Origin of the sequence: Synechocystis salina LEGE 00031, from assembly GCF_015207985.1 — a bacterium.
In the GTDB taxonomy this organism is placed as follows: domain Bacteria; phylum Cyanobacteriota; class Cyanobacteriia; order Cyanobacteriales; family Microcystaceae; genus Synechocystis; species Synechocystis salina.
Window position 1 is genome coordinate 1 of the sequence record NZ_JADEVV010000026.1, and the last position, 54802, is coordinate 54802.

The 54802-nt window shown below is 49.1% G+C and carries 55 protein-coding genes, 1 tRNA gene and 1 pseudogene; 18 read left to right on the forward strand and 39 right to left on the reverse strand.

Annotation, left to right across the window (positions count from 1 at the left end; translation table 11 throughout):
- Positions 1-153 precede the first annotated feature (153 nt).
- Positions 154-1506, reverse strand: coding sequence for a hypothetical protein (locus IQ217_RS10260; protein ID WP_194019864.1), 1353 nt, complete (start codon positions 1504-1506; stop codon positions 154-156).
- 64 nt (positions 1507-1570) lie between these two features.
- Positions 1571-1657: pseudogene (locus IQ217_RS19505) on the reverse strand (helix-turn-helix domain-containing protein); the annotation flags it as partial.
- A 357-nt stretch (positions 1658-2014) separates the two neighbouring features.
- Between IQ217_RS19505 and IQ217_RS10270 the strand changes: the two are divergent.
- Complete coding sequence (locus tag IQ217_RS10270) at positions 2015-2278, forward strand: hypothetical protein (protein ID WP_194019865.1); 264 nt, start codon at positions 2015-2017, stop codon at positions 2276-2278.
- A 57-nt stretch (positions 2279-2335) separates the two neighbouring features.
- On the opposite strand, the gene IQ217_RS10275 is transcribed toward IQ217_RS10270, so the two are convergent.
- Positions 2336-2408, reverse strand: a tRNA-Ala gene (locus tag IQ217_RS10275).
- Positions 2409-2499: 91 nt separating this feature from the next.
- Between IQ217_RS10275 and trhO the strand changes: the two genes are divergently transcribed.
- From trhO to rplT, 4 genes are all read left to right on the forward strand, one after another.
- Entirely contained in the window at positions 2500-3312 is an 813-nt protein-coding gene (gene trhO, locus IQ217_RS10280; RefSeq protein ID WP_194019866.1) for an oxygen-dependent tRNA uridine(34) hydroxylase TrhO, read from the forward strand.
- Positions 3302-4033 (forward strand): RadC family protein, encoded by a 732-nt coding sequence (radC, locus tag IQ217_RS10285; RefSeq protein WP_190597563.1) that lies wholly within the window; start codon positions 3302-3304, stop codon positions 4031-4033. The genes trhO and radC overlap by 11 nt, the downstream gene beginning before the upstream one ends.
- Positions 4034-4103: 70 nt before the next feature.
- Positions 4104-4307 carry a 50S ribosomal protein L35 gene (gene rpmI, locus IQ217_RS10290; RefSeq protein ID WP_190597561.1) on the forward strand — a complete coding sequence of 68 codons (204 nt, stop codon included), beginning with the start codon at positions 4104-4106 and terminating at the stop codon, positions 4305-4307.
- A 140-nt stretch (positions 4308-4447) separates the two neighbouring features.
- Positions 4448-4801, forward strand: a complete 354-nt coding sequence (gene rplT / locus IQ217_RS10295; RefSeq protein WP_028947990.1) for a 50S ribosomal protein L20 — start codon at positions 4448-4450, stop codon at positions 4799-4801.
- Between the two features lie 107 nt (positions 4802-4908).
- On the opposite strand, the gene lpxD is transcribed toward rplT, so the two are convergent.
- The 3 genes from lpxD to secD form a co-directional block, all read right to left on the reverse strand.
- Positions 4909-5943: a UDP-3-O-(3-hydroxymyristoyl)glucosamine N-acyltransferase gene (lpxD, locus tag IQ217_RS10300; protein WP_194019867.1), complete on the reverse strand. Its 1035-nt coding sequence runs from the start codon at positions 5941-5943 to the stop codon at positions 4909-4911.
- Positions 5944-6115: 172 nt separating this feature from the next.
- On the reverse strand, positions 6116-7063 hold the full coding sequence (gene secF, locus IQ217_RS10305; RefSeq protein WP_194019868.1) for a protein translocase subunit SecF: 948 nt from the start codon (positions 7061-7063) through the stop codon (positions 6116-6118).
- A 54-nt stretch (positions 7064-7117) separates the two neighbouring features.
- Positions 7118-8533, reverse strand: coding sequence for a protein translocase subunit SecD (gene secD, locus IQ217_RS10310; protein ID WP_194019869.1), 1416 nt, complete (start codon positions 8531-8533; stop codon positions 7118-7120).
- 296 nt (positions 8534-8829) lie between these two features.
- Between secD and IQ217_RS10315 the strand changes: the two genes are divergently transcribed.
- Both IQ217_RS10315 and IQ217_RS10320 read left to right on the forward strand, forming a co-directional pair.
- A complete protein-coding gene (locus tag IQ217_RS10315) occupies positions 8830-10236 on the forward strand; it encodes a sugar porter family MFS transporter (protein WP_194019870.1) in 1407 nt (468 codons plus the stop codon).
- Positions 10237-10403: 167 nt separating this feature from the next.
- Positions 10404-12023: an iron uptake porin gene (locus IQ217_RS10320; protein ID WP_194019871.1), complete on the forward strand. Its 1620-nt coding sequence runs from the start codon at positions 10404-10406 to the stop codon at positions 12021-12023.
- A gap of 11 nt (positions 12024-12034) precedes the next feature.
- Here IQ217_RS10320 and IQ217_RS10325 read toward each other — a convergent pair whose 3' ends face one another.
- Positions 12035-12715, reverse strand: a complete 681-nt coding sequence (locus IQ217_RS10325; RefSeq protein ID WP_190597552.1) for a potassium channel family protein — start codon at positions 12713-12715, stop codon at positions 12035-12037.
- A gap of 194 nt (positions 12716-12909) precedes the next feature.
- Positions 12910-14436: a ferredoxin:protochlorophyllide reductase (ATP-dependent) subunit B gene (bchB, locus tag IQ217_RS10330; protein ID WP_194019872.1), complete on the reverse strand. Its 1527-nt coding sequence runs from the start codon at positions 14434-14436 to the stop codon at positions 12910-12912.
- Between the two features lie 342 nt (positions 14437-14778).
- On the opposite strand from bchB, the gene IQ217_RS10335 reads away from it, so the two are divergent.
- Positions 14779-15423 carry a Uma2 family endonuclease gene (locus IQ217_RS10335; RefSeq protein WP_194019873.1) on the forward strand — a complete coding sequence of 215 codons (645 nt, stop codon included), beginning with the start codon at positions 14779-14781 and terminating at the stop codon, positions 15421-15423.
- A gap of 142 nt (positions 15424-15565) precedes the next feature.
- Here IQ217_RS10335 and IQ217_RS10340 read toward each other — a convergent pair whose 3' ends face one another.
- From IQ217_RS10340 to IQ217_RS10365, 6 genes are all read right to left on the reverse strand, one after another.
- On the reverse strand, positions 15566-15901 hold the full coding sequence (locus IQ217_RS10340; protein WP_194019874.1) for a DUF5615 family PIN-like protein: 336 nt from the start codon (positions 15899-15901) through the stop codon (positions 15566-15568).
- Positions 15885-16205, reverse strand: coding sequence for a DUF433 domain-containing protein (locus tag IQ217_RS10345; protein WP_194019875.1), 321 nt, complete (start codon positions 16203-16205; stop codon positions 15885-15887). The genes IQ217_RS10340 and IQ217_RS10345 overlap by 17 nt, the downstream gene beginning before the upstream one ends.
- Positions 16206-16328: 123 nt before the next feature.
- A complete protein-coding gene (locus tag IQ217_RS10350) occupies positions 16329-16943 on the reverse strand; it encodes a L,D-transpeptidase (RefSeq protein WP_194019876.1) in 615 nt (204 codons plus the stop codon).
- Between the two features lie 105 nt (positions 16944-17048).
- Entirely contained in the window at positions 17049-17726 is a 678-nt protein-coding gene (locus IQ217_RS10355; protein WP_194019877.1) for a ComF family protein, read from the reverse strand.
- A gap of 27 nt (positions 17727-17753) precedes the next feature.
- Positions 17754-18914 (reverse strand): cysteine desulfurase family protein, encoded by a 1161-nt coding sequence (locus IQ217_RS10360; protein WP_194019878.1) that lies wholly within the window; start codon positions 18912-18914, stop codon positions 17754-17756.
- 93 nt (positions 18915-19007) lie between these two features.
- On the reverse strand, positions 19008-20213 hold the full coding sequence (locus tag IQ217_RS10365; protein WP_194019879.1) for an SGNH/GDSL hydrolase family protein: 1206 nt from the start codon (positions 20211-20213) through the stop codon (positions 19008-19010).
- A gap of 227 nt (positions 20214-20440) precedes the next feature.
- Between IQ217_RS10365 and gnd the strand changes: the two genes are divergently transcribed.
- Entirely contained in the window at positions 20441-21889 is a 1449-nt protein-coding gene (gnd, locus tag IQ217_RS10370; RefSeq protein ID WP_476718271.1) for a decarboxylating NADP(+)-dependent phosphogluconate dehydrogenase, read from the forward strand.
- 91 nt (positions 21890-21980) lie between these two features.
- Here the strand turns inward: gnd and IQ217_RS10375 are convergent, their stop codons facing one another.
- The 3 genes from IQ217_RS10375 to IQ217_RS19250 all read right to left on the reverse strand — a co-directional run bounded on the left by IQ217_RS10375 (position 21981) and on the right by IQ217_RS19250 (position 23976).
- Positions 21981-23117 carry a glycosyltransferase gene (locus tag IQ217_RS10375; protein WP_194019881.1) on the reverse strand — a complete coding sequence of 379 codons (1137 nt, stop codon included), beginning with the start codon at positions 23115-23117 and terminating at the stop codon, positions 21981-21983.
- 121 nt (positions 23118-23238) lie between these two features.
- Entirely contained in the window at positions 23239-23799 is a 561-nt protein-coding gene (gene rsmD, locus IQ217_RS10380) for a 16S rRNA (guanine(966)-N(2))-methyltransferase RsmD (RefSeq protein WP_194019882.1), read from the reverse strand.
- Between the two features lie 48 nt (positions 23800-23847).
- Positions 23848-23976, reverse strand: a complete 129-nt coding sequence (locus IQ217_RS19250; protein ID WP_265583633.1) for a hypothetical protein — start codon at positions 23974-23976, stop codon at positions 23848-23850.
- Between the two features lie 449 nt (positions 23977-24425).
- Here IQ217_RS19250 and IQ217_RS10385 point away from each other — a divergent pair, with 449 nt between their 5' ends.
- On the forward strand, positions 24426-25205 hold the full coding sequence (locus IQ217_RS10385) for an SDR family NAD(P)-dependent oxidoreductase (protein ID WP_194019883.1): 780 nt from the start codon (positions 24426-24428) through the stop codon (positions 25203-25205).
- 204 nt (positions 25206-25409) lie between these two features.
- Here the strand turns inward: IQ217_RS10385 and gloA are convergent, their stop codons facing one another.
- The 8 genes from gloA to IQ217_RS10425 all read right to left on the reverse strand — a co-directional run bounded on the left by gloA (position 25410) and on the right by IQ217_RS10425 (position 33973).
- Entirely contained in the window at positions 25410-25805 is a 396-nt protein-coding gene (gene gloA / locus IQ217_RS10390) for a lactoylglutathione lyase (protein ID WP_194016276.1), read from the reverse strand.
- Between the two features lie 113 nt (positions 25806-25918).
- On the reverse strand, positions 25919-27151 hold the full coding sequence (locus IQ217_RS10395) for a CHAT domain-containing protein (RefSeq protein WP_228024063.1): 1233 nt from the start codon (positions 27149-27151) through the stop codon (positions 25919-25921).
- Positions 27152-27291: 140 nt separating this feature from the next.
- Positions 27292-27930: a dTMP kinase gene (gene tmk, locus IQ217_RS10400; RefSeq protein WP_194019884.1), complete on the reverse strand. Its 639-nt coding sequence runs from the start codon at positions 27928-27930 to the stop codon at positions 27292-27294.
- A gap of 21 nt (positions 27931-27951) precedes the next feature.
- Positions 27952-30066 (reverse strand): acylase, encoded by a 2115-nt coding sequence (locus tag IQ217_RS10405; RefSeq protein ID WP_194019885.1) that lies wholly within the window; start codon positions 30064-30066, stop codon positions 27952-27954.
- Positions 30067-30108: 42 nt separating this feature from the next.
- On the reverse strand, positions 30109-31335 hold the full coding sequence (locus IQ217_RS10410; protein WP_194019886.1) for a hypothetical protein: 1227 nt from the start codon (positions 31333-31335) through the stop codon (positions 30109-30111).
- Positions 31336-31518: 183 nt separating this feature from the next.
- A complete protein-coding gene (locus tag IQ217_RS10415; protein ID WP_190597526.1) occupies positions 31519-31869 on the reverse strand; it encodes a DUF1257 domain-containing protein in 351 nt (116 codons plus the stop codon).
- 133 nt (positions 31870-32002) lie between these two features.
- Positions 32003-33508 carry a stress-responsive protein Ycf46 gene (gene ycf46, locus IQ217_RS10420; protein WP_194019887.1) on the reverse strand — a complete coding sequence of 502 codons (1506 nt, stop codon included), beginning with the start codon at positions 33506-33508 and terminating at the stop codon, positions 32003-32005.
- 84 nt (positions 33509-33592) lie between these two features.
- A complete protein-coding gene (locus IQ217_RS10425; protein ID WP_194019888.1) occupies positions 33593-33973 on the reverse strand; it encodes a slr0373 family blue light stress response protein in 381 nt (126 codons plus the stop codon).
- Positions 33974-34262: 289 nt separating this feature from the next.
- Between IQ217_RS10425 and IQ217_RS10430 the strand changes: the two genes are divergently transcribed.
- From IQ217_RS10430 to IQ217_RS10445, 4 genes are all read left to right on the forward strand, one after another.
- The gene (locus tag IQ217_RS10430; RefSeq protein WP_194019889.1) at positions 34263-35708 is read left to right on the forward strand and encodes a circularly permuted type 2 ATP-grasp protein; all 1446 of its coding nucleotides are present in this window, start codon (positions 34263-34265) and stop codon (positions 35706-35708) included.
- Between the two features lie 113 nt (positions 35709-35821).
- Positions 35822-36802 (forward strand): acetyl-CoA carboxylase, carboxyltransferase subunit beta, encoded by a 981-nt coding sequence (gene accD / locus IQ217_RS10435; RefSeq protein WP_194019890.1) that lies wholly within the window; start codon positions 35822-35824, stop codon positions 36800-36802.
- Between the two features lie 111 nt (positions 36803-36913).
- Positions 36914-38206 (forward strand): PAS domain-containing sensor histidine kinase, encoded by a 1293-nt coding sequence (locus tag IQ217_RS10440; RefSeq protein WP_194019891.1) that lies wholly within the window; start codon positions 36914-36916, stop codon positions 38204-38206.
- 275 nt (positions 38207-38481) lie between these two features.
- Positions 38482-39219: a DUF4336 domain-containing protein gene (locus tag IQ217_RS10445; protein WP_194019892.1), complete on the forward strand. Its 738-nt coding sequence runs from the start codon at positions 38482-38484 to the stop codon at positions 39217-39219.
- A gap of 274 nt (positions 39220-39493) precedes the next feature.
- Here IQ217_RS10445 and cimA read toward each other — a convergent pair whose 3' ends face one another.
- The 4 genes from cimA to groES all read right to left on the reverse strand — a co-directional run bounded on the left by cimA (position 39494) and on the right by groES (position 44276).
- Complete coding sequence (gene cimA, locus IQ217_RS10450) at positions 39494-41137, reverse strand: citramalate synthase (RefSeq protein WP_194019893.1); 1644 nt, start codon at positions 41135-41137, stop codon at positions 39494-39496.
- A gap of 98 nt (positions 41138-41235) precedes the next feature.
- The gene (locus IQ217_RS10455; protein WP_194019894.1) at positions 41236-41817 is read right to left on the reverse strand and encodes an NUDIX hydrolase; all 582 of its coding nucleotides are present in this window, start codon (positions 41815-41817) and stop codon (positions 41236-41238) included.
- 425 nt (positions 41818-42242) lie between these two features.
- Positions 42243-43868: a chaperonin GroEL gene (groL, locus tag IQ217_RS10460; RefSeq protein ID WP_194019895.1), complete on the reverse strand. Its 1626-nt coding sequence runs from the start codon at positions 43866-43868 to the stop codon at positions 42243-42245.
- Positions 43869-43964: 96 nt separating this feature from the next.
- Positions 43965-44276, reverse strand: a complete 312-nt coding sequence (gene groES, locus IQ217_RS10465; protein ID WP_190597507.1) for a co-chaperone GroES — start codon at positions 44274-44276, stop codon at positions 43965-43967.
- 254 nt (positions 44277-44530) lie between these two features.
- On the opposite strand from groES, the gene IQ217_RS10470 reads away from it, so the two are divergent.
- Together IQ217_RS10470 and IQ217_RS10475 are read left to right on the forward strand one after the other, a co-directional pair.
- On the forward strand, positions 44531-44803 hold the full coding sequence (locus IQ217_RS10470) for a BrnT family toxin (protein WP_194019896.1): 273 nt from the start codon (positions 44531-44533) through the stop codon (positions 44801-44803).
- Between the two features lie 25 nt (positions 44804-44828).
- A complete protein-coding gene (locus tag IQ217_RS10475) occupies positions 44829-45041 on the forward strand; it encodes a BrnA antitoxin family protein (protein ID WP_255512794.1) in 213 nt (70 codons plus the stop codon).
- A gap of 48 nt (positions 45042-45089) precedes the next feature.
- Here the strand turns inward: IQ217_RS10475 and IQ217_RS10480 are convergent, their stop codons facing one another.
- The 7 genes from IQ217_RS10480 to IQ217_RS10510 all read right to left on the reverse strand — a co-directional run bounded on the left by IQ217_RS10480 (position 45090) and on the right by IQ217_RS10510 (position 50495).
- Complete coding sequence (locus IQ217_RS10480; RefSeq protein ID WP_190597503.1) at positions 45090-45479, reverse strand: phosphomannose isomerase type II C-terminal cupin domain; 390 nt, start codon at positions 45477-45479, stop codon at positions 45090-45092.
- 199 nt (positions 45480-45678) lie between these two features.
- A complete protein-coding gene (locus tag IQ217_RS10485; protein ID WP_190597501.1) occupies positions 45679-46242 on the reverse strand; it encodes a cell division protein SepF in 564 nt (187 codons plus the stop codon).
- Positions 46243-46656: 414 nt separating this feature from the next.
- Positions 46657-48183: a threonine ammonia-lyase, biosynthetic gene (gene ilvA / locus IQ217_RS10490; RefSeq protein WP_190597499.1), complete on the reverse strand. Its 1527-nt coding sequence runs from the start codon at positions 48181-48183 to the stop codon at positions 46657-46659.
- Between the two features lie 113 nt (positions 48184-48296).
- Positions 48297-48800: a YceD family protein gene (locus tag IQ217_RS10495; RefSeq protein WP_194019897.1), complete on the reverse strand. Its 504-nt coding sequence runs from the start codon at positions 48798-48800 to the stop codon at positions 48297-48299.
- Between the two features lie 64 nt (positions 48801-48864).
- The gene (locus tag IQ217_RS10500; protein ID WP_194019898.1) at positions 48865-49179 is read right to left on the reverse strand and encodes a DUF3007 family protein; all 315 of its coding nucleotides are present in this window, start codon (positions 49177-49179) and stop codon (positions 48865-48867) included.
- Between the two features lie 105 nt (positions 49180-49284).
- Complete coding sequence (gene ndhL / locus IQ217_RS10505; protein ID WP_190597493.1) at positions 49285-49533, reverse strand: NAD(P)H-quinone oxidoreductase subunit L; 249 nt, start codon at positions 49531-49533, stop codon at positions 49285-49287.
- Positions 49534-49892: 359 nt separating this feature from the next.
- Positions 49893-50495 (reverse strand): RDD family protein, encoded by a 603-nt coding sequence (locus IQ217_RS10510; RefSeq protein ID WP_228024297.1) that lies wholly within the window; start codon positions 50493-50495, stop codon positions 49893-49895.
- Positions 50496-50900: 405 nt separating this feature from the next.
- Between IQ217_RS10510 and petF1 the strand changes: the two genes are divergently transcribed.
- Positions 50901-51194 (forward strand): ferredoxin PetF1, encoded by a 294-nt coding sequence (gene petF1, locus IQ217_RS10515; RefSeq protein ID WP_190597489.1) that lies wholly within the window; start codon positions 50901-50903, stop codon positions 51192-51194.
- 62 nt (positions 51195-51256) lie between these two features.
- Here the strand turns inward: petF1 and lpxB are convergent, their stop codons facing one another.
- Both lpxB and IQ217_RS10525 read right to left on the reverse strand, forming a co-directional pair.
- Entirely contained in the window at positions 51257-52441 is a 1185-nt protein-coding gene (gene lpxB / locus IQ217_RS10520) for a lipid-A-disaccharide synthase (RefSeq protein ID WP_194019899.1), read from the reverse strand.
- 14 nt (positions 52442-52455) lie between these two features.
- Entirely contained in the window at positions 52456-52983 is a 528-nt protein-coding gene (locus IQ217_RS10525; RefSeq protein ID WP_194019900.1) for a DUF4330 domain-containing protein, read from the reverse strand.
- Positions 52984-53173: 190 nt separating this feature from the next.
- On the opposite strand from IQ217_RS10525, the gene IQ217_RS10530 reads away from it, so the two are divergent.
- Positions 53174-54406: a bifunctional sterol desaturase/short chain dehydrogenase gene (locus tag IQ217_RS10530; protein ID WP_194019901.1), complete on the forward strand. Its 1233-nt coding sequence runs from the start codon at positions 53174-53176 to the stop codon at positions 54404-54406.
- Position 54407: 1 nt separating this feature from the next.
- On the opposite strand, the gene IQ217_RS10535 is transcribed toward IQ217_RS10530, so the two are convergent.
- Positions 54408-54802: stage II sporulation protein M (locus IQ217_RS10535; protein ID WP_194019902.1), on the reverse strand; the 395-nt coding region annotated here is incomplete at its 5' end.

Genomic DNA, 54802 nt, shown 5'->3' on the forward strand with positions numbered 1-54802 from the left:
TCATGGAAGTCTGGGAAAAAATACCACTCCGGCTATGGCCATGGGCTTCATTGACCGCCCTGTCGAAATTGCAGAAATACTTACCTGTAGAGGCTTTTGCCACTTCACTCCTTAAAAGGACAGTGCCTATAAATACTCATCCTTGGATGCCTTTCAGAATAAGGCTTTGAGAATTGCTTTACAGTTTGCCCAGTAGGATTTTTGCAAAAGTGGGATGCTCCCAACATTAATTAGGTAGTTAAACAAATTCTCTTTGATAACTACTTCAGTATCATAAAGATATTTCCAAAACATATCTTTCCAATCAGGATCCTCAGTTAGAATCGCAAGGTTATTTGTAAATCTAACTGAGCAAATTTTATCTTTCTTAATCATGTAATGTATGCATTCATCGACACTATCAAATCCAACTAATAATAAAGCAATAAGTGATAATATAATATTGTTTCTTAAGTTATTTTCATCTAAGACAATTAATTTAAGCAATTCATAGCTGTCAACAAATTCATAAAATTCATATATATAGTTATAATTTTCAGAGTCTTTTTCAAAAAAAGGGATACATTGTTTTAAAAAACTAAGACTTTTGTCAAAGGAAAGAAAAATTATTTGACGCAGTAATGATTCGTTCACAAAATTATCTTGCTTTAAATCAGCGAGGAATATAATATCTCTAATTTTTTCTACGGCCTGTTGAGAACCATACCGCCCCTTTAATAAACAAAAAGAATCAGTAGTAAGAAAATGAGAAAACCTCTTTCTATTAATTTGATAGTCATCTAGATTAACAAGATTATAAGTTATTTTTTTATAAAGAAAGTCTATATCAACGAATCGCATTCTACGGTGCAATTTAACAGGGATAGATTGTTCAAAATCTGGCTTTATGGGATATACATTCTTAATGATTTCCCAAAATTCTGTTTGCTCTTCTTTAGGACAACAAATAAGTTCTATCATTTGGTAATCAAATTCAAAAGCTCCCATATCATCTAGAGGTAATATCCACTCTCTTTCCCATGTAAATCCTCCTTTTTGATATATTTCACCGTTATCAGTTGAGATTCTTTGCAATTCATCTAGTATGAGTTCTATCTCATTTACATTCAAAGTACAAATTGTAGCTATATCTTTTTTCTGTTCCTCACTTAAAGATTTTACTTTTGAAAGATTTTTCTTAACAGATTTTATTATGGCACCATTTAAGTAAACAGCCTGTTTAACTCCCAATTTAATAAGAGATTGTTTAGTAAATCCTAAGCCATATCTTATATTTTGACCTCCTTTATAATCAGGCCATCTTCTACTAAAAAATCCAAGTCCATGCAGAGGTGTTTCTGTAAAAGATATTCTGCCTCTTTTAGATATAATTACACCATGATTTTTTTTATTGGACTTTAAGATTTTTTTTAAGCTATCTTTATCTGTTAAATGAACTAAATAACATGAGCTGTCGGGTTTTTCTATTGAGCTAAGCCAATGAGTATTTACATTAATTTTATTCATTTTTATTTAACTAAAAAAGAAACATACTACGAATTTACATCTAGAAGAATATTCAAATAACTAGTTAGATAAGTACCTTATACACCGTAGCCTTACTAATCCCAAACTCCCTTGCTACATAGGCTTTAGTCTTACCTTCCCCTACAAGCCTAGCGGCTTCCTTACTTACTTTGCTCTAATAGGATTCCTTCAGCCTTAGCTCTCCCCTCACGCTAACGTTCTAGCACCATTTTCCTTTTAAGTTGAGCTATACCCATTACCAGGATAATCATTAACCATCAATCTTGCCATAACACTCTGGGTATCTAGACACAGATTCATAATCCTTAACGTAACCCCCTCCACTATCTGTGATGCTATCTACTCCTACCTTATCCAGGGAGAGACTATAGCTAACCTTCAACTACCAAAGGGTATGGCTATACGTTTCTCTCTAAGGGTAAGGGTGTAGACCCAAGCATTCACATTGAAACGGTTCAACTTAAACACAACCACAAAGGAGTAAGCCATGAGTGAACTTATTGATGATATTCGTAGCACTTTAGAACAGTTAGGAATTGATGCCCCTTGTGACCGTCATCTAAGGCAAAGCATCCTTAACCATGCCCTTACCGAGTTCTTAGAAATGCTAGCCACTATTGACCTAATTGACCTGGACAAACTAGGTGAACAACATTCTTGCCAATTTCAGGGTGGTTATGTTGAAGGGGAAGGCTACAAATGGACTCTGACAGTGAAGGAATTTTCTGGGGATGATGAAGGGTGTAATTAGGTCTGCCAATGGGCTAGCATAGATTAGCCGCATAGAGGGAACAGGATTAGGAAAATATGGAGATTAGCGGACTCGAACCGCTGACATCCTGCTTGCAAAGCAGGCGCTCTACCAACTGAGCTAAACCCCCTTGAACTGGCGAATGCTACGCCTTTTGGTAACAAACCTCAGCTATTATAGCCATAGAAGTTCACAACAAGCAAGGATTTTTCCGCTTTCCTATGGCTCACCAGGTAACAACTTTTTACCACTTCACCCGGCTCGATTGTTTGGCAGAAAAGCAAAGCCGTTGGCAGGGGTTATGCGATCGCCTGGGGCTAAAGGGAACTATTCTGTTGGCGGAGGAAGGGGTCAACGCCACGATCGCCGGTGAGTCAGAAGCCATCGAGGAAATTGTCAAAACCATAGCGGCGGATTTGGGTATAACCAGTTTGCCCCAGCGTCATTCCTGGGCGGAAACCACTCCGTTCCAAAGGCTGAAGGTGAAAATTAAGCCCGAAATAGTCAGCCTTGGCCTGCCCCAGGTGACTCCAGAAAAACAGGTGGGAACCTATGTTTCTCCCCAGCAGTGGAATGAACTGCTTCAAGACCCCGATGTGGTGGTGATTGATACCCGCAACGATTATGAAGTGGCGATCGGCACCTTTCAAGGAGCAATTAATCCCCGCACCAAAAGATTTCGTCAGTTCCCCGACTATGTGAAAAATAATCTGGATCAGCAAAAAAATAAAAAAGTAGCAATGTTTTGCACCGGGGGAATCCGCTGTGAAAAAGCCAGTGCCTATCTGCTGGCAGAGGGATTTTCGGAGGTTTACCATCTCCAGGGTGGCATCCTACATTACCTGGAAACTGTGTCCCCAGCAGAGAGTTTGTGGCAGGGGGAATGTTTTGTCTTTGACCAACGGGTGGCGGTGCAAGAAGGTTTAAAGGTGGGTTCCCATGCCCTTTGTGACGGTTGTGGTTATCCCCTCAGTGTTGGCGAGCGCCATTGTCCCCAGTGCGGTTTAACGGTGGCGGTGAGTAATGAGCTATAGCCTGAGAATTGCCGATCTGCCGGAGGATGAACGCCCCAGGGAAAAACTGCTCAAATATGGGGCCAAGCACCTGGGTAATGCAGAATTGATTGCCATTCTATTGGCCACAGGCCAGGGCAAAGGTAAGCTGTCGGCGGTGGGACTGGGACAATATATCTTGCAACAGTTGGGACAAAATCGTCAGGACCCCATGGACGTGTTGCGTAGTATCCATCCCCAGGAACTAATTGCTTTTCCCGGCATTGGCCCCGCTAAAGCCACCACAATTTTAGCGGCGGTGGAATTGGGTAAACGGGTCTTTCAAAGTCGCCCTCTAGAAAAAATGGTGGTGGATAGTCCAGAAGCAGCGGCGATTGCCTTGAGTCAAGATTTGATGTGGCAGGCCCAGGAACATTTTGCCATCGTCATGCTAGACGTGAAAAACCGTTTGCTAGCCACCAAAGTGATTACCATTGGCACCGCCACAGAGACTCTCATTCACCCCAGGGAAATTTTTCGTGAGGTCATTAAACAGGGTGCCACTAGGCTGATTGTGGCCCATAATCACCCCTCCGGTGGGCTAGATCCAAGCCCGGAAGATATCCGGCTAACAGAATTACTACTCCAGGGGGCTCAATACTTGCAAATTCCGGTATTGGATCATCTCATTTTGGGCCACGGCAAGCACCGGAGTTTACGGCAATGCACAGATTTGTGGGAACGCTTTCCCCAGGGAGATTAGGGGAGAAAAATTCCAATGTCTGGGTTAGCCATGGTATAGTGGAAGACTGTGTTCGATTACCAGCCACATTATGCCCAAACTTAAAACTCGTAAAGCCGCCGCCAAACGATTTCGCCCAACCGGCAGTGGCAAGAAGATTATCCGTCGCAAAGCGTTTAAAAATCACCTATTGGAACATAAGAGTTCCGAACAGACCCATCGTCGTCTTTCCAACCTTGCTTTGGTGCATGAAGCCGATGAAAAAAATGTCCGGCTCATGCTTCCCTATATGTAATTGAGTAGTTAACGCTATTTTTGCTCACTTTTCAGCTAGGTACCAGGGGAAGTTGGCATGGGGAAGATCTTAGTAAGGTTCTGACCCCAAACCAGTTTCCCGGGCAGGGCTGGAATTATCTTTAGTTTTTTAAAGTTACTATGACCAGAGTTAAACGGGGCAACGTCGCCCGCAAACGCCGCAAGAAGATTCTCAAGTTAGCCAAAGGTTTCCGGGGTTCCCACTCCAAACTTTTCCGCACCGCTAACCAACAGGTGATGAAGGCCCTGCGTAATGCCTACCGCGATCGCCGTAAGCGTAAACGGGATTTTCGTCGTCTGTGGATTACCCGCATCAACGCCGCTGCTCGCCAAGAGGGCATGAGCTACAGCAAGCTGACCGGACAATTGAAAAAAGCCAACATTGAAATCAACCGCAAAATGTTGGCCCAGTTGGCCGTATTAGACCCCGCCGCCTTTAGTGAAGTGGTGAAAGTAGCCGCCGCTGCGAAATAAAAAACTTTATTTTCCCTTTGGGCAAGGCTGGCCGGTTTAAACAATTGAACCTAAAAGAGAAACTCCCCATCCCGGTAATCTAGGGTGGGGTTTTTCGTTGGGCAATATTAAACTTTTTTCAATTTTTTCAGGGTGTCGTAAATTTCCGGCAAACGTTTGTAGATGGTAGAGGCTTTGAGATAAAGCTTGTGGGGCATGTGGGGACTGCCGCAAACTACTTCCTTGGCTCCCACTTTGCCATGGATTCCCGTTTGGGCAGAGGCGATCGCCCCGTCGCCGATCTGGGATTTATCTGCTACTCCCACTTGTCCGGCGAGGATAACCCGGTTACCGATGGTGACTCCCCCGGCTAAGCCCACTTGACCGGCCAGGGCACAGGCCTCGCCAATGCGACAACCATGGGCCACATGCACCATATTGTCCAATTTAGTATTTTTGCCGATGCGGGTTTCCCCCACGGCGGGACGATCTACCGCACTATTACAGCCAATTTCTACCCCGTCCTCTAAAACCACCTTGCCTGATTGCTCCATCTTGAACCAACCTTCAGGGGTGGGCACAAAGCCGAAACCTTCTGCCCCGATCGCTGCACCACTGTGGATTACACAACCTTGGCCAATCTGCGTCCGTTCGTGGATGGTGCAGTTACCGTGGAGTATGGTGTCGTTGCCAATGGTAACCCCTGGATAAATGACTACATTGCCGTGGATGCAAACCCGATCGCCAATGGTCACGTTGGGATAAATCACCACATGGGGGCCAATACTGACCTCCTCCCCCCATTGCACCGAGGGATCAATGACTGCTGTGCCATGGATACCGGCCGGGGGACGGTAGGGCTGATAGAAAACGGCGATCGCCGCCGCAAATAGCAACCGGGGTTGGGCGGTGGCACACCAGGCTATGCCTTGGGCATCCGCTTCTGCTTGAAGTTTTTCATCCAGGGGTAAAATCAGCGCACTGGCCTGGGTCGCCTGCATTTGGGGCGCATACTTGGCACTATCGACATAACTAATTTGCCCCGGCAATGCCTCCGTTAAGGCAGCAACGCCCCCAATGGTTGGATTGCGATCGCCAAATTTTTCTAGGCTGTGGGTTTGGATCTGGGGCTGTAGACGTTCTACGAGTTGGCTAAATTCCATGGGAGATTGGCAAAGCTAAAAGCTAAATTGTGACCATTTTCCCATAAGGCTTTGACCTTTCTGCTGCCTTGCTGCCGGTGCCAACTTTGGTCTGGGGGATTTCCCCAAGCTTAATAACCAGGGGAATGCAGGGGAGCGGAAATTCAGGCTTAATTAGGACAAAGTTGAAAAATTAAACCTCTGCCACCACTTCTCCCTTAGGACTCCGAGGCGATCGCCGTTTACGCCACCAGGCCCAGAGGGTAGTGGCCATGAATATACTGGAATAAACACCGGAAGCAAAGCCAATAATCAAAGCCAAAGCAAAGAATTTCAGACTATCGCCCCCAAAAAGAAAGATCGCCACCAGGGGTAAAGAAGTGGTCAGAGAAGTGTTAATGGAACGGGTCAAGGTTTGATTGACAGCATCATCCACCACATGGTTGATATCCCAGTCGGGATGGCGCTCTAGGGTTTCCCGCACCCGGTCGTAAATTACCACGGTGTCATTGACAGAAAAACCAATAATGGTCAGTAAGGCCACCAGGAAAAGACTGTCCACTTCCACCCCTCCCAGTAGCCCAAAAATAGCAAAGGCCCCCATGGTGATCAACGCATCGTAGAGCAGAGCCACAATGGCAAAAACAGCGTAATCAAGCTGAAAACGGATAGTTAGATAAATAATAATGCCCAGGAGGGAAATCACTAGAGCCAACACCCCAGAACGGAATAAAGCCTTACCCACGGTGGGGCCAACGGTGTCGATTTGGATGGTTTCCGGGTCAAACTTGCCGATGCCCTCATTCAGTGCTTTCTGCACCGTTTCCCGTTGTTCCACATCCAGAGTTTGTTGACGGATGGAAAGGGTATAGTCCTCAATCACCTGCACACTACTGTTACCCAGGCCCACTCCATTGAGAATATTCTGCACCTTGGCCACATCGATCGCCGCAGGGCAATTATTCTTACTGGCGCATTCCAGTTGTAATTGCAAACGGGTGCCCCCGACAAAATCCAGACCGGGCTTAAAGGGCGCTTGGAACTGTACCCAGGAAATTACCATGGCGATGATACTGATCAACACCAAAAGGGAAGAGGCAATCCAAGCCGGTTTTTCCCATTTGAACAGGTCTAATTTCATAGTTTTTAAGATTGGTCAGGGAGAATGAAAAAGAATTTTTAGTAAACAGTTAATTTATGATTTAGCTGGCACCGAGAGATTAGGGCAAAACAGTTTGGGATTTTGACGAACCTTAGGCAGACTGAGCACAATCACCAGTAAAAGAGTACGGCTACAGGTCAAGGCAGTAAACAAACTCACCATGACTCCGATCGCCAAGGTGAGGGCAAAGCCTTTCACCAAGCCGGAACCAAACCAAAACAGGGCTGCACAGGCAATCAGGGTGGTGACATTACTATCCAAAATACTGGAAAAGGCTCGGAAAAAGCCCGATTCCACCGAGCGATAGAGGGTATTGCCCCCCCGCAATTCTTCCCTAGTCCGTTCAAAAATTAATACATTGGCATCCACTGCCATACCAATGCTGAGGATAAAACCGGCAATACCGGGCAGGGTCAGGGTCACCCCCACCAAAGCAAAGGCCGCTAGGGTCAAAACTGCATAAATTACCAGGGAGACATCCGCCACAATGCCGGGCAAACGGTAATAAACCGCCATAAAAATCAGCACCAGGGCTAAACCAACGAATCCCGCCACCAAACTGCGCCGGATGCTTTCCTGCCCCAACGTAGCCCCCACTGTGCGATTTTCCACCACTTCCACCGGGAATGGTAGGGAGCCGCCCCGCAGTTGCACCGCCAGATCATTGGCTGTGTCGATGGTGAAGTTCCCCGTAATGACCGCCGCTCCCCCGGTAATACCTGTATTAGCAAATTCCACTCCCACCACCGGAGCACTGATCAAGTCATTATCCAAAAACACGCCTAAGCTCCGTCCTGTACCGGCCACCGCTTGGGTTAACTCAGCAAATTTCTTTCCCCCTTCTTCTTCAAACCGGAGGGCCACTTCCCACGCAGTACCAGATTGGTTGGGACTGGGGCGGGCATCAGTGAGGTTTTTACCCGTTAGTCCCATGGGTTCAAACAGCGCCAGCAAAGCTTGGTTGGACTGTTCCCGTTCTGCCAACAATTGCTGGAGGCGATCGCTATTTTCCGGGGAAGCACCGGAGCGGCGGAGATTTTCTAGTTCCGCATCTAGTTGGCGTTTAATGCTGTATTCCGCTTGAAATTCTCCCTCTGTACCCGGCCGTTGCTGCTGAAATTCTAACTGGGCTGTCCCCCCCAAAATCCTTTCCGCCTGACCCGGATCGGTTACTCCAGGCAGTTGCACCACCACTTTATCTTCCCCAGCAGTTTGCACCAAGGGTTCCGACACCCCCAGGGCATTGACCCGGTTTTCAATCACTGTTTTTACTGCCACCAAACTATCGTTGTCAATTTGGGGAATTTCTGCGGTGGGTTGGACTTCAATAGTTAACTGGGCGCCCCCCCGTAGGTCTAAACCCAGTTGCAGGGGCAACTTGGCCAGCACAAAACTGGCCCCAATGACCAAGACGACAATTAAAAGCAGTAGCCAACGCAGTCTTTGCATGGAAAGGAATTGATCGGGAACAATGTTCGATTCTATCGTGCCACGGGTCAATCCCTAGGCAATCGCCTGGGGCCGAAAGCAACAACGGCGAGCAAAATAATGAAATTGTTTCAATATTAAAAAATTCCCTTCCATGGACCCATGGTCATCTTGAACTAGTTTTGTTCATGGTTTTCCATGGCAGTGTTTTGCAACATTTAATTAAGAATTCATGACAAAGTTTTTTTACTTGATAGGATTTAGTTCTTGGGCAAGCGCAACTTGCCATAGGCTAACTTCTTAAATTTCTGCTTAACATGAATTCCTCCCCTTCCCCTCCCCAATCTACGGCTAACGTTAAGTTTGTCCTCCTGATTTCGGGAGTAGCGGCCCTGGGGGGGTTTCTGTTTGGCTTTGACACAGCGGTGATCAATGGGGCCGTGGCAGCCCTACAAAAACATTTTCAGACTGACAGCCTTTTAACGGGTTTATCAGTGTCTCTAGCCCTGTTGGGATCCGCATTGGGGGCCTTTGGTGCCGGCCCGATCGCCGATCGCCATGGACGGGTCAAAACAATGATTCTGGCGGCGGTACTATTTACCCTCAGTTCCATTGGATCAGGCTTACCTTTCACCATCTGGGATTTTATTTTCTGGCGGGTATTAGGCGGGATTGGGGTGGGGGCCGCTAGTGTGATTGCGCCAGCCTACATTGCGGAAGTATCACCGGCCCATCTGCGGGGGCGTTTAGGTTCTTTGCAACAGTTGGCCATTGTCTCCGGTATTTTCATTGCTCTGTTGAGTAATTGGTTTATTGCCTCGATGGCAGGGGGATCGGCCCAAAATACCTGGATATTCGGTGCGGCGGCCTGGCGTTGGATGTTCTGGACAGAGCTAATCCCTGCCCTCCTGTACGGCATTTGTGCTTTCTTGATTCCTGAATCTCCCCGGTATTTGGTGGCTTTGGGCCAGGAAGAAAAGGCGGCGGCCATTTTGCATAAGGTGGAGGGGGGAGACGTGGCCGGTCGCATTGAAGAAATTCGACAAACGGTCAATCTAGACCACAAACCCCGCTTTCGTGATCTGCTCAGTCGTCGGGGAGGACTGTTGCCCATTGTCTGGATTGGTATGGGGCTATCGGCCCTGCAACAATTCGTTGGCATTAACGTGATTTTTTATTACAGCAGTGTGCTCTGGCGATCGGTGGGTTTTACCGAAGAAAAATCCCTATTGATCACTGTAATCACCGGTTTTATCAATATCCTCACCACCCTAGTGGCGATCGCCTTTGTGGATCGTTTTGGCCGTAAGCCTTTGTTGCTGATGGGCTCCATTGGTATGACCATTACCCTGGGCATCCTCTCGATGGTGTTTGCCGGGGCGACGGTGGTTAATGGGCAACCCACCCTCACCGGTACCGCTGGGGTAATTGCCCTGGTGACAGCCAATCTTTATGTGTTTAGTTTTGGTTTTTCCTGGGGGCCCATTGTTTGGGTGTTGTTGGGAGAAATGTTTAATAACAAAATACGGGCGGCGGCCCTATCGGTGGCGGCGGGGGTACAGTGGATTGCGAACTTTATTATTTCCACTACGTTTCCTCCTCTACTGAACACGGTGGGTTTAGGGCCAGCTTATGGTTTGTACGCCACTTCAGCGGCCATTTCCATTTTCTTTATTTGGTTTTTTGTTAAGGAAACTAAGGGCAAAACCCTTGAGCAAATGTAATTGATTTTCTATGCTGGAGCAAATTAATTGACATTAGTTTGAATCTCTTAAGTTTATTGAAATTTAATTCCGCTCTAATTGCCTTCTAAATTAATTTAATCGTCCAACACTGGCTTTGTTTTTTCCGGGAGGGTACCGAATTGTCATTAGCAAGATTGACTACATCCATGGGCTTGATTTGCGGTTTGGCGATCGCCAGTGGATTGACAGCGATGTTACCCAGTGATGCCCAAGCTGTTCCTGTGGATGAACCCTTGGCCCCGGTTAATCGTTACCAATTAGGGGGAGACAATTCTGGCAAAACAGTTAATCAAATTACCTCGGTGGCGGAATTGCGAGATGTGCAACCCAATGATTGGGCCTTTGCCGCTTTGCAAAGTTTGGTGGAGCGTTACGGTTGTTTAGTGGGTTATCCAGACCGCACCTACCGAGGCGATCGTTCCCTTAGTCGTTATGAATTTACAGCGGGATTAAATGCTTGTTTAAGCACCATTGAGCAACTGTTACAGGAAAATGTCTCCGTGGTTCAAGGGGACTTAGATTTACTAAAAAAATTAGCCCAGGATTTCCAAGCCGAGCTAAAACAATTGGCAGTCCGGGTTGATAATCTAGAAACTCGCACTGCTTTTTTGGAAGACCATCAGTTTTCCACCACCACAAAGCTTTATGGTCAGACCATTGTTTCCTTTGATGATGTGTTTGGCGATCGGGTGGGGGGTGATAGTAATCAATTTCAACCCCAACTAGCCTATCGGGTGCGCTTTAACTTGGAAACCAGTTTCACCGGCAAAGATTTGCTCAGGACTCGTTTACAATTCTCCAATTTCTTCAACGGAGTGGCGCAAACTGGCACCAATATGACCCGTTTTAACTATGACGATAATTCCAACAATAATGTGGAAGTGACCCATCTTTGGTATCGCACTCCTCTGACCGATAATCTCACCCTACGTCTAGGTTCCGTGGGGGTGGGCTACACGGATTTGGTGGATACGTTGACGCCCCCCACCATTGCCGATGATGCCCTGGGTATTCCTTCCCGCTTTGGCGAATACGATCCTGTTTACCGTCGGGGAGGGGGAGGGGCTGGCTTCAATTGGCAGATAACTCCGACCTTGCAATTGAGTGCGGGTTACCTGGCCACTAACCCCAACGATCCAGACAGTGGCAACGGCCTGTTTAATGGTGGGCACCATGCCCTCGGTCAATTAGCCTATCAAACATCTGACGGGGGCATTGGGTTCACCTATTCCCGTTCCTATTTCCCCGCTGGGGAGACCAATTTAATGGCGGGCACCGGTAGTTTCCTGGCTATTCAACCCTTCGGAGAGGCGATCGCCACGGCGGGGGATTTTTACACATTGCAAGGATACTATCGCATCACTCCCCAGGTGCAGATCCATGCCTGGGGCGGCTATGTGGATGCCCAGGCCCAGGGAGGCGGCATGAGCAACTTGTCCGATGGAGTGGGGGGCACAGTGGTGAGGGAAGTGTCCTGGAATCGTTCCGCCATTTGGTATGGTTTGCTTGGCATTAGTTTCCCCGATGTGGGGGGAGAAGGGAATTTACCGGGCATTGCCTTGGGTATTCCTCCCACAGTCACGGCTAGTAACTTACCTGGAGCAGTGGGACAAACCACCCCCTACCATTTGGAGGCGTTTTACCGCATTCAAATCAATGACAACATTTCCATCACTCCCGGATTTTGGGTAGTGCTTAATCCCGAAGCCAACAGCAATAACGCCACCCAATATGTGGGGCATATACGCACCAGCTTTTTGTTCTGATAATTCAGCCATTAAGACTGGCACAGTCCCATAAAATCGATTAACTGCCGCACCAACTCCGGTTTGGTCACGGCCAAAATGGTGGAACCATCCTCTAGCAACGTGTTACCGTTGGGAATTTTTAAGTCTTCATGGGCATTGGCCTGGTAGCCAATAATCAGAGTGCCGGAAGGAAAACGGGGATCCTGGGCGATCGCCGCCACACTGCGGCCCACAATACTGCAATTGGGAGGAATGGAGAGTTTAAGCACTTCAATTTGTCCCTGTTCAAAGTGCATCATGGCATCCACTTGGGGATACTCAATGGCATTAATCACCCGGTTGAGGGTTAATTCTGTGGTACTGATAATGTGGGTAGCTCCGGCTAAACGGTAGGGTTCAGCAAAGTCCCCATCACTCATACGGACGACAATTTGGGGCACACCATAATGTTTTGATAGGGTAACCAAAGCCAAATTTAGGGCATCTTCCTGGAGCGCCGCAATCACTGCCCCCGCTTTGCGGACCCCCGCCTCTAGTAAAACTGAGGTATTTACTGCACTACCCTCAAAGGCCATGACGCCAATTTTTTCCCGGGCATACTGACAGGCCTGGGGATCCGTATCCACCGCCGCCACTGTGTGGCCCATTTTGAGCAAATTCTTGGCTAGGTTGGAGCCAATGCCCCCCATGCCACCGATCAGAACGTACATTTTTCACCCTTTGCGCCACAGGCTTGATTGTACTGGAAGTTAGGTGAAATTGATGGCTGTCGCTTTCGGCATCGGCCTGAAAATTTTTCCCCATCTGCCGGTGATGGGGAAAAGTCTTTGTGAAAGTGCTCCAAGCTTGTCTTAGTTTGACTCGGTTAGTGGAAGAAGATAAATTAACCCCTTCCTAACAAGACCTAGGCTCCCACTGCTTCCTTGGCGGCATACATTACTTCCAGGGTAATTTCTGACAAGCCCCGCTCCCGAGCAAATTTTTCCGTATTGCGTTTGACCTTACCCCGCACAAATCCTGGTACCTTATTCAACTCAGCCTGGGCGGTGCTGTGCCAACCGAGGTCGGAGTCACTGGAAATACCTTTGGTGATCACTTCCTTAGTGTCATGGCCACCGAAAATTTCCAACAGATGGTCTTCCATGCCCAGGGTGAAGGAGTTGTACACCAAGTCAGCGATTTGGTTGGTGCCTTCGTAGCCCAAGAATGGCTTATAGCCCAAGGGGAAATTCTGGATATGGATGGGGGCCGCAATCACGCCACAGGGAATATCTAGCCGTTTACCCACGTGCCGTTCCATCTGGGTGCCAAAAATGGCCGCCGGCTCGATCCGGGCAATGGCATCGGCGATCGCCCCATTGTCTTCACTAATCAAGACTTCATCACAGTATTCGGCCACTTCTTGTCGGAACCAATCGGCATCATATTTGCAATAGGTTCCCGCTAGGACAACGTGGATGCCCATTTCCCGAGCCAAAATTTTGGTCATAGCGGCCGCATGGGTGTTGTCCCCAAAGACCACGGCCTTTTTGCCGGTGAGGTTTTGACAATCAATGGAGCGGGAAAACCAGGCCGCTTGGGAAACGTGACGGGTTTGCTGTTGGATGAAATCTTCGTAATTAAGGTCAAAACCCTGGTCATTTAGCACCTGTTGGATTTGGCGGATGCAACGGGCCGTTTCCACCACTCCCATGGGGGTAATGTCCACATAGGGCATGGCAAATTCTTCTTTGAGATATTCTGCTGTCATCAAGCCCACTTCCCGATAGGGGCAGAGGTTAAACCAAGCTTGGGGAATTGTGGCCAATTGGTCCACGGTGGCTTTTTCCGGTAGGACTAGGTTCACTTCTATGCCGAGATCCGCCATTAAACGCTTTAATTCAGTGCAGTCATGTTGGTTATGGAACCCTAGGGTGGTGAAACCAATTAAATTGACCGATGGCTTGGCCGTCTTTTGCGTGGCCAAATTGCCCTGTTTCCGGGCTTTTTTAAGGTAAAACTCCACAATTTGCTTGAGGGTACGATCGCCAGCTTGCAATTCGTTATAGCGATAATGGTTCACATCCGCCAAAAGCACGTCACAGCGGGCATCCATTTGAGCCCGGTCGACAAAGTTTTCCAAATCTTCCTGCAAAATACTGGAGGTGCAAGTGGGGGTCAAGACAATCAAATCCGGCGCTTCTTCCCCATCTTTGCGGACGATATTATCCACCACTTTTTCCTGGGAACCCCTCGATAACACCTGGCGATCGACCACACTAGTGGTGACAGGGGTAAAGTTTTGTTCCCGTTCCAACATGGAGCGCATCACGTTGAAATAGTCATCCCCCAACGGAGCGTGCATAATGGCGTGGACGTTTTTGAAAGAACTGGCGATGCGTAGAGTGCCAATGTGGGCGGGGCCAGCATACATCCAATAGGCCAATTTCATAGGGTCAGACTCCGGGGAGGTAATTCACCCTCAAATTGTCGGTAAAAGCCTTAACCTTGTCGAGGGGCAGGTTTACATTTTAATTCCGCTATTAATAGTCTGTAATGCCTGTCTGGATTAGCCTCTAGCTTATGGCTCTAATTATTTTGCCCACGGTTTACCATACAATTCTTAATGGTTAGACACGATCTCCATAAGTATTTATGACCATAACCTTAAGTTCTGGGAGTCAATACTCCAAAGTCAGCGCCGTATATTTTGCACAATCTCGGAGGCTGTCGTTAGTTGTTTTTTCCGATTTATGATTAAACCAATGCCAATGCAAAGTTGGAGTTTGAGATTATGCCTGTCAAAATTGCGATCGCCCAAATAAAAGTTGAGCCGGGTCAGCGTATTATTCTGGATCAAATCTCCTGGCAGGAATTTGAGGAAATTTTGGAAGATTTAGGGGAACATCGTCATTCCCATATCGCTTATTACAAGGAAGTTTTAGAATTTCGGATGCCTTTACCTGGCCATGAACGCACTAAAGTTTTGATTTCCCATTTACTTGTGGTTTTACTAGAAGAATTAGGACTGGAATGGGAATCCCTTGGCTCCACTACTTTTAAAAGCAGACCTATGCAAGCAGGTATTGAGCCTGATGATTGTTTTTATATTGACAACTATCAAGCTATGGTGGGTAAACAACGGCTGAATTTAGATGTTGATCCTGTCCCCGATTTGGCGATCGAAGTAGATTTCACCTCTGTTACCCAGGTCAGTGCCTATGAGGCATTGGGCATTCCTGAAATTTGGCGATATGAAGATGGAAAACTGGAAATTAGTCTACTGGAAGAAGGAAAATACATTAACTCTTTTATGAGCAAAGCTTTTCCCTCTATTCCCATTATTGAAGGAATTTCCCTTTGTTTAAAAAAAAGCCAGGTAATTCCTATGAGTGCTTTACGTCGTGAGTTTCGACAGTGGTTGCAGGAATATATCTAAAGAGACATACTTCCGTTAACCATAATGTATTTACTTTGTGAAAAAGTTTGCTGTAGTTAGGATTTGAGTGTTTTTACACCATCCTCAATGGTTAGACACGATCGCCATAAGTATTTATCATTATCTGCCTGCGGTAAACAGACTACAAAAACTCAATGTGATTAAACATTTCTTCTGGTTCGAGAATTTCCCACATCAAGACTAATCCTTGAATAATTTGACCAATCGACTTATTTCGTTGAGAACAATAAACGATGCCAGTATGATGGGGAAATGATTGAGCTAATTTTAAAAAGTCAGTATCTTGGGTAAAAATTACTCGGCCTTCAGACGCAGCAAACTGTAACTGCTCTTGATCAGAAACCCCTAGCAGACCAGCTTCTGGAGTTGTTGTAACATCAAGACTGCGATGACGTAAGCCAAGGGCAATGCTATGGCTGATGTTTTCATCAAGATGAAATTTAATTCTGTTGGCCATGCATTTTTCTTAATTTTTCTTCTATCAAAGAAGGGGTACTGGATCGCATTTGTTCAGCAAAAATTTCATCCTCCACAATTCCTTGTCTAATTTCTTCCAGGTGATCGTGGTAATAAGACAAGGCGGCATAAACGTCAGCCAGGGTAATACTAGGATAATGATGGACGATTTCGTCGGGAGATAGTCCCATTCGTTCGTGCCAGATCACGATGTCCTGAACTGTGATCCTGTGGCCAGCAATGCGGGGTTTTCCCCCACAGGTTCCTGGAGTGATGTCAATATGATTGATTAAGGTTGTTGCCATCGGCACCTCCAATTAGTACAAAATTGCGGTCAGTGGCGATCGCCGGTTATAACCCAGAAACCGAGAATAGAATTCTTCACGGTTGTACACGATCGCCGTTTTGATTTAGTCAGTTTAAACAATCTATTTTTTCTGCACCACCCGCACTGGAGTGCCATTTTGCACCATGCCGAATAAAGCCACTACATCTTGATTCCGCATTCTGACGCAACCATGGGAAGCCGCTGTGCCGAGGAAATGTTCATGTTTTTTCGGGGTGCCATGGAAACCAATGGTATTTTTACCATCACTCCAAAAACCGATCCAACGGATACCAATGGGGCCATCCAAGCTGGCGGCCACTTTTTTGCCATTCCAGGGATTTTCCCAGACAGGATTTTCTACCATTTGGATGACCTGGAAATTGCCTTGGGGAGTTTCCCAGCCTTTTTTACCCACTGCCACGGGATAACTGGCCAAAACTTTGTCATTTTGGTAGGCGTAAACCCGCCGTTCCCCTAACACCAGGACAATATGGGTGGCCAAGGCCTGGCTGTCTGGGTTGGTGGGAGTGCTGACGGGGGCCGCCGGGGGGATATAGGTGGATTCGGGAATCGGTTTGAGGGGAGGAATGGCACTACCCCCATTGAGACTACTTTGGGCCTGGACGGTGCTGGGGATAACCAGACTAGTTGCAGTCAAACTAACACCACCCAACCAAAGGGCGAAACGGGCTAGGGGAGAGAATTGTTTCTGCATAGGATTAAGGTTAGAAAATGATTGAAGGAAAACCGACGGGGTTTAACAATACGAAATTAAATACGGGCTGGTGAAAATATATGAGAATATTATGTTAAATGATCATTATCGTCGCTGTCCAAGTTCCGTGGGCCGGGAAAAAGACGGTGTGGCGATCGCCACGATGCCCATTACCTTAGCGCCCCTTTGCTCCATTACCCGGCGGGCTTCGAGGGCGGTGGTGCCGGTGGTAATAATGTCATCCAAAATTAACCAGGGCTGGTGAGTGTTAAAGCCTGGCCCCGTAACAAGGGCGGACTGTAATTCCCGTTGGCGATCGCCGGGGCTAAGACCAAATAAAGCTTGGGTATCCTTGGGCCGTTGTAAAGCCTGGGGGTGCAGGGGGTAGCGGGTCAAGCGGCAAAAACCGGCAGCAATTCTTTCCGCTTGATTAAATCCCCGTTGGGCTTGTTTACGATTATTAAGGGGAATGGGCACCACCTGGGGCGGTATTTTAAGCTTTGCCTGGGGTTGTTGTAACCACTGTTCTGCCAACTGTTCCCCCAACCAGAGGCCGATGCCCGGCTGTTGCTCAAATTTCATCACCGTTAAGGCCCGCCGCAGTTGCCCTTCATACTGTCCCCAAACAAAGCGGGGAAAATTCCCCTGCCATTGCCGCAGGTGAGGGGGTAAACGGTGGCTCAAAATTTGTCCGGTGCAATCCCGGCAAAACTGATCTTTGCTAGGTTTTTGACAAAGGGGACAGGGGTTTTGAAAGAGAAGAGAGCGAATGGATTGCCACATGGAAGATGGAATGCAGAGGCGGGGAAATTAACCATAGTTGGAGGCATCTGCCCGTAATTGGGCCACAGTATCCGTAACAATGGCGATTGCCTGGTTAATTTCTGTCTGGGTGGTGAAGCGGCTTAAACCAAAGCGCAGACTTGCCTGGGCGCTGGTTTTGTCCCGGCCAAGGGCATATAAGACATGGGAAGCTTCGGTGCGATAGGAAGAACAGGCAGAACCGGAGGATAGGGCCAATCGAGGTTGTAAGCTGGTCAGCAACGCCTTGGGATCGACTCCGGTAACACTGACATTGAGGTTGCCCGGTAAGCGTTGTTCATAGTCCCCATTCAGCACTATTCCGCTAATTTTTGCCAGACCTTGCCAAAGTTGATCCCGCAATGCCCGCTGGCGATCGCCTTCTGAAACTAAGTTTTCCGCCGCTATGGCCAAAGCTTTGGCTAAACCGACAATTAAGGGCACCGGCAGAGTTCCCGAACGAAAATTAACTTCCTGTCCTCCCCCCAGTAGTTGGGGCGCTAGCCTAACCCCGGGATTTTGACGGCGATATAGTCCCCCAATGCCTTTGGGGCCATGGATTTTATGCCCAGTGAAAGACAGTAGATCAATCTTCAATTGCCGCACATCAAGAGGAATTTTGCCCAGGGCTTGGGCTCCATCACAGTGGAAAATGATCGATTTTTGCTGACACAGTCTGCCGATTTCCTCCAGGGGTTGCACCACGCCAATCTCATTGTTGGCCGCCATCACGGACACAAGGATGGTATCGGAACGCAAAGCCTTTTCCAATTCGGTTAAATTTACTAAACCATTGGGCTGTACAAGTAAATAAGTGACCTCAAACCCCAGGGATTCTAAATAACGACAGGGGGCTAACACGGCCTGATGTTCCGTGGCCAACGTCACCAAATGTTTACCCTGGGCAAAGTAGGCCTCTGCCACTCCCCGAATGGCCAAGTTATTGGCCTCCGTGGCCCCACTGGTGAAGATAATTTCCTCCGGCTGGGCCCCCATGGTCTCAGCAATTTCCTGCCTAGCCTGTTTAATGGCCGCTTCGGCCTGCCAACCATAAAAATGGGCACTGCCGGCATTGCCATACTGCTCCATGAAATAGGGAAACATGGCTTCTAGCACCCTGGCATCAAGGGCAGTGGTGGCGTGGTTATCGAAGTAAAGGGGCCGTTCCATGGTGGTTTCCTGGGCTCATTGGTCCCGGCAGTTTCTAGCTCGCTGACTAATTCTGCTCAACTTTGGCGGGACTTAGATTTACAAGATAACGTTTTACTTTCCTTTCTCCGTCACCATTTGGCAAAGGCGATCGCCAATTAACTGACCGGCCAGTTGGTGTCCCTGGATATTCCAATGGCCTACCCCAGGAATGGTGTTATCAAAACCGTGCCAATAGCTCTGCTCAGCATCAGCCTTTTGTTGCATGGTTGCGGCCAGGGTCAACACCGCAAAATTTTCCTTTTGCCCCAATTGTGCCAACCGTTGGTCAGGGTAGAACAAATTCTCCGCCCCCAACTGTTTTAATTGTTCTCGCACTTGGCGATCGGGGTACACCTGGGGAGGATTACTAATCACCACTGCTAGAAAATCAGCCTTTTCTTCCCTACTTAGCTGACTAGTCGCCGTTATCAGGGATTCTGTCGCAGCCCAGGCTTGCTCCCAGGCGGGATCAGTGGGTTCTCGGTATAAATTAACATCGAAATCCAGAGCGGGAATGATGTCAGTATTAGCCTGTTGTTGGGTGGTTAGAGTTCGTTGGGTGACCCATTGTCGTTTGGCTTCATTGAGCACCTGCAACAGCCGCACCCGATTGATCAAGCCGTATAGCAATCTTCTTGGGGCACTGTCCCGCCGTTGGTAGGCCATTGTTTCCCTAAAATCAAGCTTCATTTGCCATTTACCTTCCATCTCTTCCCAAAAAGGCGCGAGGCGATCGCCGGGGCTTAACTGTCGAGAATTGTTGACAATGTCATTGCCGGTGAAAATTTGTAGCAATACTAAATCCGGTTGGTATTCAATAGCATGGTGCCGGAGGGTTAAATATTCCTGGGCAGTGCCGTAGTCCCCCACGCCAAAATTAATTACCTCCACCGTTTTACCCGTTAAGCCAGCACAGGAGGCCAAATTTTTTTCTATGGCACTCCAATAGGTCTCATCTTCATTGACCTGAATTGCTTCGGAAAAGGAATCCCCCAACACCACAATGCGGTACGCATCCGCCGGTTTCTCCTTTTCATAATGGCGATCGCGCAGGCCGTCGGAGTTAATGCTCACTAAACCATTGCCTTCATGGGTCCAACGGGCGGTGAAATTGGGAATTAAGCTATGACCCCGTTGGGGATCTACCTGGTAAAAACTGGGATAACTAACCCTCATCAGCCTTAGGGCCACTTCCGCCACCACCACCGCAAAACCTAAACTGCCCAGCACCAGTAGGGTATTAGCCAACCACTGTTTATTTTGAGGAGATTTTGCCATGGGGGATAAAACGATTGCGGAGAAATTCAGTTATTGAGGCATATACATCGACCTCAACTATATCTAAGCACCATCCGACCCTTGGGAAATCCCCAGTGAATCCTGGCAACCATGGGAAAATTTCCCTTTTTACTAATGGTTTCGTCTATTCCCAGCGAAAAAATTTTCCCCAGAGGTAGCAAATAAAAAATGCGATGTACCCTTAAGGAAATTAACCTTGCCCGACTGTGCAATCTAACGTAGCTATTATGACTAAGCGAACTTTTGGGGTAATTGGACTGGCAGTAATGGGGGAAAATCTCGCCCTCAACGTGGAAAGTCGAGGCTTTCCCATCGCCGTCTATAACCGTTCCCCCAACAAAACTGAAAAATTCATGGCCGAAAGGGCTGTGGACAAAGACATTAAAGCCGCCTACACCGTAGAAGAATTTGTCCAACTGTTAGAACGCCCCCGCAAAATCCTCGTAATGGTCAAAGCTGGGGGGCCCGTGGATGCGGTGATCGATGAGCTGAAACCCCTTTTAGAAGCAGGGGACATGATCATCGATGGTGGCAACTCCCTCTATGAAGATACGGAGCGTCGCACCAAGGATTTGGAAGCCACTGGCCTAGGCTTTGTTGGTATGGGGGTCAGTGGAGGGGAAGAAGGCGCATTGCTGGGCCCTAGCTTGATGCCCGGGGGCACCCCCACCGCCTATAAGGAATTGGAACCGATTCTGACTAAAATTGCCGCCCAAGTGGAAGATCCCGACAATCCTGCCTGTGTGACCTTCATTGGGCCTGGAGGGGCGGGGCATTACGTCAAAATGGTGCATAACGGCATTGAGTATGGCGATATGCAACTGATCGCCGAAGCCTACGACATTTTGAAAAACGGCTTGGGCTTGAGTAACGAAAAACTCCACGAAGTTTTTGGCCAATGGAATCAAACTGATGAACTGAATTCTTTCCTGATTGAGATCAGCACCGACATTTTTGCTAAAAAAGATCCCGAAACTGGAGGACATTTAATTGACTACATCCTCGATGCGGCGGGGCAAAAGGGTACAGGACGCTGGACAGTGATGAGTGGCCTGGAGTTGGGTGTTCCCATTCCCACTATTTACGCCGCTGTCAATGCCAGGGTAATGTCCTCTCTCAAAGAGGAACGGGTGGCTGCTTCGGGCCAACTGTCTGGCCCTGGTAAAACTTTTAGTGGTGACGTGGAAGCCTGGATTCCCAAGGTGCGGGATGCTCTCTACTGCTCGAAAATGTGTTCCTATGCCCAGGGCATGGCCTTAATCGCCAAAGCTTCCCAGGAATTTGGTTATGACGTTAACCTGCCGGAAATTGCCCGCATTTGGAAAGGGGGTTGCATTATTCGAGCTGGCTTTTTGGACAAGATCAAGAAAGCTTTTAAGGATAATCCCCAGTTACCTAATCTGCTCCTGGCTCCAGAATTCAAGCAAAGTATTTTGGATCGCCAGGGGCCATGGCGGGAAGTGTTAATGCTGGCTAACGAAATGGGCATTGCGGTGCCGGCCTTTAGTTCCTCGTTGGATTACTTTGACAGTTATCGGCGGGCGGTGCTTCCCCAAAACCTAACCCAAGCGCAACGGGATTACTTTGGGGCCCACACCTATGAACGCACTGATAAGCCCAGGGGAGAATTTTTCCACACGGAATGGCTTGATTAGTTTCTTTGTGTTACTGACGATCACCCCCCAACCCTGGGGGGAAAAAGTTGATGCCACTAATTCCAGCCATTGCCAAGGGGCAAGCTCTGCCCTAAGCCGCTAAGGGGGCATCATTTTCTCCATGGGCTACTTGTTGGTAGTAATCCACTAACTGGCTTGTGGCCGCTGGCCAACCCCATCGTTCCGCTTCTTGCCGGGCATTTTGTCGTAACAGTTCTCGATCGCCTGTGGCGGACATTAACCGTTGGGTAGCCTGCACCACTCCCCCTGCCATACTGGGATCAAAGAGATAACCGTTTTCACCATCGGTGACAATATCCAAAATCCCCCCGGAGGCCGCCGCTACCACAGGACAGCCCGCCGCCATGGCTTCCAAGAGCACTAGGCCCAGGGTTTCAGTGCGGGAAGGAAAAATAAACGCATCGGCGGAAGCAAAGGCCGCCGCCAACTCTAATCCCTGCATATAACCCGCAAAATAGGTATTCGTACCAGCAAAATGGGCTTCTAAATTTTTCCGATTCGGCCCATCCCCGACGATCGCCAGCCTGGCCTGGGGAATAGCTTCGAGCACAGGCTTAATTTCATCGATTTGTTTTTCTGCCGAAACCCGGCCCACATATAAAAATAGGGGGGCATCGGGGTGACCCTGGGACAATTTTTGCCGCATTTGCGCCGACTTTAGGTGGGGCTGAAACAGTTCCGTATCTACCCCCCGTTGCCATAGATCCACCCGTTCAATGCCGTGGTTGACCAATTCCTGCACCATGGCGGAGGAAGTGCAAAGATTTAATTCCGCTTGGTTATGGGCTAGCTTTAACAGTTCCCACAGCACCCCTTCCAGGGCCCCCAGCCCATAATGTTGCAAATATTGGGGTAAATGGGTGTGATAGGAAGCCACCAGGGGAATATGCAAATGCTTAGCGTAATAGATGCCCCCCAAACCCAATACCGCCGGATTGACCACATGAATCAGGTCCGGTTTGAATTTCAGCAGGGCCTGTTTAATTTGGGGCGACGGAAAAGCTAGCTTCAGTTCTGGGTAAAGGGGTAAAGGCATGCCCTTCACTCCCTGGATTTTTGCCCCCTTATATTCCTTGAGCCCCCCCTCCGGACAGAAGACCAACACCTGATGGCCTTGGCGCTGCAGATTTTCCACTGTGTGCTTCAGACGGGTGACAATTCCATCAATTTTGGGCAAAAAGGTTTCCGTAAACAGGGCAACACGCATGGCTAGATGGGGGGATAAATCAAGTCGACAAAATTCAACAAAACAACAAGCACGATCCAGATTCCGGCGATCGCCCTTGACAATAAAACTTCACAATCTGGCGGCGGGCCAACCTACAATACTATATCGGCAAAACTTCCCCTTGCTCCCGCCAATAAAAGGCTAAATTGCTCAAACCATATTTTTTCTGGCGCACCAATTCCAATCCAGCAATCTGTTCCGGTGGTTGCCAATGGCGTCGGTCATATTCCACCGCTATTTCTCCAGCAGGGGTGAGGAGCTGCAACTCTCCCACTAGGGTTAAAACGGGGTTGTACAAGCCACTGGCATAGGGGGGATCAAGGTAAATGCGGTCAAAGGTTTGTCCTTTCAAGGTTGGGAGCAATTTCAGCACATCCCCCCGCAAAACTGACCATTGTTGCCCAGGCTGAGCTAGTTTTTGCCAATTTTCTTTGATGATGGTGCAAACTTTAGCGGACTGCTCGATCGCCACTACTTTGTCCGCGCCCCGACAGAGGGCCTCCGCCCCCAGGGTGCCATTGCCCGCACAGAGGTCCAACCACTGACAGTGCTGAATTTCTCCCCGCCAAATATTGAACAATGCTAGCCGGACTTTACCTGTGGTGGGTCTGGTCTGTTGCCCCGGTAGGGTTTTCAGGAGGCGATTGCCATAAATACGCATAGCACCAAATAAAAATTGATCCTCCCATTACTAACTGCTCAGGCAAGCTCAGAAGGAATTATTCAAATTCTCACATCGGGGCAAGAAAGGAAAGGGGGCAGAAACTAATCCTCTGGCCAGGGGCGATCGCCAAACTGGCCCCAGAATATTAAGAATTGTTGCTGTTTCTTGTTTCATCTGTTAACGTGTGCTTCAGAGAGTGCATTTAACCACGCTGAAACAATTTTAGGAGGCGTTTACCATGCTCCCCATGCATCAGTGCCAGTCAAGCCACCACACCCTAGACTGAAGAACTATCCGAGGCGATGGTTCGGGTCTAGGTCCACAGTTATGCCCGCCATTGTCTGGAGCACCGTTTGTCTCCACCTAACTCGTTAATTTTCCAATTTTCTCCATCCCGTTTAGATCGAACCATGGCCATCGTTTCTAGGTAGGCCTAGTTCCTGGCATTGCCTTGGCCCATTCCCCGCTAGCACCTGGAATGGCAGGTTAGTGCTCAACCTTGGGATTGGCGAGAAACTATCTTTGACCAATACCGTACTTAAACCCAAAATCTTTCCCTGTCGGCATTCGTTCCGTATCTATCCACAGGGGGGATACGCCTCATATTCCATAGGAGGTAAGCAATGAATTTACTCAACAAAACCGCTTTAGTGACCGGATCTTCCCGGGGCATCGGCCGGGCGATCGCCGAAGAATTGACCAAACAAGGTCTAGGAAAAATTATCCTTGTGGCCCGCAACCACACCAGTTTGCAAACATTGGCTGACGAGCTCGAACAACGACATCCTGGATTACAGGCCATTGCCTTGCCCCTGGACCTGACCCAACCCGTGGCCGTTAATACGGCGATCGCCAGAACTTGGCGGGACCATGGCCCCATTCATTTACTGGTTAACTGTGCCGGGGTAGCCTATCAAAATCCCTTTCTCCATAGTCGTTTCCCCGACGTTTACCAAGAAATTTCCCTCAACTTGATGGGGCTGTATTGCATCACCCGTTGCGTGGCCCGGCGTATGGTTTCCCAAAAAGAAGGCACCATTGTCAACGTTTCTAGTTTGATGGGCAAAGTGGCGGCCCCCACCATGGCCACCTATTCCGCCACTAAGTTTGCCATTCTCGGTTTTAGCCAAGCTCTGCGGGGGGAATTGGCCCGCCATAACATTGCGGTGGTTACCCTGTTACCTACCCTCACCGATACGGATATGGCCAAGGGTCTGCAAAAATTCCGCTGGGTCAGAGCCATGACCGCTGGCCGGGTGGCCCAATCCCTAGTCAAAGGTTTAAAACAAAACCGCAGTGAAATCTTGGTGGGTTGGCAGAGCCATCTGGCGGTGTGGTGTCAACGCTTTGCCCCCCGATTATTGGAGCGGGTACTGTTGCTGGCTACCCCCCAATCGGTTTGATCCCCTCCCAGGGATAGACTCTCTACCTGGGAACCTAGGACTCCATTGCGAAGTTTGCCTTTTCCCCATCAACTCGCCAAATTGCCGGTAAGTTTGGGGGATGGGCAAAATCATTCTTCGTCATGGGGCACTAGGCGATTAGTTACAAGGACGACTCAACGGCCATACTGATCGCCATCGGGAATCCACCTCAGCCGTCCGAACCTAATCCTTCTTTGAGGAAGTTTGGATCAATTCAATTTTGTAGCCGTCGGGATCTTCCACAAAGGCGATGACGGTGGTGCCGTGCTTCATCGGACCCGGTTCCCGCACTACTTTGCCCCCCTTAGCTCTGATTTTGTCGCAAGTGCCATAGATGTCTTCCACCCCCAGGGCAATATGACCAAAACCATTACCCAAATCGTATTTATCGGTGCCCCAGTTATGGGTTAACTCAATCACCGCATTATCCGATTCCTTGCCATAACCCACAAAGGCGAGGGTAAATTCCCCACTGGGATAGTCTTTTTTACGCAGTAAATTCATCCCCAAAATGTCACAGTAAAATTGCAGGGATTTGTCTAAATCTCCCACCCGAATCATGGTGTGTAGTAAGAACATAAGTTTTTAATAAGCTAAGTTTGGCCAACAGGCAGATCCTAACAAAATCTTGGCGATCGCCTTTGGGTTTGGTCTCTCCAGTTTTTGGTGGTGGTGAACCTTTGTCACAGCTCCTAAAAAGGATTGCCAATGAGGGAAAAGCTGGCCCAATAGTAGGGATGGGATAATTCAGGATTGCCCACGGTTAAAAAATCATCCTCCACGGCGATCGCCCCCCGGGACACCTGTAATTCCCCCCCCTGGAGGGCAATTTCCCCGTTAATCATCTTAATTTGGGCTTCTTGCAGGGCTTTGGCCTTGAAAGAATTGGCCTTTAACTGCCAGTAAAATTCACTCATTAAAGCCATGGTGCCCAGGTCACTCACCCGCCATAAACTACCCAGGGCTGATTTCACCCCCGATTGCAGAGCTAAGCCCACAAAGCCCAATTCCGCTTGGGGATTACCCAGGGCGGTGGTGCAGGCGCTAAGCACCAAAAGATCAACGGGGGGATCCTGCCATTGTAAATTCCTAATTTCCTTGAGGTTCAAACGACTATTGACAAATTGAATGTAGGAGTCGGCGGGAGAACCGGTATTAAATTCTGCGTGGGTGGCCAGATGCACCAAGGCAAAGGGCTGTTGTTGGCGGGCCGCTTGCAAATTTTTTACGGTGAATTGTTGGTTTAGTATGGCAACCCCAGGCCAGGGTTGGGGGGTGATGTTAGCAATCTCCAAAGCTACTCCCGGTAACGGTTCAGCGTCACTAAATTCGGAAGATCCCATGGCGAGAATCTCTGCTTGGCTGAGGTCGGTGGGGCCCCACTCGGTCAGGTTAAAGCCGGGAATGCGGGTGATGGCATATTTTTCGGCTAAAAACTGTTCTCCATCGTAGAGAGCGGCAAAGGGCAGAGAGCGCAGTTTCGGGCCGACGCAAAAAATTAGGGTGTCAATGCCATGGGCTTTCAATTCATCCGCCAGGGGAGCAATCAACCAGTCATATAACTTTTTGCCGGTGGCCCGATAATTTTGGTTGCGGGGATCACTCACTTGCAGAGAAAACAGTTGCACGGTGGCCAACAGATTTTGTTCTGCCGTGTTCAACACCTTCACCCCCACCGGTGGGCGATCGCCAGTTAATAAACAAATGGAAACCCCTTTTTCTTGGGGATTAATCCAAAAAATGGCCGCTTTTTGGCCAGTTTGTTGCTGGAGGGAAGCTAATTTTTCCCCAATTTCCTTGGTGGTTAGACCCAGGCTGGAGAAATCTTCCTGAAAATAATCTTCGTAAATACCAGCCCATTTACTTTCTAGATCGGTAGTTAGCTCATTGACCTGTTGGATATTCAGGGCATTACTAGGTTGCAAACTGACTACAATCGGGGACGAAAAGTTTACCTGAGCCTTTACCCAGGGGACAAATCCCAGGAGGAGAAATAGGCCCAGGAGCATTCCGGCGGCGAACCGGCCCCATGGGCCAAAGGGAAATGGGAATTTCTTGAATTTACTCACAGCATTTCCTCAATTTTAGTAACAATGGCTTGGTGTAGTTGCTCCACCGACAAGCTTGCATCCAGACGACAGCATTGACCGGGGTAATGGGCAAAAATCCTCTCGTAATTTTGATGCACACTGGTGAGCTTTTCTCGCTGTTCATAGCATTCCCTGGGGGATTGATCATTCCGTTGCTGGCGATCGCCAAGGCGTTTTAGGGCCAAATCCACAGGGAGGTCTAGGTAAATTACACAGTCAGGGTGGGGAAAGGATTGATTTAAGCGTTGGACAAATTCCCAGTCTGCCTCGGTGTGGCAATTATAGGCGAAGGAAGAAAAGTAGTAGCGGGTGGTAATTACATGGCATTGCCGGGCCAATTGTGACTCCACTCCGTCCCCTGGATTGTAAAGATGATAATGGCGATCGGCGGCGAACAAATACCCCATTTGAGCTTCAAATTGTTGGGCATCATTGTAGGCAAACAAATCTCCTTGTAAAGCTTGACGAATTAAGCGACCCACAGGACCGTTGGTGGGTTCGGGGCTGAGCACGGCCGCCATGCCCTGACGTTGGAAATGGGCCCACAGAAGATCGCCTTGGGTTGTTTTCCCTGACCCGTCGATGCCTTCGAGGACAATAAATAATGCCGCCATAACTTTTGCCAATCTTCCCCGCTAAAGTGTTTCCATTCTTTCCAAGTGGGCTTTGATTTCCCTTGGCGATCGCCAGACTGGGCGCAGTAGATTCTGACTATACAGGGATAATTGGTCGCCGTTATGGGGGGAATCCGGCTGGCTGGCATTGCCATAGACCAAAATGCTCTGGCCCCTAGGGCGATCGGCAAATTCCACTAAGCTCAGGTAACTATCCCCGGCCAAGGCTTGGAATCTTTGGTTGGCAATGGTGCCCAGGGTCAACACCCGAAAACTTCCTAGGTTACTGGGGGCCCCATTGGCCGGAGCAGTAAAATTCCCTGCTTGCATCTGCACTACTTCTCCCCAACTAACCGCCAAGTCATCGTAGAGAAACTTCACCTGGGCCGCCACCCCTTCTAGCACCGCCATAAATTTATTAATGTCCGCCATGCCGCTGGGGCTATTGAGGGGATCAGCGGGATTCCATTGACCCCCCAAAACCTTATCAGCCCCAATGGTCAGGGCCCAGAGCATAAATAATACCGCTCCCCGACTATCGGGATTAGCCTGTTTGTCCCAAGCCTGGAGTACCTCCGCCGCTTCAATGCCAATGGGATTAGCCAAGGCTTTGGCCGCCGACACCAACAAAGGCACAATGCGATCGCCCAATTCCATCTGACTGCTGAGGGCCTTTTGCTTAAATTGCTCAAAGGTCAAGGGCGACGTATTTTCCAGCAATTTAATGGAGCGTTGGGTCCGTAACAAAGCAGGGGCAAAACTCAAATCCGGCGCGGCCAGATTAGGGGGATAATCCGCTGCATTTAACTCCGGGGGAAAGGTACTGGTCCAGGGGGGATCGTTACTGTTTTGCAGCCAACCACTGTTGGGGTTAGTCAGCTTTGGTAATTGTTCATAGCTGTAGTAACCAGGGTTTAAATCGGTACTGCTGTTAATCGGTTGCAGACGGTCCCAATCTTGCCAACTGCCTTCCCTGATGGGGGTCAACGTATTGTAAAGATAAAAAATATTACCCTGGCGATCGCCATAGAGCACATTGAACATGGGAATTTGCTGCTGTCGCCAGGCCCCTTCGAACTGCTCTAGGTTTTGGGCTTTACCCATCTGCAAAAATTGGCCAATGGCACCACTGCGATCCAAACCGGGAATTTGTAGGGTGTAGGCCTTGCCTCCCCGTTGGGCCACCACCATACCCGCCGCACTGCCTAGGGTTTCCCATTGCAGAGTTTGGTAACTACCATTGCCCTGGAGAATATTGATTTGGTGACTATGGCGATCAAAGGATTTAACTTCCCCGTCCCATTCATAGCCCCCTTCTGTCAAAGTGAGGGCATATTTACCGACGTTGTGGGGATAATTGACCGTCAAGCTCCAGCCCAGATTATTGTTAAAACCCATGGCCGGCACAGGGGTTCCCACAAAGGCTGCCCCGGTTAAATCCAGACCAGGGGCCACCAATTGAGCTTCCGTGAGACGAAATTTCCCCTTCCAGGGTAGATGGGGATTAATCAGTAATAAACCATGGCCTGACTCACTTTGCTTCGGGGCGATCGCCCAGGCATTGGAGGCAATGGGCACATTACTGGCGGGTATTTGCCCTGCTAGGCTAGCAATGGCTTGGGGGCTAGTAACAAATTCAAACAGCAATAACCTCTGCACATGGGCCACCACATCCTGGGCGGTAATGGGCAGTACTTGGCGCAAACTAGGCTGACTGAAATCAGGATGTTGTTGAAAGTAGTTATTAATACCCTGGGCAAAACTTTCCAGGTCACGGCGCATGGCCGGGGTTTGGGCATTTAACCACACTGCCGATCTCCGGGGGATATTCATGGTGTGCACATACTGGTCATTATCCAGGTAATCGATGCCCCAATATTCCGCCCCTTTGCCCCTCGCTTCACCGTACAGGGTGAGGAGTAAATCCCCGTGGCCCTGGGCCTGGGCCCAACCGAAAGCTTCCATTAACTTGGTTTCATTGGGGGCAAAAATATGGGGTACTCCCCAGCTATCCCAAAAAATTTCTGTTTTGTTATTGGCCCAGACCGGGTTACCAATGCCCAATCCCAGCGCCAGCACAAATAGCAACACCAGTCCTACGCCCCGCCGTAATGTACCCCTTAATTGCACCAGCATTCGTCCTGAAAATCTCCGTTGGCGGTTCAATTCTAAACGAAACTAGAATAGGGGTTTAATAATTTTGATCAGAGTTTGGGCGGTTTGTTGATATTCTTCCTGGTCAAACATTTGGCTGGCCAGGGCGTTGAGCTTAATTTCCACCTCGTTGGGTCGTCTACGGCTCAGGATAAGTTGCTCCACGAGGTCGTCTAGGGCATAACTACGCACCAAACTCCAGTCTGGGTTATGTTCGTCCCAACTTTGAAACAGCACCGAAAACAGCAAAACTTTTGCCCGTAAGGGATTGGTATATTGCATAATCTCCGAGCGGATCTCAAACAGGTCGTATTCCTTCTTTTCAGTTTGGACTTGTTGGAGGGGAGTACCCGGGGGAGAAGGCACCACAGCCCCCAACACCGTTAGAATTGGTTCACTTTGACGGGGCTTAGGGGGAGGAGCAGGTATGGGCAAAGCGTCAAAATCGACGATGGATGTTGCTTGAGCCTTATTTGCCGATACGCCAGGGGAAGGGGCCATGGTCAAATTGGTTTGGGGTTCATTCTCTAGCACGGCAGCGTGGCCAACTTGGTGGGACTCTCCATCGTAAAGAACCTGCATTTGCTCCAGAATCAACTTGGCGATCGCCAGATAGAAAGTGGATTTGTTGATATTGTTGACAATTTGGCTAAAGCCTTCCTTTAACTGACTAGGGGTGGGATAACGTTGCCGTAACTCCAACAATAAATTAGCTAGCCCCACCTCTTCGATGGCCTGGAGATTGTTTTCCCAATAACCCCGGGCCACAGCAAAAACTAACTTTTGAATGCGGACCTGTTCTCGGTGCTGAACCAGAATGTGGGCTATCTGGGTGGCCTGATATTGGGGGTCCACCACCCGATGCACCGGAGTTGGGGATTGATTTGCAGGGGACACTGCGGCGATCGCCCCTTCTTCACCCTTGGCAGCCTCTGGAATGGCCGTTTCCCCATAGGCTGTATAAATTGGCCCTAACTGATCCAGTATGGTTTTGGCCACCGCCGCATAAGCCTTGGGACGGTTGAGGGTTTTCACTAGCTTATAAAGGGAAAAAGTAAACTGCTCAATCGTCGGTTTCTGTACTACCAACTCTGCCAATAGGGCATCCAAACCATTAGTGTCGAGCACATTGGGATCGTTTTCCCAGTATTTTTTCGACAAACAAAACAGTAACTTCTTGATCCTTTGCCCCTCATCCTGTTCTTCAAGATAGTGGGCTACATCAGCCAGAGCACTAGGGGGAATAGACATGGGAGCAAAAAACAACCAAAAAAACCGGCTTAATTAATTATGACAATGGAACCCGCCCATACCCAAGCTTAACGGAATATGGTCAGAAAAAAAGTAGCCGTCCTGCAATCAAGACAGCTACCGAAAGAGGCTTGGGAACGCACCGAAAATCCTAATCGTTTTGCAGAAACAAAGGAATGCAGTTTAGTGGACGACTAGCTTCACATTGGCATTTTGTAAGCCCCGTTGTTTTACCTCAGTTAAGGTTTGGTTAACGGCGTACTTTTGGTTGATGGAATTGATCAACTCAGTCTGATTATGTTTTTTGGCCACACCCCAAAGATCAGCGATCAAGTCGAAGGAACCATCACTGTTGCGGGACCAACCTAAATCGTAATCACCATCTAGAACGGCCACAATGTCAGCCCGGATGCGTTGGCCATTGTAGCCCCGCACATCAGCTTCGGTCTTGGTGGTGATACCGAGGTCATTAAGGGAAGATGTTAAAACTTCAGCGTTCGTGATCTTAGTACGGAGAGTGCTGAAATGAGACATGGTGGATTTCCTCCAGAGAAAAAAGTCAACAACAACAATCGAGAAGTGGGAAATGCCGCCATAAAAACGGCTTATCTTAAACTACTAACCCTTGGGTTAGTCTTTGCTCCTGCAACAAACAGGAGAAAGCTTGTTAGAACTCCAGTCGCTGATATTCAGCCACGGAAGCGGAGGCAGGCCGGGCCCTTTGTCGGGCCCAATCTCGAAGCGCGGTGACCTGCTCTACCATGGTGCGCGACAGAGGCAACGTCGATTTGATCGCTGCAATAATGTCGAGCTGGTTAAATTCTCTTTCTTGGGCAAAGGCTTCGTACATGGCAGCTACGATCGCCTGCTCAATTTCGGCTCCGGAAAAACCGTCGGAGGTGCCGGCCAATTCCCCCAGATCAAAACGGGAGGTATCTTTACGCCGCTTATGGAGATGGATACGGAAAATGGCTTCCCGTTCTTCCGCAGAAGGTAGGTCAACGAAAAAGATCTCGTCAAAGCGCCCTTTGCGGAGAAATTCCCCCGGCAGGCGATCAACCCGGTTAGCCGTAGCCATTACAAATACCGGCGAGGTCTTTTCCTGCATCCAGGTGAGGAAACTACCAAAGATCCGACTGGACGTACCCCCGTCAGAGTCTCCAGAACCGGCTCCCCCAGCAAAGGCTTTGTCCAATTCATCAATGAACAAAATAGCTGGAGAAATGGACTCGGCGGTTTTCAGGGCATTGCGGAGATTCGCCTCCGATCGCCCCACCATGGAACCGTCATAAACTCGACCCATGTCCAAGCGCAGCAGGGGCAAACCCCAGAGCCGGGAGGTGGTTTTGGCAATGAGGGACTTACCACAACCGGGCACCCCCAGAATTAGCATGCCCTTGGGTTGGGGCAAACCGTATTCCCGAGCCCGCTCGGTAAAGGCGTCGGAGCGCTGGGTCAACCATCTTTTCAGTTCCTCCAGTCCCCCCACGGCCCGGATGGTTTCATCCTCCTCAATGTAATCAAGGATGCCGTTGCGACGGATTAACTGTTTTTTCTCGGAGAGGACAATTTCTACCTCCCCTTCGGTTAACTGTCCAGCTTTGACGTAGGCTTTGCGATAGACCTTTTCCGCCTCATCTTTGGTCAATCCCAGGGCTGCCTTCAGCAGTTTTTCCCGGGAATCTTCCCCCAAGGCATGGCGGGACTTACCCAACTGTTGCCCCAGCACCCCATCGAGGGCAGCCAAATCGGGCAGGGCAAAATCCAACACCACCACGTCCTTTTCCAGTTCAATCGGAGTTTCCTGGTAGGGGGACATGAGCACGATCGCCTTTTCTGTGCCCTTAAAGCTGGCGATCGCCTCCCGCAACCACCGGGTCACCGCCGGGGAAGAAATGAAAGGATGGAGGTCTTTGAAAATGAAAATGCCCGGTTCCTGGCGCACCACCCACTCAATGGCCGCCTCGGGGGAGATGGTATTGTGGTGGGTTTTCTGTTGGGTGGCACCGTATTCCCGGAAGCCATGGGTCACAGTCCAAACAAACAACCGTTGATGCTGGGTGACCTCCTGAACGATGCGGTACACCGCTTGCTCAGCCCGCTCTTCCTCGGAAGTAACGAGATAAATCAGGGGGTATTGAGCTTTCAGGAGTACACTCAGCTCTTCTTGCATGGGTTCGACCAAAAATTGAGGGAAGGAATGAACAGGAAATCAATGCGAATGATTTTGCTTAGAGATAACCAAAGACTGGTCAACTCAGCAGGGAATCAACATTTTTTCCCCATCGATATCGGCAGTCACCGGAGCATCCTCCACCAGAGGGAGGGAAGACTCTTCGTTATCGTTCAGGACACTGGGCTGATCCTTCAAGGACATCATCTGACCATCCCGCATCACCATAGCGGCGTCGCATTCGGGGCAGATATGCACCTGATGGGTTCTGCCATAGGTTGACTTTTCTTCGGCTTCGACCTTGTCCGGGTGCTTGAGGTAAAAATCAATGGCCCGTTCTACGATCGCCGACATAGATTCAGCGTCAATGGCTGAGCGAATTCGGAGTTGCCGATGGATGCCCGGCGGCATATAAAGTGTGACCTTTTGCTTGTCCTGCATATCACTAATGATTAGGTTACCCATCGGGTATAGTACCCCAATTTAATCACGCGCCACTATCCTGTCAAGCCACTAAGCCACTATAACTGCATTTTTGTAATATTTCGTTACAATGACCAAATTGCTAAGGAAACTGTCGCTTCAATTACAATCTCTGCCCTCGTTTCCTTCCAAGCTGAATAATAGGACCGTGGCCAAGGGTTAGCGGCTGTAGTTTACAAAAGACCTCCACCCCTAAATAGCCAATAAATAGCCAAAAACTAATTAGCAATGGCACTATGGCCCAAGCCCAGACCACCATCGATGGGGAACCATGCAACTTCAGAGCTACGACCCAGGCAATTTTTACGACGAACTTTTTTCCGCCCCGGGGCAGCCCCGACCCCAAGCAGCTCCCCTGATCGATTGGATGGGGCAGTTATCACCGGAAATTCTCAGGCAACACCATGAAACGGCCCAAATTGCTCTCTTTAACCTTGGGGTCACTTTCCGGGTTTACAACGACGACCAGGGGGTAGAGCGTATTTTCCCGGTGGATATTATTCCCCGCATTATTGCTGAAGCGGAATGGCGATCGCTCGAAAAGGGATTGAAACAACGCATCAAAGCCCTGAATTGTTTTTTGACTGATATTTACGGCCCCCAACACATTGTTAAAGACGGCATTATGCCCCTGGACATTGTGGAATCCGCCAGTGGATTCCTTAAGCCCTGCATCGGCATCAAGCCCCCCGCCGGAGTTTGGTGTCACATCACCGGCACTGATTTGGTTCGGGATGGCAAGGGTAAATGGTTTGTGCTGGAAGACAATCTGCGGGTACCCTCCGGTATTTCCTACGTTTTGGAAAATCGGCGAGTAATGAAAAGTACCTTCCCTGACATGTTCCAAACCATTCCCATCCAACCGGTGGACAGTTACCCTAGTCAACTTTTGGAAACTCTGCTTAATCTGGCCCCGCCCCATTTGGCAGCCCCGGTGGTGGTGGTGTTAACCCCAGGTATTAATAATTCCGCTTACTTTGAGCATTCTTTCCTGGCCCAACAGATGGGGGTGGAATTGGTGGAAGGCCGGGATTTAGTGGTGGCCGACGGCTATCTACAAATGCGTACCACTAAAGGTTTACAGCGGGTGGATGTGGTTTATCGTCGCCTGGATGACGATTTCATTGACCCAGAAGTATTCCGTCCCGATTCCCTTTTGGGGGTAGCGGGCTTAATGGAAGTGTATCGCCAAGGACGGGTGGCCCTGGCCAATGCGCCCGGTACAGGGGTAGCGGACGACAAGGTCATCTATGCCTATGTGCCGGAGATGATCAATTATTACCTCAAAGAAGAACCTCTTTTGGCCAACGTCCCCACCTACCTCTGCTGGCGAGAAGAGGATAGAAATTATGTGCTAGACCATCTGGCGGAATTGGTGGTCAAATCCGCTAACGAAGCCGGGGGCTACGGTATGTTGATGGGGCCCAGTGCCAGCCCCCAGGAAAGGGAGCAGTTTGCCGAACGCATCCGCCATAATCCCCGTAACTACATTGCCCAGCCGGTGCTTAATCTCTCCCGGGTGCCCACTTTGATTGGTGATCAAGTAGAAGGTCGCCATGTGGATCTCCGTCCCTACATTCTCAACCGAGGCGATGAAATTTACGTCCATCCCGGTGGCCTGACTAGGGTGGCTCTGCGGAAGGGATCTTTGGTGGTCAACTCTTCCCAAGGGGGAGGTAGTAAGGATACTTGGGTGCTGCAAGGTTCTGGGCAGTAATGGCTTTTCTTACCTTGACAACCGGGCGATCGCCAAAGCACCGGCAACGATCTTGGTAGAATGGCAAATGTGTCTTGGATTACCGTTGCGATCGCCACTGTCCCCGAACAAATATGTCTCTATTTGATTGGTTTGCTAACCGTGAAAAAGCTGAGCCCCCCATGCTCCAGCCCCAATCCCCCCAGGAAAGGGAGGTGGCCGATGGGCTATGGACTAAATGCCCGGCCTGCGGTGTGTTGACCTATACCAAAGATTTGCAGGGCAATTGGCTGGTGTGTGCCGAATGTGGACACCATCTCCGGGTGGACAGTGATGAGCGGATTCGCCAGTTGATTGATGCTAAGACTTGGCAACCTATCAATGAACATTTGCAACCCACCGATCCCCTCAAATTTAAAGACCGCAAATCCTATAAAGACCGTATCCGCGATACCCAAAAAGCAACGGAATTGACCGACGCAGTGCAAACTGGCCACGGTCGCCTCGACGGTCTGCCGATCGCCCTGGGAGTAATGGATTTCCGCTTTATGGGGGGTAGCATGGGCTCCGTGGTGGGGGAAAAACTCTGCCGGCTGATTGAGTATGCCACCCTGGAAAGACTGCCGGTGATCATTATCTGTGCCTCCGGTGGGGCGAGAATGCAGGAAGGAATGTTGAGCCTCATGCAAATGGCCAAGATTTCTGGAGCATTGCAAAAACATCAGGAGCAAAGGTTACTTTATATCCCCGTGCTCACCCATCCCACCACCGGCGGGGTAACTGCAAGTTTCGCTATGTTGGGGGATTTGATTTTGGCAGAACCCAAGGCCACCATTGGTTTTGCCGGGCGACGGGTCATTGAGCAAACATTGCGAGAAAAGTTACCTGACGATTTTCAAACTTCTGAATACTTAATGCACCACGGTTTTGTCGATGCCATTGTGCCCCGACCCCAACTGAAAAGAACCTTGGCTCAGTTGATTAGCCTCCATCAACCCTTTTATCCGATTTTGCCCCCCCTCAATGCTGACCCCAAACAAGTTAACCCGGAGTTGGTGCTCAGCCATACGGCCCTGGCGGTGGACAATCAAATTTCCGTCAATCAAGATAGTTAAGTAATCATTAGTGACGGTGATTCGGTTTGGCAAAAGGACTAGAATTCAATGGGTTCCCATTCGCTACCCTTGATGGCAAAATGCTGCTCCGGACTAGGCAACTGCTAGAACATGGAAATAATTACGTTGGCGATCGGTGGGGCAATTGGTTTTGGCATCGGGGCGATCGAACGGTTTCGGCTCAATAAAAAAATTAAAAAATTACTCACCGGACTACCCGATACCGAGGAGGTTTCCCATTCCCTGTCCCTTGTTTCCTTGGTGCGGCGAGAAATCAATCATTTAAATGATCTCTGTGCAGAATATTTAGACACCATTGCCCATTGGCGGGGAGTGATGTCCCTTTCTCCCCTCGGTTATTTGTTAATTGATCAGGAAAATAACTTGGAATGGTGTAATCCTGCGGCTGAGAGTTTGTTTCATATTCGCTATTGGCAACCGGGGGAACGCAGACTCTTTTTGGAGTTTATTCGCTCCTATGAATTAGACCAACTAATTGAGCGTACCCGCCAAACCCAGACAAGCCAAACTCGGGAATGGTCATTTTTCCCGCCCCTTACCGCCGCCATGGAAAGTCGGGAAAATAGCCGTCCCCTAACGCCAGAATCAATTTTTCTCAGGGGGTCGGGGTTTCCCCTCAAAGAAGGCAAAGTGGCCGTATTTGTGGAAAATCGCCAAACCTTAGCGGCCCTGCGCCAGGGTAGAGACCAAGCTTTTTCCGATCTGGCCCATGAGCTAAGAACTCCGTTAACAGCGGTGGCTTTAATTGCAGAACGTTTACAAACCCGATTACCTGCCGAAGATGGGGCTTGGGCAGAACGGTTACTGAAGGAAATTTCTCGGTTGCAAAATTTGGTGGAAAGTTGGCTCCATTTGACCCAAATTACCGCTAATCCCAATCTCTATCTGGAACCGGAACCAATTAATTTACGCCATTTGCTTTCCCTGACTTGGGAGCGGTTAACCCCGATCGCCGTGGTGAAAAATATCACCCTAGATTATCAAGGGCCGCCGGAGTTGAACCTAGAAGGGGACGGCGATCGCCTTATACAGGTCTTGATGAACATTTTGGATAACACCCTCAAACATAGTCCACCGGAGGGAGTAATTTTTGTGCACGGGAGCCTGGGGGAACAGGGCATTACCATGACAATCCGGGACCAGGGTTTAGGTTTTCAACCAAGGGATTTGCCCTATATTTTTGAGCGGCTTTATCGGGGGGATAGTTCCCGAGCCCGCCTACATCCCGAAAGTCAACGCCATGGCAGTGGTCTGGGTTTGGCGATCGCCAAGGAAATTGTGCTGGCCCACGGAGGAAATTTAACGGCGGCTAATTATGAAACTGGCGGAGCAATGTTCACCATTAAATTGCCCTATCAACTCAATATGGATGAAAATTCCTAGGTGTAGAGGCGAATCTTCTCAAATTTGCTTAGGCACCAGAAATCTAAGGAAAGGGACGTTAGGGTATTTTTTGCGGCCAGAGCAGATTTAAACTGCTTCTAGTGATCTTGGAAAGGGCATGCAAAGTTCCCCCTCAGGTTGAAGGGAGACAGATATAAGTCCCCAAGTATCAGGAAATTTAGAGGGCAAACTAAAACTTTGTAACCAGGCTCTCAGTTTGACAGGGACGTTAGCTAAACTTAGATCGAAGATAGATTATTGAATGGGATTTATCCATGCTTGAAAGTAGAGCAACGGGCTATGAACCGCTGTATAAGCTCAAGAGCATCGCCCCAAATGTTTGGATTGCCGACGGGGGGTGGATCAGATTTTATGGAATGCCCTTTCCCACTAGAATGACGGTCGTTAGGTTAGCCAATGGTGATATTTGGGTCCATTCACCCATTGCCAATCAAGAAGGTCTGGCTGATGCGGTCGCTGCCCTCGGTTCTGTTCGTCACCTCATTGCGCCAAATTGGATTCACTATGCTTGGATTCCAGCATGGCAGTCTCGTTTTCAAGAGGCACTCACATGGGTTAGCCCCGGAGCAGTGGAACGTGCTGCAAGTAAATCAATCAAGTTAACTTTTGATCATGAATTAGGCAATGAATCCCCAAGCCAATGGTCAGGGGAATTTGAGCAGCGACTGGCCGACTCAGATTATCACAGGGAAGTGATTTTTTTTCATCGTAAAAGTAAGACCCTGGTTTTGACTGACCTGATCGAGAATTTTGAGAGCGATAAAATGCCTTGCTGGATAAGGCCTCTGCTAAGACTGGGGGGAGTTTGCGATCCCAATGGAGGAATGCCCAGGGACATAGCAGCTAGTTTCCGGCGATATCCAAAACATTTAAGAGATTTGGTTGATACCATGATTGCCTGGAATCCGGAGCGGGTGATTTTGGCCCATGGTCGTTGCTATCTTACCGATGGCACTGCTGAAATAAAACGTGCTTTTGGTCGGCTAAAATAACTTTTACATCCAAGCTAACTATGTTTGTCATTGGATTATCTGTCGGGGCTAAGCTCTTAATCAAGTCTTTCAGGAGAAATTCCAGGTTTCGTATTTGGCGTTGACACCACTCTAAACTACATTAACAGTGCTTACCGCTCTTTCTTGAGCCTGGGAGTCAATCGTTTGGCTTTGCTCCATGAAACCCCCTGTCTTAATTTTATTTAAAGCAGCCATATCTAAATTTTGCAATTACTAACTACTGCGCTATTGAGTGAGGATTAAGCAAGGAATATCAAGTGGAGATTACCTCTTGATTAGTTAGTCCACAGGTTAGTAAGCGCAGACCGTATTCAATGCCTTCCACCACAGCTTGGTAGGACGCTTCTAAGATGTTGCCCGAGACCCCCACCGTAGTCCAACGGCGATCGCCATTGCTGGATTCCACTAGCACACGGGTTTTGGCTGATGTGCCGGCCCCCCCATCTAAAATCCTTACCTTGTAATCGGTGAGGTGAAAATCGGCAATTTGGGGATAAAAACGGGTCAAGGCTTTACGCAGAGCTTGGTCCAGGGCTGACACAGGGCCATTGCCTTCCGCCACTTCCAGGATATTTTGCCCATTGACAGTTACTTTCACCGTGGCTAAAGCATTACGGTAAGCGGGGTTTTCCGCTGGGGTGAGCAGGTCACAGTGTACCTGGAAGCCTTGCACTAAAAATAGGGGTTGGCGATCGCCCATGGCCTGGCGCATCAGCAGTTCAAAGCTGGCCTCCGCTGCTTCAAATTGGTAACCTTGCTGTTCTAGATCTTTTAGGGTTTCTAAAATGGCCCGGCAGGCGGGATCTTGACGGTCTAAGGCAATGCCGAATAACTCTGCTTTAGACAAAACATTGCTCAGCCCGGCCTGTTCTGACACCACAATACGTCGCTCGTTACCAACCACATCCGGGGCAATATGCTCATAGGTGAAGGGATTACGTTGCACTGCGGAGACATGGATTCCCCCTTTATGGGCAAAGGCCGATCGCCCCACAAAAGGAGCATGGTCATCGGGGGCTAGGTTAACCATTTCACTGATCAAACGACTGGTGCTGGTGAGATGGGCTAGCTGTTCCGGTTTGATGCAATCGTAATCGAGTTTGAGTTGCAAATTAGGAATCAGAGTGCAGAGATTAGCGTTACCACAGCGTTCTCCGTAGCCATTGATGGTGCCCTGGACCATGGTAGCTCCGGCCTCCACCGCCAGGAGGGAATTGGCCACCGCCGTACCGCTGTCATTGTGGGCATGGATACCCAGTTGGGGTTGATGTTCAGATCGACCGTCCAACCCTAAACCCTGAAGGACTTTAATGGTAATTTCGCTAATTTGCCCCGGTAAAGTGCCCCCATTGGTGTCGCACATCACTAGCCATTCCGCCCCGGCCTGCTGGGCAGTGGCCAAGGTGGCCAAGGCGTAATCAGGATTAGCTCGATAGCCATCAAACCAGTGTTCGGCATCGTAAATTACCCGCCGCCCTTGACTGCGTAGATAGGCGATCGTGTCACTGATCATGGCCAAATTTTCCGCCAAGCTAGTTTGCAATCCCTCCAGCACATGCAGATCCCAGGACTTACCAAAAATGGTTACCCAGCGAGTTCCGGCAGAGAGAATTGCCTGGAGCATTTTGTCTGTTTCTACTGCTTTATGGGGCCGGCGAGTAGAACAAAAAGCCACAATTTCCGCCTGCTCCAAGGGCTCTTCCTGTAACTGCCAAAAAAATTGCACATCCTTAGGATTAGCCCCAGGCCAACCCCCTTCAATAAAGGGAATACCCAACTGGTCGAGGCGACGGGCAATGGTTAATTTATCGGTCAAGGACAAAGAAATTCCTTCTCGCTGGGCCCCATCTCGGAGGATGGTGTCGTAGAGCCAAAGGGGATTGTTGCTAACAGTCATGGCAAATGGGGGAAAAGAAAATAGACACCGAGCCTATCTGTCTTCATTTTAGGTCGGTTTTTCGACGCCATACGATCGCCCGAAAAAACTCTCAACATTCACTTGTCGCCATTAAGTTGGGCCATTTTTTCTAGACCTAGTAACAGAGCTGCCAAACTGCCCGCCACCCTAATTTGTCCAGAAAAAATCTGCTCCCGCACGACGGCGATCGGCATTAACACCACTTCAATTTCTTCTGTTACATCCCAGGCCTTTTTGCCTGTGGGAGTCACATCGGGAGCAAGAAAAAGATGGAGACGGGATTGATCTTTCACGGGATTGTCATAAATGCACTCCAAATTGAGCAAACTGGCAATCTGGTAACCGGTTTCTTCCTCCAGTTCCCGACGAATGGCGGCGGTGGGACTTTCCTGGTCGGGGAAAAAGTTACCGGCGGGTAATTCCAGCAAAATCTCCTGCACCCCATGGCGATACTGCCGCACAAAAATAATTTCCTGTTGAGGAGTTACGGCCAAAACCATGACAATTTCCGGTCGCACATTAACAAAATAGTCATCAATCAAAGTCCCATCGGGCAATTGCACTGCATCCTGACGTACCCGACACCAGGGATTATCTAGCACCATCCGACTTTGGCAAATACGCCATTTTTGCAAATTACTGGGGGGAAGATGCCACATGGCTTTGGACTATTGCACCGGCAAAAATCTGGAGTCTAGTCAATCTTAAGCTCGAACGCCATGCTTAACCAAAGGTAAGGCAGAAAAACAGTCCTTTGACGATTGCAGTAAAGTCAACGCATTTAGTGGCAGAGCAGGAACAAGAGGATTATTTTTACCAGAGCAGGGTGTCCGTTGGAAAAGGCAAAGTTAGTTCTGCTGCAGGTATATCTCATTGGCGGTGTCAAATCCTAATAACTTAACCCAGGAGGGAGTGAATTAGGGTGCACGCTATCATCTTTTGTCTTCAGGGCGATCGCCTAACAGGACTGAAATTTATCACAATGGGCAGAAAACTGACAAAAACGAAAACAGGGAAGCCGGAGCCTCCCTGAAAATTTATGAGAAAAGAGTTGTTAGACCGCTAGATTGGCCTAGGGCAAGTCTTAGTAGTCGAAGTCACCACCGGGAGCACCAGCGGGGGCCTTTTCTTTTTCAGGCTTGTCGACAACGATACATTCGGTAGTCAAGACCATGCCAGCGATGGAAGCGGCATTTTGCAGAGCAGAACGGGTCACCTTAGCAGGGTCAACGATGCCAGCGGCCAGCATGTCCACATACTCCAGGGTAGCGGCATTGTAACCGACGTTGAATTCCTTCTCTTTCACCCGTTCGGAGACTACCGCACCGTTTTGACCGGCGTTTTCGGCAATCCGTTTGAGGGGAGCAGGCAGGGCCCGGGCCACAATCAAGGCGCCGGTTAACTCTTCGTCCTTGAGGTTCCCGCTGGCCCAGTCTTCCAATTGGGGAGCCAAGTGGGCCAGGGTGGTACCACCTCCGGGAACAATACCTTCTTCCACAGCGGCTTTGGTGGCGTTGATGGCATCTTCTAGACGGAGTTTGCGGTCTTTCATTTCGGTTTCCGTAGCGGCACCAACTTTGATTACCGCTACACCACCGGCCAATTTAGCCAAGCGCTCCTGGAGTTTCTCTTTGTCGTAGCTAGAATCAGTTTCGTCAATTTGACGACGGATTTGCTCACAACGGGACTTAACGGCGGCTTCATTACCTTCGGCAACGATGGTGGTGTTGTCTTTGGTGATGTTGATGCGACGGGCAGAACCGAGGCTATCCACAGTGGCGCTTTCCAGTTTCAGGCCAGCATCTTCGCTGATTACTTGACCGCCGGTGAGGGTGGCAATGTCTTCCAGCATTTGTTTGCGGCGATCGCCAAAGCCGGGAGCTTTTACAGCGGCCACGTTCAACACACCCCGGAGACGGTTCACCACCAGGGTAGCTAAAGCTTCTTTTTCAATGTCTTCGGCGATGATCAACAGGGGCTTACCTTGGCGGGCCACTTGTTCAAGGATGGGTACCAAGTCCTGCACCAAGTTGATTTTTTTGTCGGTGATCAAAATGCGGGGATCTTCAAGAACCGCTTCCATCCGTTCCGCGTCGGTGACGAAGTAGGGGGAAATATAACCCTTATCGAAGCGCATCCCTTCGGTGATTTCCAACTCGGTGGTCATGGACTTGCCTTCTTCCAGGGAAATAACCCCTTCTTGGCCTACTTTATCCATGGCATTGGCAATCATTTGGCCAACTTCTTCATCGTTACCGGCGGAAATGGCTCCTACCTGGGCGATCGCCTTGGAATCTCCCACGGGCTGGGCGTGCTCTTTGATCCGAGCAACAAGAAATTCGGTGGCTTTATCAATACCCCGCTTGAGGGAAATGGGGTTAGCACCGGCGGCCACATTCCGTAAACCTTCTTTGACAATGGCGTGGGCCAAAACCGTGGCGGTGGTGGTACCGTCTCCAGCCACATCGTTAGTTTTAGAGGCGGCCTGGCGAATCAAGGAAACCCCGGTGTTTTCCACGTGGTCTTCCAGTTCAATCTCTTTGGCGATCGTGATACCGTCGTTGATAATTTGGGGAGAACCAAATTTTTTCTCTAAAACAACGTTACGACCTTTGGGGCCGAGGGTAACGGCAACGGATTCTGCCAGAATGTCCATACCTCGCTCGAGGGCGCGGCGAGCTTCGTCGTTGTAGATGATGGATTTAGCCATAAAAGTAAAACCTCGTGGGCAGATTAATGGGATAGATGAATGGGTAAAAATCCTGAAAGCCTTAGCAAAGGTCAGGATCGGTAAAAATTAATAGACCTAGGCAACGGAGGCCAAAATATCTTTTTCAGTTAACAGAACATAGTCGTCGCCACCAAGCTTAATGTCGGTGCCGGCATATTTGGAATAAAGGACTTTATCACCAACTTTGACTTCCACAGGGGAGTAGGTGCCGTCGTCGTTGCGTTTGCCGGGGCCCACTTGCACCACTTCACCAATTTGGGGTTTTTCTTTCGCATTATCGGGCAACAAAATACCCCCAGCGGTTTTCTCTTCAGCGGGGCTTACTTTCACAAACACCCGATCGCCAAGGGGTTTCACAGTAGAAACATTAATGGTAATAGCGGCCATAGAAGTCATCCTCCAGATGATAGTCTTGCACGGTCAGTAGGGATTTTGGAGGGGGGCTTAGCACTCCCACCTCACGAGTGCTAATTTAGCTAAATTGATCGACCCAGTGCAACACCCCAGTGAGTGTGGTTTCCCGAACTGAGGAGAAAAAATTGAGTTCTAGTTAGAGTCAAGATTGTCGCGGGGCGATCATTGATGTGGGCCAGGGCTGTTACTTCTTCGACCGAACTCTTCCTAATGCATACCATATATGTATGGGCTTTGAGTATGATCCCCAAAAGGCCAAAACTAATCAGCAAAAGCATGGCGTTTCCTTTGCAGAAGCTGAAATGGTCTTTTTTGATCCTCTTGCTATTCACGATCTCGATCCTGACTCCGTCATAGAAGAACGTTTTATTGCAGTAGGAATGGGAAACACTGGCTCTATCTTCGTTGTTGTTTATACTTTGCGAGGGGCAATTATTCGCCTAATTTCAGCCCGACGTGCCACGAAACAGGAGACAAAAACTTATGAGACAGGAATATGATTTTTCCGGAGGAAAACGGGGGGCTATGATCCCATCTCAGGGAAAAACCCGCATTACGATTTATCTGGATAATGACGTTCTAGACCATTTCCGGGCAGAAGCAGAGGCAAAAGGAATGGGTTATCAAACATTGATCAATCAGGTGTTAAAGCAATCCATTCAATCCCCTTCGGAACAATCAATCACAGAAACAGATTTGAGACGTATTCTCCGCGAAGAATTGTCAGAAACACGCTAATCGGCGGAAATATCCCAGTTAATCGTCCCCCGACAGAAAATATTTCAATCAGGATGGTGAAAGCTCTTCCGGAAAGCGGACAATGTCATCATCCCCCAGGTATTCGCCGTTTTGTACCTCAATCATCACCAAGTCAATCACCCCGGGATTTTCCACCCGATGGGGGGTATTCATCGGCACATAGGTGGACTCCTTTTGGTTTAATAATTTCTCTTCGCCGTTACAAGTCACCTTGGCCGTACCCGACACCACCACCCAATGTTCACTACGGTGGTAATGCATCTGGGTACTCATATGTTGCCCCGGTTTGACCACAATACGGTTAATGCGATAGCGGGGGCCCTCTTCCAACATGGTGACCATGCCCCAGGGAGGAGTACGGGTCGTTTCGGGATGGGGCATGGGGGCCGGACTTGGGGCTTCAGGGGAATCATTCATGGTGGACAACATCAAGCCAAACGGTGAAAAAGACCACGGACTTGCCTCAATTTTAAACTGCCACGGAATTTGCCGAGCAATCAAACAAACAACAAAAAAGCCCCGATCACCAAGGTCAGAGCTTTTAGATATTTGGGGTAGGAATTGAAGCAACGATCAAAAGATCGAAAACAGCTGCAACAAAATTCCCGCTTAGTGATTACTGGGCCAAACGGCTAGTCTCATAGCCCCAAGTGGGAAAAGAATCAGCACCACTGCTGGCGGGGGCATCGTTGGATTCCTGACTGCGGCCGGCCAGGGAGCTTACCTTCACACAGTTGGGGGTAAACAGAAAAATGCTCTCACCAATCCGTTCTTGGTGGCCATCCATGGCAAAAGTACCACCGGCAACAAAATCCACCGCCCGTTGGGCCTCATCGGGGTCCATCACATTCAGATTTAACACTACCGACTTCCGTTCCCGTAGGGTTTGAATCACCTGGGGCATTTCATCGAAGGAATGGGGTTCGACGACGACCACCTCTGCCACACTGTTGTTGATGCCGGGCATACCAATCACGTTATTTCTTACTCCTGTACCAATAGGGGTGTCATTATTTAAGCTTAAAGGTTCCCGACTAATGCGGGGGAGAGGGGCAACTTCTTCTGCGGGCGGTGGGGCAGTGGTCACCGCTTGGGGCAACTCCATTTCTTCATCGTAATCTTCTTCGTACTCATCATGTTCACTGATGCCGACGAAGTCTTTTAACTTGGTCAAAATCATAGTTTACCGTCCGTATTTCCTGGGTAAAGTGAAAGGGGTTAATGGGATGAACCAGCCTCGTAACCAAGACTAGGAAAGATATTGACCTAGGCCATGGCAAACGGCATCAACCGCAGATATGCTTGGCAGATTGGGCTGCTCATCGGGTCAGGGAGGAAAGGAGCGGCAACTCAGTGGCGAGGAGCTACTAAGATCGGGCCCTTTCTTTTTCAGTCAATAAATGACCGAATTCTAGTTTTCCTACCCCTGTCGTGACAATTTACCAAAATGTTCCTAACTTTTGTAGGTTTTTGCCGATATTTTACCGAGAATTTTTTGATTTTCCCCTGACAGAGGCCGAACCAGTAACCAAGGGCAGAAATCTAGGCAATGGGCAAAGATACCTTTAATTACTAGCATGAACTGGGCAAAAAATTAGCGTAAAAAGAGACGATAAACTGGATTATCACTCTCATCCCAATGACGGTAGCCTAGATTAGCTAAAAATTGTTGCCACTGTTCCGTTTCTGCTGGGGGAACCTGCATACCAACGATAATTCTGCCATAGTCAGCCCCATGGTTGCGGTAATGGAACAAACTAATATTCCAGGCAGGATTCATACAACCCAAAAATTTCATTAATGCCCCCGGCCGCTCAGGAAATTCAAATCGGTACAGTAATTCCCGCTGGTTCTCCGATTGGGTCACCTGGGGAGGGCGGCCTCCCACCATATGACGTAGGTGGAGTTTCGTCAGCTCATCATCGGTTAAATCCAGGGTTTTAAAGCCTTGACGGGTGAAGTTGGCGGCCAACTGGGAAGCATCACCACGATTTTGCACCTGAATGCCGACAAAAATATGGGCATCAGGGCCCTCCGCAATGCGGTAACTAAATTCAGTAATGTTATGCTTGCCTAACCCTTCACAAAATTTTCTCAAACTGCCCCTTTGTTCGGGGATAGTCACGGCAAAAATAGCCTCCCGCTGTTCCCCATATTCGGCCCGTTCCGCCACAAATCTTAATCGGTCAAAGTTCATGTTGGCCCCACAGGCGATCGCCACTAGGGTCTGTTGCTGACAGTTTTCCCTTTGCACATATTGTTTGAGTCCCGCAATGGCCAAGGCTCCGGCCGGCTCCAAAATCGAGCGGGTATCTTCAAAACAATCTTTAATGGCCGCACAGGTGTCATCGGTATCTACCACCAAAATTTCATCCACATACTGCTGACAAAGGGGAAAAGTTAGGTCTCCCACTTCCCGCACCGCCACACCATCGGCAAAAAGCCCCACTTGGTCTAGCTTGATCCGTTTCCCCGCCGCCAGGGATTGGCGCATGGCATCGGCATCCTTGGGCTCCACACCAATAATTTTAATTTCTGGATAGAGCCGTTTAACATAGGCCGCCACCCCAGCAATCAGTCCCCCGCCGCCGATCGCCACAAAAATTGCATCAATGGGCTGTTGATACTGACGTAAGATTTCCATGCCAATGGTGCCCTGGCCAGCAATCACATCGGGATCATTAAAGGGATGGATAAAAGTTAGCCCCTTTTCCTGCTCCAACTGCCGCGCGTGGCCATAGGCATCGTCATAGGTTTCCCCATACAGTACTACGACTCCCCCTCTGGCTTTAACCGCTTCTACTTTCACCTGGGGAGTGGTTTCCGGCATCACAATAATGGCTCTGGTGCCCAACTTGGAAGCCCCTAGGGCCACCCCCTGGGCATGGTTACCCGCCGAAGCTGCAATTACTCCTTTTTCTAATAATTCCGGGGATAACTGGGCCATTTTGTTATAGGCACCCCGCAACTTAAAGGAAAATACTGGCTGTAGGTCTTCCCGTTTAAAGTAAACCCGATTACCCAGCCGCTTGGATAAATTGGCAGCAAAATCCAACGGAGATTCGATCGCCACATCATAAACCCGGGCCTTAAGAATTCTTTCGAGGTAATCGGTGGTCATGGAAAAGGAGAGCAAAAACGGTAGTGGTTAAAATCACCCTTTCCAGTTTCCCATTCTTTGGCAGAGGCTTGTACCAAGCTAAGTCCCAGGAATTTTCCCTGATTCCTAGTTGGTTAATTCAATTGTTGTTTTAAATCCGCTAGAGCTGCCCAACGGCGATCAAAGCCATTGTCTGGGCTGTTATTAGGTACCTGGGGGGCTTGGCAATCTTTCCCACACAAGTTTTTCAGGGGCAGAGCCAAATTAAATTGTTCGTATAACCAGGTTTCCACATCAAAGTGGCCATCGGGAGGCAACACTTCCGACAAATCATCCCAACTCAGTTCCCGTTCCGAGGCTAAGGGCGCATTCTCCCCTTGGTTATCCAACCAGAGTATTTCCTTGGTATCCAATGCCAAGCGTTGGTTATAGCTTTGGGCACAGCGGTCACAGTGGAGGGTAACAATTGTTTCCGCCTCAGCTATCACTTCCAAAAAGGTTCCCCCATGGCGCACCGTCACCGTCCCCCGCACTGGGGTTAAGGTTGTTAAGTCGGCGATCGCCTGGTCAACGGACAAGACCTGGGTAGACCGGGGCTGCTTGAGCAGATGGGGGAGATAAATGGGCTGTATGACCATGGCAAAAATCGGCAAATATTATCAGCCAACAACACAACAATAGCCTAGGAAGACCTCTGGCATTTCAAGAACTGAGGGTATCCTTTTCTTCCACCACTTCAGCTTGCAGTTTTTCCCGTTCTTCTGGGGTCATATTGGCCCAACGGAGTTCGATCATTTTATCTTCATACTCTTTAATTTGTTGGTGGTAGGTCATGTCGTGGGTAAATACCCTAGTGACATAGGAAAGCAACCAAATCAGTAGGCCCCCCACCAGCACCGCTTGGGTCCAAATGCCCGCTTGCTGAGCTTTGATGCCAAAGCCCTGTAATCCAGCGTAAACCACTCCGCCCAGGAGGAAAAAACCCAGGGCAATGGCCAAAGCATCAATGCGTCGCATGGTGTTTCTCCCTGGAATGACAAATGGTGAAAACGAACAAAAAACAAGGGGGCAACCGGGTTTGGAGCATGGCCGCCCCAGTTACAATTTCAATAAAGGCAAAATTTAGGCAGTTTGAGTCCGGCGGCGGGGACGCAAATTCAGCACTGGACTGAGTACCAATAGCCCAGGGAAGAAGAGAAACACCAGAAAATACATGGCTAGTCTTTCAATGGAACTAGCTACGTACCAACGCTTTTGCAGGTACCAGTACAATAAAGCGGGAAAAACTAATAGATAAGCTAGGCTTAAGCCTAAGTAAATTATCGCCAATAAACCGGTTTCGGAAAGTAGCAAACCTAATAAATCTTCCATAATCCTGGCTGGGGGTTAAGGTCCGGGGGCAACAGCCCAGTGAAATTGTGAACTAATCTTCCCTGTTAAAGAAAGGGACTCCCTACCCAGAGAACTGCTTGCTATTCTGAAGAATAATCAGTTCTACATTCTGGCGATCAGCGGAAAATCCTCGTTCCGAAGGGCGAACCACGGCTACAAAAAATACCTTGTATTTGTTTAGCTTGGTTTTTGCTATTTGTTACCGTGTTAACTCCGATACTGTATCAAAAATCTAAGCTAGGGCGCAAGGCGCATCTGCCACCAGGCTGTTGACCCTAGTCCGCCAGGGAGAAAAGGGAATCCCTCACCCATATTTTGGTCAATGGTTCCACCCATACTTAACGTCTTCTTTGCCTATTGTCCCATTGTTTTTTCAGGTCAAACCAGAACTTTTTTAGCCTCAAATCGAGGGAAAAACCCCGCCGACTACTCAATACCACTGTGCCGGCAACACGGTCATGGAACGCTTGGCCAAGGCCATCCTCGGCGATCGCCCAGATTAAATCGCCAAACAGGGGCGCCACCAATAATAAAAAACTTACCCCATTGGCAAAGTTAATATTTAAGCCCACCATGGCTAGGTAAGAAGCGGCGCCTAAAATGCCTTCCCGCTGGCTCAACTCCAAAATGCCTGGCAAACGCTTCATTTTCAGGTGCACCACCCTGGTGTCAAAGGCCCAGCCCCCCAAACTTTGCCCCTGGTTAGCAGACACCAAAATTACCCTTAGGGCAAACCAACCGGCGATAAAAATTAGTAGCTGTACCCAACCCACAGCCAGACTGCTAAATAACCAAATCACGACAAAATCCAACAGGTAGCCATAGCCTCGCCGTTCCAATGGGGCCAGGGGTAAGCGGCGATCGCGGCGCTGGTCGTCGTCATACATAATCAAGCTTTGCTCAGGGGGCAAGGGATAATCTTTAATGGAACCACTGGCCATTGCCGTCTATTTTGCCATTTTGTTGGGGCACCGCTGCATGCCAGACCCTGGGGCTTGTCATCGGCAATGATTAGACAATCTTATCGTCAAACCCCAGGAAGATTAATTCTTTCCATCTTTGCTCTCCCAGTCCTTAAAACTCCCTTAATCCCTGGAATTCTAGCCTTTTCTTGATTTTGTAATTGCCAGGCCGACGGGCAAAAATACTCTGGGGGCAAACATAAGTGAAGATTATCTAATTAAGACCTAGCCATTTCATTGCTAATGCTTCCTTGTCAATTCAAGATTTTCCCGTAGTATCAGAACAGTTAAGTTTTCTGAAGTAGCTCGATCTGGATATAGTTGTCCCGATGGAGGCTTCATGAGGCAATCTCTCTACTGTTTTTTTGAGAAGAGGAAACATCTATGGCATCCTATACCGTTAAATTAATCACCCCCGATGGTGAAAGTTCCATCGAATGTTCTGACGATACCTATATCCTCGATGCTGCGGAAGAAGCTGGTCTAGACCTGCCCTATTCCTGCCGTGCTGGGGCTTGCTCCACCTGTGCCGGTAAGATCACCTCCGGTAGTGTTGACCAATCCGATCAGTCTTTCTTGGATGATGACCAGATTGAAGCTGGTTATGTTTTGACCTGTGTGGCTTATCCCACCTCTGATTGCACCATTGAAACCCACAAAGAAGAAGACCTCTACTAAGGGTAAGGATGCTGGCCATGGGCTAGTGAGTTTGATAGTTTCATAATTGTCCACGGCAGGGTTTAAGCCCTGCTTTTTTGTCGTCCACTGGCAAACTCCAGTACGGCTTGGGCGGCCCGTTCACAAACCCCCGGTTCCCCGAGGGCTTCTCTGAGGGCTTGGTAATCCTGGGCAATGGTGGCTCGCCGATCGCCGTTCAGCAGTAATTCCAAGCCGGCCTGGGCAATGTTGCTGGCGGTGGCCTGTTCCTGCAGTAGTTCCGGCATAATGCCCCGGTTGAGCACAATGTTGGTGGGGGACACAAAGGGCAGGTCAAATTTAAAAATTCGTCTGGCGATCGCCATGGTCAGGGGGCTGACTCGATAAAGAATAACCTGGGGCACATTTAATAGAGCAATTTCCAAATTCACCGTTCCTGACTTGGTGATGGCCAGATCGGCACAGGCGATCGCCGTTAGGGTTTCCCTGCCGTCCAAAAGTTGCACTGTGAGATTGAATTCCTTCAGGGTTTCTTCGATCTGGGCCTGATAATCCTTGAGGGAAACGGGCAAAAGCAGTTTTACATCTGGCAGTTGACTCTGCAATTGCTGGGCGGCGCCACAAATAGGCGGTAATAAGTAGCGCAGTTCCTGAATACGGGAAGCGGGCAGGAGGGTAATCACTGTTTGGTTTTGGTCAATGCCCAACTTTTTACGGGCTACCTCTCGACTGGGAGCTTCCTTAGTAATGCGGTCTAACAATGGATGTCCCACCCAGGTGACGTCTAAACCCTGATTACGAAAAAATTCTGCCTCCCCCGGAAAAATGGCCAACAGGCGATCGGTTACGGCCATGATTTGAGTCGTTTCCCTTTTTGTGGGAGACCAAACCCAGGCCTGGGGAGCGATATAGTACAAAATTGGCAAATTAGGGTAGGTTTTCCGCAAATAATTGGCGATGGTTAAATTGGGACCCATGTAGTCAATTAAGACCAACAAATCAATTGGATTGGTTTTGAGATAACTTTTAACCTTTTGTTGAATGCGCCAGGTGGGAATAATAAACCGCAGGGATTCGGTCAATCCCACAGAACCGATCGCCGCCGTATTAGCCAGCAACTTCATACCCGCCGCCGCCATTTTTTCTCCCCCCAAACCCACCAGTTCCAGTTCTAAATTCTCCTCCTGGGCCTGTTGCCTTAGCGCTGTGACCAACAGGGACCCCTGGAGATCTCCAGAAACCTCTCCCGTGCTAATAAAAATTCTCATAGAAATGATGGGCGCTAATTGGGTTGTTTAATGCCCACCACACTGGCATTGAAGTTATAGTTTTTTCCCTCTAGTTCCAGTACTGTACCAATTTTTACCTTTTGTCCCCCCAGTACCATGCCCGTGGAGGTAACATCCCCTCTGCCCTTGAGGGTGAGGAGCATATCCCGACTGTAGTTAGATTCTGGTCGAGGATCCGGCAAAGATTTCACTGAGCCATCGGGTTGGGGTATCGCCAGATTACGGGGTAGTTCCTGGACATTGACCACTTCTACCTGCCCTGCGGGTTGATTGCGGATAATGATGCTGGTTTTCTCCGCTTTAAACTCATTCAGCACCACCTGGGGGTCCAATACGTTTAGCCCCCGGACAATGGCGGTTAATTCGATAGATGCAGCGTTAGCTTGGGCAAGAATACTTTTCCCCGAACTACCCGGCAAAACGAAAATGCCCACGGCTACCATGAGGATGATCAGAGCGGCCCCCAGATCCAACAGGCTGATAATGCCGAAAATTCTGCCACGGGAATCGATGAGCTTCATGGGAAAATTGCTAACTCTAGACTGGGGAGGAAATCAACAAGAAAAAATCCCCGCAATTCTAACATGGAGAAAGGGGACAAACTTTGCCAGGCTTGTTGAAAAAATCTATTGTCGGAGGGAGCTACCCTGGGCCGTAAACCGTTACCATCGATAGAACAAAACTTAACATAGCAGTAAAAATTTTTAACGTATGACAATGGCTTGGTTAATGGGGTTGGGTTTAGCCCTGGCTTCGGTGCTGTGGGTGGAACTGGTGCGGGACTGCTACCATGCCTTGGCCCATGTATGGTCGCCGCTTTATCGTCTCCATGGCTGGCACCACCGGGTATTCCGCTCTGATTTATCGGTGGTGAGCACGGAAATTTATCAAAAGGCTCACTGGTACAATGATGTGCCGGAAGCATTAGTAATGTTAGCTTTTGGCATTTGGCCGCCCTTGTTAACCTGGATGTGGCAGAGTTTTGACCATTGGCCCCTAATCTTGGCTGCCAGCGCTGGGCAGATTTACACTTTGGGATTTTTGCTGTCGGCGATCGCCAGGGGAATGGGACTACCCAATGCCGATGAGATTACGGATTTAACCCACCGCCCAGGGCCATTTTTAGCGCCGCCGGCCCCTTGGATGGTGAACCGCACCTACCATTGGCGCCACCATTTTGATGATCCCAATGCTTACTTCTGTGGAACCCTAACCCTGGTGGATAAAATGTTGGGCACCGCTTTGTCCCTCAAAGGCAAAAAAATTGCAGTTACCGGGGCTTCCGGTGGTTTTGGCCAGGCTCTTTTGCAGGAACTCCATCAACAGGGTGCTAAGGCGATCGCCCTTACCTCCTCTGGCCAAGAAGTCAGCATCACCGCGACAGGTAAAACCATTCCCATTAGAACTGAACAATGGTGCATCGGCCAGGAAGATCGACTCCAGGATTTGCTAGGGGAAATTGACATTTTGGTCATTAACCATGGAGTAAACGTCCACCAGCGGCGGGATGGCCAGGCAATTGAGCAAGCCTACGAAGTTAATACTTTTTCTGCCCTGCGCCTAATGGAATTATTCCTAGCCACGGTAAAAACTAATCGACACATTGCCACCAAAGAAATTTGGGTGAATACCTCCGAGGCGGAAGTTAATCCAGCGTTTAGCCCTTTGTACGAACTGAGTAAGCGAGCGTTAGGGGATTTGGTTACCTTGAAGCGATTGGATTCCCCCTGCGTGATTCGTAAACTGATCCTGGGGCCGTTCAAAAGCAAACTCAATCCGGTGGGCATTATGAGTGCCTCCTGGGTGGCTCGGCAAGTGGTGAAGGGGGTAAAGCGGGACAGCCGCAATATTATTGTCACCATCAACCCAATCACGTTCATTGCCTTTCCCATCAAAGAATTTTTTGTCTCCCTTTATTTCCGTTGCTTTAGCAAAAAGTCCTAAACTACTTTTGCCGAGACCCATAGCTGAGTAGTAGCAAAAAAAATGCTGTTCCCAAAAGATATTTCAGGCCATCGGGAATCCAGGGAGCAGGGGAAATAAACCCTTCAATGATGCCTGCAATAATTAGCAGGGGCACAATGCCAAATACCAATTGAGCCGCGGCGATCGCCTTTTGTTTGAGGGCGTAACCCCGACGGTAGGGCCCTGGCCACAATAACCCCTTGGCAATGAGTAAGCCCGCCGCCCCCGCCAGAAAAATTGCCGGTAATTCCAATGAGCCATGGGGAAAGACAAAACCCCAAAAGGGAATGGCCAAATTATGTTGGGCCACCAATGCCCCCACCGCCCCCAGCAGTAGACCGTTATAAAACAGGGCATAAATGGTCCATATTCCCA

Excerpts from the sequence above, each read along its gene's own strand:
- IQ217_RS10260 (WP_194019864.1), bottom strand. The coding sequence starts at position 1,506 with ATGAATAAAATTAATGTAAATACTCATTGGCTTAGCTCAATAGAAAAA.
- IQ217_RS10270 (WP_194019865.1), top strand. The coding sequence starts at position 2,015 with ATGAGTGAACTTATTGATGATATTCGTAGCACTTTAGAACAGTTAGGA.
- trhO (WP_194019866.1), top strand. The coding sequence starts at position 2,500 with ATGGCTCACCAGGTAACAACTTTTTACCACTTCACCCGGCTCGATTGT.
- radC (WP_190597563.1), top strand. The coding sequence starts at position 3,302 with ATGAGCTATAGCCTGAGAATTGCCGATCTGCCGGAGGATGAACGCCCC.
- rpmI (WP_190597561.1), top strand. The coding sequence starts at position 4,104 with ATGCCCAAACTTAAAACTCGTAAAGCCGCCGCCAAACGATTTCGCCCA.
- rplT (WP_028947990.1), top strand. The coding sequence starts at position 4,448 with ATGACCAGAGTTAAACGGGGCAACGTCGCCCGCAAACGCCGCAAGAAG.
- lpxD (WP_194019867.1), bottom strand. The coding sequence starts at position 5,943 with ATGGAATTTAGCCAACTCGTAGAACGTCTACAGCCCCAGATCCAAACC.
- secF (WP_194019868.1), bottom strand. The coding sequence starts at position 7,063 with ATGAAATTAGACCTGTTCAAATGGGAAAAACCGGCTTGGATTGCCTCT.
- secD (WP_194019869.1), bottom strand. The coding sequence starts at position 8,533 with ATGCAAAGACTGCGTTGGCTACTGCTTTTAATTGTCGTCTTGGTCATT.
- IQ217_RS10315 (WP_194019870.1), top strand. The coding sequence starts at position 8,830 with ATGAATTCCTCCCCTTCCCCTCCCCAATCTACGGCTAACGTTAAGTTT.
- IQ217_RS10320 (WP_194019871.1), top strand. The coding sequence starts at position 10,404 with ATGGGCTTGATTTGCGGTTTGGCGATCGCCAGTGGATTGACAGCGATG.
- IQ217_RS10325 (WP_190597552.1), bottom strand. The coding sequence starts at position 12,715 with ATGTACGTTCTGATCGGTGGCATGGGGGGCATTGGCTCCAACCTAGCC.
- bchB (WP_194019872.1), bottom strand. The coding sequence starts at position 14,436 with ATGAAATTGGCCTATTGGATGTATGCTGGCCCCGCCCACATTGGCACT.
- IQ217_RS10335 (WP_194019873.1), top strand. The coding sequence starts at position 14,779 with ATGCCTGTCAAAATTGCGATCGCCCAAATAAAAGTTGAGCCGGGTCAG.
- IQ217_RS10340 (WP_194019874.1), bottom strand. The coding sequence starts at position 15,901 with ATGGCCAACAGAATTAAATTTCATCTTGATGAAAACATCAGCCATAGC.
- IQ217_RS10345 (WP_194019875.1), bottom strand. The coding sequence starts at position 16,205 with ATGGCAACAACCTTAATCAATCATATTGACATCACTCCAGGAACCTGT.
- IQ217_RS10350 (WP_194019876.1), bottom strand. The coding sequence starts at position 16,943 with ATGCAGAAACAATTCTCTCCCCTAGCCCGTTTCGCCCTTTGGTTGGGT.
- IQ217_RS10355 (WP_194019877.1), bottom strand. The coding sequence starts at position 17,726 with ATGTGGCAATCCATTCGCTCTCTTCTCTTTCAAAACCCCTGTCCCCTT.
- IQ217_RS10360 (WP_194019878.1), bottom strand. The coding sequence starts at position 18,914 with ATGGAACGGCCCCTTTACTTCGATAACCACGCCACCACTGCCCTTGAT.
- IQ217_RS10365 (WP_194019879.1), bottom strand. The coding sequence starts at position 20,213 with ATGGCAAAATCTCCTCAAAATAAACAGTGGTTGGCTAATACCCTACTG.
- IQ217_RS10375 (WP_194019881.1), bottom strand. The coding sequence starts at position 23,117 with ATGCGTGTTGCCCTGTTTACGGAAACCTTTTTGCCCAAAATTGATGGA.
- rsmD (WP_194019882.1), bottom strand. The coding sequence starts at position 23,799 with ATGCGTATTTATGGCAATCGCCTCCTGAAAACCCTACCGGGGCAACAG.
- IQ217_RS19250 (WP_265583633.1), bottom strand. The coding sequence starts at position 23,976 with ATGAAACAAGAAACAGCAACAATTCTTAATATTCTGGGGCCAGTTTGG.
- IQ217_RS10385 (WP_194019883.1), top strand. The coding sequence starts at position 24,426 with ATGAATTTACTCAACAAAACCGCTTTAGTGACCGGATCTTCCCGGGGC.
- gloA (WP_194016276.1), bottom strand. The coding sequence starts at position 25,805 with ATGTTCTTACTACACACCATGATTCGGGTGGGAGATTTAGACAAATCC.
- tmk (WP_194019884.1), bottom strand. The coding sequence starts at position 27,930 with ATGGCGGCATTATTTATTGTCCTCGAAGGCATCGACGGGTCAGGGAAA.
- IQ217_RS10405 (WP_194019885.1), bottom strand. The coding sequence starts at position 30,066 with ATGCTGGTGCAATTAAGGGGTACATTACGGCGGGGCGTAGGACTGGTG.
- IQ217_RS10410 (WP_194019886.1), bottom strand. The coding sequence starts at position 31,335 with ATGTCTATTCCCCCTAGTGCTCTGGCTGATGTAGCCCACTATCTTGAA.
- IQ217_RS10415 (WP_190597526.1), bottom strand. The coding sequence starts at position 31,869 with ATGTCTCATTTCAGCACTCTCCGTACTAAGATCACGAACGCTGAAGTT.
- ycf46 (WP_194019887.1), bottom strand. The coding sequence starts at position 33,508 with ATGCAAGAAGAGCTGAGTGTACTCCTGAAAGCTCAATACCCCCTGATT.
- IQ217_RS10425 (WP_194019888.1), bottom strand. The coding sequence starts at position 33,973 with ATGGGTAACCTAATCATTAGTGATATGCAGGACAAGCAAAAGGTCACA.
- IQ217_RS10430 (WP_194019889.1), top strand. The coding sequence starts at position 34,263 with ATGCAACTTCAGAGCTACGACCCAGGCAATTTTTACGACGAACTTTTT.
- accD (WP_194019890.1), top strand. The coding sequence starts at position 35,822 with ATGTCTCTATTTGATTGGTTTGCTAACCGTGAAAAAGCTGAGCCCCCC.
- IQ217_RS10440 (WP_194019891.1), top strand. The coding sequence starts at position 36,914 with ATGGAAATAATTACGTTGGCGATCGGTGGGGCAATTGGTTTTGGCATC.
- IQ217_RS10445 (WP_194019892.1), top strand. The coding sequence starts at position 38,482 with ATGCTTGAAAGTAGAGCAACGGGCTATGAACCGCTGTATAAGCTCAAG.
- cimA (WP_194019893.1), bottom strand. The coding sequence starts at position 41,137 with ATGACTGTTAGCAACAATCCCCTTTGGCTCTACGACACCATCCTCCGA.
- IQ217_RS10455 (WP_194019894.1), bottom strand. The coding sequence starts at position 41,817 with ATGTGGCATCTTCCCCCCAGTAATTTGCAAAAATGGCGTATTTGCCAA.
- groL (WP_194019895.1), bottom strand. The coding sequence starts at position 43,868 with ATGGCTAAATCCATCATCTACAACGACGAAGCTCGCCGCGCCCTCGAG.
- groES (WP_190597507.1), bottom strand. The coding sequence starts at position 44,276 with ATGGCCGCTATTACCATTAATGTTTCTACTGTGAAACCCCTTGGCGAT.
- IQ217_RS10470 (WP_194019896.1), top strand. The coding sequence starts at position 44,531 with ATGGGCTTTGAGTATGATCCCCAAAAGGCCAAAACTAATCAGCAAAAG.
- IQ217_RS10475 (WP_255512794.1), top strand. The coding sequence starts at position 44,829 with ATGATCCCATCTCAGGGAAAAACCCGCATTACGATTTATCTGGATAAT.
- IQ217_RS10480 (WP_190597503.1), bottom strand. The coding sequence starts at position 45,479 with ATGAATGATTCCCCTGAAGCCCCAAGTCCGGCCCCCATGCCCCATCCC.
- IQ217_RS10485 (WP_190597501.1), bottom strand. The coding sequence starts at position 46,242 with ATGATTTTGACCAAGTTAAAAGACTTCGTCGGCATCAGTGAACATGAT.
- ilvA (WP_190597499.1), bottom strand. The coding sequence starts at position 48,183 with ATGACCACCGATTACCTCGAAAGAATTCTTAAGGCCCGGGTTTATGAT.
- IQ217_RS10495 (WP_194019897.1), bottom strand. The coding sequence starts at position 48,800 with ATGGTCATACAGCCCATTTATCTCCCCCATCTGCTCAAGCAGCCCCGG.
- IQ217_RS10500 (WP_194019898.1), bottom strand. The coding sequence starts at position 49,179 with ATGCGACGCATTGATGCTTTGGCCATTGCCCTGGGTTTTTTCCTCCTG.
- ndhL (WP_190597493.1), bottom strand. The coding sequence starts at position 49,533 with ATGGAAGATTTATTAGGTTTGCTACTTTCCGAAACCGGTTTATTGGCG.
- IQ217_RS10510 (WP_228024297.1), bottom strand. The coding sequence starts at position 50,495 with ATGGCCAGTGGTTCCATTAAAGATTATCCCTTGCCCCCTGAGCAAAGC.
- petF1 (WP_190597489.1), top strand. The coding sequence starts at position 50,901 with ATGGCATCCTATACCGTTAAATTAATCACCCCCGATGGTGAAAGTTCC.
- lpxB (WP_194019899.1), bottom strand. The coding sequence starts at position 52,441 with ATGAGAATTTTTATTAGCACGGGAGAGGTTTCTGGAGATCTCCAGGGG.
- IQ217_RS10525 (WP_194019900.1), bottom strand. The coding sequence starts at position 52,983 with ATGAAGCTCATCGATTCCCGTGGCAGAATTTTCGGCATTATCAGCCTG.
- IQ217_RS10530 (WP_194019901.1), top strand. The coding sequence starts at position 53,174 with ATGACAATGGCTTGGTTAATGGGGTTGGGTTTAGCCCTGGCTTCGGTG.